Below are 56,030 nucleotides of genomic sequence, written 5' to 3' on the forward strand. Positions count from 1 at the left end.
GTTCACGATACTCAGCGTATCAGGTACGCTGGGTATCGGTAACCGCACGTGACCCGAGGAGATATCCATGTCCATTGACGGACAGTCCACCGCTGGACCCGAAGAAGCACGCAGCCTGGCTGCGAAGACCACTGACCTCCGCAGGGCAGTGATCGTCGGAGGAAACCGGATCCCGTTTGCCCGCGCCGGCAGCGCCTACGCAAAGTCCTCCAACCTGGACATGCTGACCGCGGCACTGGACGGGCTCATCGCCAGGTTCGGACTGCAGGACGAGCGCATCGGGGAAGTGGCTGCCGGTGCGGTCCTCAAGCACTCCAGGGACTTCAATCTCACCCGTGAAGCCGTGCTGGGCTCCGCGCTCTCCGCCGAGACCCCGGCCTACGACCTGCAGCAGGCCTGTGCCACCGGCCTGGAGACCGTGGTGGGCCTGGCGAACAAGATCAAGCTGGGACAGATCGACTCAGCAGTGGCCGGCGGCGTGGATTCCGCTTCGGATGCTCCCGTGGTGGTCAGCGAGGGCCTTCGCGAAGTGATCCTGGACCTCAGCCGGGCAAAGACGCTGCCGCAGCGGCTGCAGATCCTCGGCCGGCTGCGGCCCAAGGACTTGGCCCCGTTGGCTCCCGGGACGGCCGAGCCCCGAACCGGCCTGTCCATGGGGGAGCACCAGGCCCTCACCACGGCACAGTGGAAGATTTCGCGCGAGGCCCAGGACGAGCTGGCCTACAACAGCCACCGGAACCTCGCGGCCGCCTACGAGGCCGGGTTCTTCGATGACCTCATCACGCCGTACCGGGGCCTGGCGCGCGACGGCAACCTCCGCGCCGATACGTCGCTCGAAAAGCTCGCTACCCTCAAGCCGGTCTTCGGCAAGAACCTCGGTGCCGACGCCACCATGACGGCCGGCAACTCCACGCCGCTGACGGACGGGGCCTCAACGGTCCTGCTGGCTTCCGAGTCCTGGGCGGACGCCCATGACCTGCCCAAGCTCGCGGCCGTGGTGGACGCCGAGGCCGCCGCCGTCGACTTTGTCCACGGCAAGGACGGCCTGCTGATGGCTCCCGTGTTCGCCGTGCCCAGGCTGCTGGCCCGGCAAGGCCTCACGCTTGCGGACATCGACTTCTTCGAAATCCACGAAGCCTTTGCCGCCACGGTCCTCAGCACTCTGGCTGCCTGGGAGGACGAAGAGTTCGGCCGGACACGGCTCGGCCTGGAGGGCGCCTTTGGCAGCGTTGACCGTTCGCGCCTGAACGTTAACGGCTCGTCCCTGGCCGCCGGCCACCCATTCGCCGCCACCGGCGGCCGGATCGTGGCGTCCCTGGCCAAGCAGCTCCACGCCAAAGGCAGGACGGACGGACGGCCCTCACGGGGCCTGGTCTCGGTCTGCGCCGCCGGCGGCCAGGGCGTCGTCGCCATTCTCGAATCGCTGTAGGGGACACAGATGACAGACAAGTACGCACAACTGGTACACCACGGCGTTGGCCGGAACGTGGCCAAAAAGCTCGGACTGCCCCAGCCCGCGGTTCTCCGCAGATACCAGCTCGGGCAGCCCTTGATCACCGGCCCCGTCCTGGTGCAGGGAAACACCGCCGAAGCCGACAACCTGGCTGCCGAACTACTCTCCTGGGACCTCGATGTCCGGCGGCACGCGGTACCCCGCGAGAAACTTGGTGCCATCATCCTGGCGCTGGACGAAGTAGCCGGCCCTGGGGATCTCGAAAAGCCCATCCTCACGGCAGCGGCCTCGCTGAGGGACCTCGCCCCCGGCGGTCGGGTGGTCACGGTGTCCCGGCCGGCGTCAGAGGCAGATTCCCCGTCCGCTGCGGCTGCCCGCCAGGGGATCGACGGGTTCCTGCGCTCGCTGGCCAAGGAACTGCGCGGCGGCGCCACTGGCAACGGCATAGTTCTCCGGGAAGGCGTCCCGGCAACAAGCGCAAGTTCCCTGGCCGCCCTCCGGTTCTTCCTCTCGGGCCGTTCCGCCTTCGTGGACGGGCAATTCATCACCGTGTCCAGCACCTCCGGCGAGCCCGCCCGCGACGTTGACCAGCCGCTCGCAGGCAAGATTGCCGTTGTGACCGGAGCTGCCCGCGGCATAGGCGCAGCCATTGCCCGCACCCTGCACCGTGACGGCGCCACGCTCATCCTTGTCGACGTTCCGGCCGCCGGTGACCAGCTGGCAGCCGTGGCGAACGAGGTCCGGGGGACAGCCCTGCAGCTGGACATCAGCAGGGACGACGCCGGGCAGCGGATCATCGGGCACGCGGCACAACGCCACGGCCGTCTGGACATCATGGTCCACAATGCAGGCATCACCCGGGATAAGCTCCTCGCCAACATGGACCACTCGAAGTGGAGCTCGGTGATCAGCATCAACATCACCGCGCAGCTCCGGATCAACGAAGCGCTGCTTGCGTCTGAACACTTCCGGGAATCCCCGCGTATTGTGTCTGTTGCTTCCACCAGCGGCATCGCCGGCAACAGGGGGCAGACCAACTACGCGGCGTCCAAGGCAGGGGTAATGGGAATGGTCAGGGCCAGCGCTCCGCTCCTGGCAGCGCACGGGGGCAGCATCAACGCGGTGGCCCCGGGCTTCATCGAAACCGAGATGACGGCACGGATCCCCCTCGCCGTCAGGGAGATCGGGCGGCGGCTGAATTCGCTGCAGCAGGGCGGCACGCCAACGGATGTTGCAGAAACCATCGCGTTCCTGGCAAGCGACGCCGCCGCGGGTATCAACGGGGAGGTCCTGCGGGTATGCGGGCAGAACATGGTGGGGGCATGACCTCCGCCCAGCCGGTCATTCTGGGGGAGATGCCGTCGCTGTCCAAACTGTACGTCAACGCCGCAGCGCAGGCCGCACGCCGCCGGCTCTTGGGCGCCCACGAGGGCACTGCACTGCCGGCTGAAAGCCATGAAGTGCGGGGCGTCGCCGTCGACGTTGCCACCCTCACCGCGTACCAGCACCTGATCGGCGAAACAGCCAGCGACGTGCTGCCGGCCGGGTTCATCCACGCCCTCGCTTTTCCCCTGGCCATGAGTGTGATGAACAGGGACGATTTTCCCTTGCCGTTGCTCGGTATGATCCACCTTCGCAACAGCGTGGAGCAGCGGATTCCCGTGTTCTTCACCGACGCACTGGACATCACCGCCAGGGTGGAGAACCTGCGTGGGCACCGGTCGGGCACACAGGTGGACGTTATTGCCGAGGTCCGCCGGGCTGGAACAGCCGAGGTCTGCTGGCTGGGAATCTCCACGTACCTTGCCAAGGGAGTCTTCCTCCCGGGCATCGACAAACCGTCCCCGGCTCCCGACCGGGCGGAATTCAAGGCACCTGATCCCACGGCCCTCTGGCACCTCGGTGTTGATACCGGCCGTGCCTACGCGGCAGTCTCCGGCGACTTCAATCCGATTCACTTGAGCGTTCTCTCCGCCAAGGCATTGGGGATGCGCCGGTCCATAGCGCACGGCATGTACCTTGCCTCCAGGGCGCTCGCCGATGTAGGCCCGTCCCGTGGTGATTCCTTCGCCTGGGGCGTGGACTTCGACGCCCCGGTGTTTCTTCCCTGCCGGGTTGCCTTGGAGATCACAACAGTAGATAGCCCTGCCGGAGCGTGGGACAGGTCCGACTTCGTGGCGTGGAATCCCCGCTCAGGGAGGCGCCATTTCCACGGTTCAGTGAGCGCCCTCTAAGAAGCTGACCGGACAGCCCGCAGGATCCGGTGGAGGCTCAGGAGGACCGATTCGGACGCCGGAACCATGCCCTGGTCCGGCTGCCTCCCGGCGGTGGCTGCGAGGCAGGCTTCCACCGCCGACCTGGCCGCCCTGAGCTTCTCCTCCTGTGTGGCCGGGTCATCCTCGCTGAACGAGCGCAGAAGATCACCCGCTGACTTCAGGGCGTCAGCCAGCGGGGCGTTGTCCTGCAGCGGCACCCCGTACGGCACGTCACTCTCGTAAATGACATCCGACAGCACGTCCGTAATGTCCTGGATGTGGAAGGTCACCCGCTCCAGTTCGCGCAGGTTGCGGTAGTCGAGGTCAACATCGCGGGGGTGGAGTTTGCGCCGCGGGTTTGCCCTGCGGCTGGCGTCCGCTTCCTTGACGAGATGCCGGACTGAGCGGGCAGCGGCCGAGAGTTCGTCCGAACGGCGGGACCAGTCCTCGTGCTTGGGCGGCCACTCTTCCAGAAGTGCCTTGCCCATGTCAGTGAGCTGTTTCCCGAGGGCGATGCGCAAATCGTCCAGGCTGGCTGCCGCGGCATTGAAGTGCAGCGGTGGGAAAATCAGGAAATTGACGCCGATTCCCACAGCGACGCCGGCACCCATCTGGACGAGGTATCCGAAGGAAAAATCGTCCGGATTACTGCCGCCGATCAGCAGGACCAACAGCGCCGCCGTCGGGATCCAGTCACTGCCCTTGCCAATTCCGGGAAGGCCCCCCAGCAGCACGCCGATCCCCATGATCAGGGCCACGGCAACGGGCGACGGGTCGGTGACATTAACAAGCACGAACGCCAGTCCAATGCCCATGGCAAGGCCGGCAAGGGCCTGCAGTCCTTGTTGTATGGATCCGGCAACATTGTGGTACATAGCCACCAGCGCGCCCAGCGGTGCGTAGTAGGGATACTGGGCAGCCACTCCCGGCATCAGCGGAGCGATGAGGAACGCCACTCCGGCAGCAACGGCCGCTTTTGCCGCCAGCTGGAGCCGTTGTGTTGCAAAGGCCGCAGACAGCCCCGATACCGCCTGTTTGAGGAAAATGGTCCCCTTGGCCCAGCGGGCATCCGGGCGTACTTTCGGCTTGGTCATCCGTACAACGTTACGGGCGATTCACGGTTGCGGACAAAGCTGCTGGTCAAGCGTCCGCGCCGGCACGGGAGCAGGACGGTTCAGGACAGGTCCGCCGCCGATCGGCGTACTTCAGCTGCCAGTCGGTGTGCACGGCCCGGTGTCCGGCCGTCCTCCTGCCGCTGCGGGATGTAGCCGAAACCCAGCCCATAGACCGGGTCCGCAAACCCGAGGGCGGCGTTGGCGCCCTCATGCCCAAACGCTCGGTGGCTGCCGAAGTTACGCGACGGGTGCGGTTTCATGAAGACAACGGCGAACGCGTTGTCCAGGCCGGAGGAGCGGTCAAGGCCCCACACTTGTTCCCGGGACATGAGGTCAACGGTGGCAGCGTTGAGGAACGGTGTCCCTCCGTTGGTGCCCGTGGTGGCCGCGGCGTAGAGGCGGGCCAGGCCTTCAGCGGTTCCCACCCCTCCGGCGGCCGACATTCCTGCGGCCCGAACGGAGCGGATGTTGGGGAGTTCCATGATGGTGCTTACGGGGGCGTTGCTGTTCAGGCCTTCAAGGCTGAGTGGATCCACCCAGGGTTGCTCCGGGCCGGCCGAATAGAGGACGTTCCGGTAGCGGGATTCCTGTTCCTCCGGCAGTCCGAGGAAAAAGTCGACGCTGAACGGACCCCGGATCCGCCGCCCATACACCTCCTGCAGCGTTTCTCCGGCCGTGCGGCGGCACAGTTCCTCCATAATGATCCCGATGGTGAGCGCGTGGTAGCCGAACTGCCTGCCGGGCTCCCAGGCCGGGGCCTCTGCGGCGAGCCGGGCAGCGGCGGCCGGGGTGGTGAACTCTTCCAGGGGGAAGCCGCCTTCAACGCCCATGAGCCCGGCCTGGTGGGACAAGGCCTGCCGGACCAGGAGCCGGTCTTTTCCATGCACCCCAAACTCCGGCCAGTAGTGTGCCACGGTCTGGTCCAGGTTCAGCAGTCCGTCCTGCACCAGCAGTCCGATCACCATGGCGGCCACGCCCTTGGAACAGGAATACGCCCCTGTCACGGAGTCCGGAGCCATGTCCGGCCCGCCGGACAGCCCCACCACCTGGACGCCGTCCTTATACGCGGCCAGTTGCGCGCTGTACTGCGGGTCATCGCGAAGGAATGAGTCGAACAGTTCCAGGACGCCGCCGTATCCGGGCGCCACAAAGCCGTGTGATGTCTGCATGGCGCAATTCTAACCGGAAAGCGCTTACCGCCCGATGCCGTCTATTGTTCCGGAGAAGCCCCATGGCCGGGCGCCACTTCCTCGCCCTCTTTGACAGGTCCGGGCGGGGTGCCGTCTCCAAAGGGACGGCCGCCAAGTGCTTCCCGGCCGTGGGCTTCCAGCCAGCCGCCCAGGTCCGGTCCCGCAGGAACGATGCCGGTGGGGTTGATGTCCTCATGGACGATGTAATAGTGCTGCTTGATCTGCACGAAGTCGATGGTGTCCCCAAAGCCGGGGGTCTGGAAGAGGTCCCGGGCGTAGCCCCAGAGGGCGGGCATTTCGTTGAGTTTCTGGCGGTTGCACTTGAAGTGGCCGTGGTAAACGGCGTCGAAGCGGGCCAGCGTGGTGAACAGCCGGACGTCCGCTTCGGTGATGGTGTCGCCCACCAGGTAGCGCTGCCCCGAGAGCCGGTCTTCCAGCCAGTCAAGCGCGGACCACAGCCGGGCGTAGGCGGCGTCGTAGGCTTCCTGGGACCCTGCAAAGCCGCAGCGGTATACCCCGTTGTTGACCTCGGTGAACACGCGCTTGTTGACCTGGTCGATCTCCTCCCGCAGAGTCTCCGGGTACAGGTCCGGCGCCCCCGGGCGGTGGAACTCCGTCCACTCGGTGGCGAAGTCCAGGGTGATCTGCGGGAAATTGTTGGTCACCACGGCGCCGCTGGATACGTCCACGATTGCCGGGACGGTGATGCCCCGCGGGTAGCCAGGGAAACGCCTGAAGTAGGCATCCTGGAGTTTTCCGATACCCAGGACCGGGTCCACGCCTCCCGGATCGAGGTCAAAGGTCCACGATCGCGCATCGTGGGTGGGGCCGGGCTGTCCCAGGGAAATAGCGTCCTCCAGGCCGAGCAGGCGCCGGACGATGACAGTCCTGTTGGCCCAGGGGCAGGCGCGTGCTGCGATCAGCCGGTAGCGGCCCGCCTCCACGGGCCAGCCGGGCTCGCCATTGCTGCCCGGGGAACCATCCTTGGTGATGCGGTCCTCGATGTAATTGGTATCACGGTTGAATTCCGCTCCACCGGTGACATAGGCGCCGCGGGTACTGTGCTCTGCGCCGCCCGCCTCGGTGGGCGGCTGGGTGGTGGTGTCCGTTTCCTGGCTCATGGGACCAGCCTATGCTCCCGCGTAAAGGACTGTGGAGATGGGCTGCCAGGCCCAGAGCCAGGAGCCCGCCACCAGCGCTGCGAAAAGGACGATCCAGACTGCTGAGGGAACCGACGTGGCGCGCCACAGCAGGTAGGCGTCAGAACTGGCCAGCCGCTCCCGCCGACGCAGGTGAAGGTGCGCCAGCTTGACCAGGTCGCGCACGGCGGCCACCAGCAGTGCCACACCCAGGATGACGGCCACATGCCCTACGAATGACGTCGGAACCAAAAGGATGAGAAGCACTGTCACTGCGATCGCGGTGACAGTAATGAGGATGCCGGCAAAATTCCGCAGGAACAGCAGCGAGGCGGCCAGGGCCAGGCCACCGGCCATGATGGCGGCCGGGCCCCAGCCATTGAACCCGCACCAGACAAACGCGGCACCTACGATCGCCGGGACCGGGAACCCCCAAAAGCACGACCACGCACTGGCGAGCCTGCTGCGGCTGAACGTAGTGGTGGTTCCGGAGTGGTCGAGGCGGAGCCGGATGCCCGAGAGCCGCTGGCCGCTGAGCAGTGCTGCCACCGCGTGCCCCATTTCGTGCGTTGCCGTGGCCAGCAGGCCGAAATACCTCCACGAACGCCCCGGAACTGACAGGGCTGCAGCTACCACCAGTGCCAGCACCAGCTCGGTAAGAGTCACCCTCGGGGAGTCCGCGCGGCTGAACGCGTCCAGCAGCCTGGTCCAGAGGTCGCCGGTTATGTTCATCGAGGCCAGGTGCCGGCCGGGTCATCGTGTGCCATACGCGCCACAGTACCGGGGCCTCCTGGGTGCCGCCTTAAAACCGAAAGGCACGCCAACATCAGGGCGTGCCTTAGGATCGGTGGGGCCACGGATGTTCCCGAAGCCCCACGTCGACTGAGTTAACTAGCCTTCGCACTCGGTGCAGTAGCTGTGGCCATCCTTCTGGCGAGCAATCTGGGACCGGTGACGGACCAGGAAGCAGGAGTAGCAGGTGAATTCATCTTCAGCCTGCGGGATGACCTGTACCACGAGCTCTTCGGCCACGAACTCGCCTCCGGGCACGCCTGCGCCGTCGAGCCCGTCAGCCTCATCCAGCTCAAGCACAACGCTGCGTGCATCGGGAGCATTTGCTGACTGGAGCTGCTCGAGTGAGTTGTCCTGCGATTCCTTGACGTCGGAGCGCAGTTCATCGTAATCGGTTGCCACTTTAGGTGCTTCTCTTTTCTTTGGTTCGCCTGTCGCGTATGAAACGTACAGCATCACGAGGCTATTCCCCAATAGCCAGAGTATGTTGACCGTCTGCTGGGTAAGGGTTGAACGGACGCAGTCCGCGGTTAATCACCGCAGCACGGGTGCAGGCCAGCGGAGGACGCAACGGACGGAGGCGTTCCGCACACTATGAGTAAGGGGTAAACATGGAGCAGCTCACCGCAGAGTTCGGTGGTTCCCGGCGGACAGGTACCGGCGTTGGCCCTGTCCTGGAAAAATTCCAGGACGTGACGAGGATCGCTGTACTGCGTGGCGGAGGCCTGGGCGATCTCGTCTTTGCCCTCCCTGCCATATCCGCCCTCAAAGCGGCCTATCCCGACGCCTCAATCACCTTGCTGGGTACTCCCGTGCACCAGGCACTGCTTGCCGCCACCATAAGTCCCGTAGACGAGGTGTGCATCCTTCCGGTTGCTGAAGGCGTCCGTCCGGGGCAGGAGAACGCGGACGAGCTGGAGGCGTTTTTTGACGACATGCGGGGACAGGGGTTCGACCTGGCCATACAGCTCCACGGCGGAGGGCGCTACTCAAACCCGTTCCTCCTTCGCCTCGGCGCCCGGCACACGGTGGGCACACGGACAGCGGACGCCGCCAGCCTGGAGCGTACCGTTCCCTACCTCTGTTACCAGCACGAGCCGCTAAGGGCACTGGAAGTGGCCGGCCTGGCCGGCGCCTACCCCGTCGACCTGGAGGCCCGCCTGGCACCCGCGCCGGGACTGGCCCGCCCCGCCGTCGTAATGGACGACGGCGGCCCGGTGCCTTTGGTGGTGGTGCATCCGGGCGCTACGGATCCCCGCCGCCGCTGGCCGGTTGTGCGGTTTGCTGAACTTGCGGCGGCGTGCGCCGCGGACGGGCTCCGGGTTGTTGTCGTCGGGGACGGGAGTGAACAGGGACTGGCCGCAGAGATCGCGGAACAGGCAGCCTCCGCCCACGTCCGTTCCCTGGCGGGGGACCTGGATATGGGCGGGCTTGTGGCGCTCCTAGCCAGCGCGGCTGTAGTTGTTGGCAACGACAGCGGCCCCCGGCACCTCGCCCAGGCACTGGGAGTCCCCACTGTGGGAATTTTCTGGGCGGGCAACGTCATCAACGCCGCGGCGCTGGGCAGGAGCCTGCACCGCATTCACGCATCCTGGGTCACCGCCTGCCCTACCTGCGGGATAGACGTCACCCAGGTTGGCTGGACGGCGCCGCGGTGCCCGCACAACGATTCACTGGTGGCCGATGTTGCAGTGCGGGATGTCTACGAGGACGTGCGGAGCCTGGCCGCCACCGAGCTGCCGGCAGGGGACGCATGAGCGGCGGGGAACTCCTCGCCCACGCCGCGCCGGGGAAACAGGGCGACGGAAGACCGGAACTCCTGGTGCTTCGGGCACTGAAGCTGGGGGACCTGCTGGTGGCCGTGCCTGCCCTCAAGGCCCTTCGCCGCGCCTACCCTGGGCACCGGCTGCGGTATGCGGCGCAGGGATGGCTGTCAGAGGCATTGGGACTGGTGGGCGGCTACGAGCTACTGCCCACCCATGGCCTGGACGAGCCGTTGGCCGTGGAACCCGGCGTGGTGGATGTTGCAGTGAACCTGCACGGCAGTGGTCCCGAGAGCCAGGGACGGATTGAGGCATTGCAGGCGCGGCGAACTATCGGGCACCGGAGCGAACACCGGGACGGGCCGCCGTGGCGTGCCAGGCTGCATGAAAGGGAACGCTGGGCCGCGCTCCTGGAGTGGCACGGCATCGAAGCTGATCCGCTGGACATCCAGCTGAACGCGCCCCAGCAGTCCAGCCCCGTTCCTGCAGCCACCGTTCTGCATGTCGGGGCGGCCTATGGCAGCCGCCTCTGGCCTGCTGAGCGGTTCGCCGCCGTTGCCTCAGCACTCGCCGTGGCGGGGCACAATGTCGTCTTTACGGGCGGCAGCCAGGAAAGGGACCGTGCAGCTGAGGTATGCCGGCAGTCCGGGCTGTCCCAGGACGCGGTGCTGGCCGGAAGGCTGGGACTGGGGGAGTTCGCTGCCACCATCGCAGCGGCCCGGCTGGTGATCTCCGCGGATACCGGGGCCGCGCACCTGGCCTCCGCGTACGGGACGCCTTCGGTGGTGCTGTTTGGGCCTGCTCCGCCCGAAATCTGGGGCCCGCCCCCGGGGCCGCATATAGTCCTGACCCGGGCCGAGCTGCGGCGGGGTGACACGTTTGCCCACCAGCCGGACCCTGCCCTGCTGGCAGTCACCGTGCAGGATGTCCTGGCCGCAGTGGGGGTACTGGGCGTGCTGTAGAGCTCCCCGGACCCGGCGAAACCGATCTGGGACTCGTCTCTCTTTGTACGCCTGCACGGCCTAAAATATTGGTTATGGGCACTGAGCTGGAAATCGCCGTGGTGTTGTCCACGGCGTTCCTTTGGGTCACGGGCACATTCGCAATCCTGTCCGCGATTGACCGCCCGGAGAGGAAAGCCCGCCGCCGGGCGCGCAGGGCCAGCCGGGCCGGTGAGCGCCGCGTCCTGTACAGGCCGGCGGTCAAGGGTTCGCGGCTCGCAGAAGGCACCAGGTCCCCACGGAGACTTCATCCGCATTGACACAGCCAAACGGTGCCGGGGCCCGCGGGCTCCGGCAGGTCCGTCACTGGGAGTGTTTCAGGGGCCTCGGCAACCCACTTAGCCCTGTTACCAAATCGTTGACAAAAGCCGCGCTGCCTTGGGTGCGCCTGGTCCGTCTCCTGCAGGGGCACGGCACAAGCCGTGCAGACGGCCGGTAGCCACCATGGAACCGGGCACCGCACGGCAGTCGCTGTGGACCTGGCCTTCGCGGACCACCTGTAGGCCGCGCCCGTGCCCATTGTCCTCCCAGTCCACACCGGTAGGATCGCTTCAAGCTACAAACCCAATACACATCCCGGGGGTTGGTTCATTCATGTTTCGTAGCACGCGATCTGTGAGGCAGCTGCTGGTCGCCGGAATGGCAACCCTGAGCTTGGTAGTCCTTGCCGCCTGCGGATCCCCCGAGGAAAAGTCCGTACACTTCACCGCCGCCGGAGACATCGGCCTGGGCGAGGGTGCCCTGGCGGTGCTGGACACGGTGGCCGAACTGAAGCCGGACTTCAACATCGCGCTGGGTGATTTCCCCTACGAGCCCGGTGCCGACCAGGAATTCTGCGACATGGTTACCGGGAAGCTGGGAGCGGACTTCCCTTACCAGTTGCTTCCTGGAAACCATGAGAGTGACGGCTCTGACGGCGACATCAAGAAGTTGGCGGCATGCCTGCCTAACAGGCTTCCCGGCCTGCAAGGCGACTACGCGGAACAGTGGTTCGTAGACGTTCCGCAGGAAGAACCCCTGGCGCGGATCATCGTGGTTTCACCTGGCATCGAATTTCCGGCTGGCAAGCTCGACTACTCAAAGGGCAGCGATCGGTGGAACTGGACGGAAAAGGCAATCGACGGAGCGCGGGCGGAGAACATCCCCTGGACAGTAGTGGCCATGCATACTCCCTGCTTCACGATGGGACGGTATGCCTGCGCAGCGGGGGAGTCACTCACCAACATGCTGATCAGCAAGAAGGTGGACCTGGTTCTCAACGGCCATGAGCACCTGTACCAGCGGACACACCAACTCGGCTTCAGTGACAGGTGTGAGTACATGACGGTCAAAACCGTTGAGAAGAGATGCGTGGTGGACACCGGAGACTCCATGACCCAAGGCAGGGGAACAGTCTTCATCACCGTGGGCATTGGCGGGCGGACACCCCGCGAAATCAATCGCGACGACCCCGAGTCGCACTACTTCGCATCCTGGTCAGCCGGTAACCACAATTCGACCCTCGGGACACTGGATGTGACCGCAACCAACAGCCGCATGGACGTGAAACTTGTCCCGGCGGACGGCTACACCTTCTCTGATTCCTTCAGCATCCGGAAGTAACCACGGACGCAGGGTTCGCCACAAAGAGCAAAGCCGGGAACTAAGTCCGGGCGGTGAGTGGAGCCGGCGACGGCTGGGGGGCGAGCACACGTGGTCTCAGGCGTGCGCTCTCGTCGCCGGCTCCGTGAACCACATTATGATCCGCGTGCCGCGGGCACACGAGTAGTTGGTACCTGCTTTGGGAGGAGCCCGTACGCGGCTTTCATGTGCCAGCCGCCGGCGCAGTGGGCAGGGACACAAAAAAGCCCCGGAAAATCAGTGATTTTCCGGGGCTTCCCTTTGTGCGCGGAGGGGGACTTGAACCCCCACCCCCTTTCGAGGACTAGCACCTCAAGCTAGCGCGTCTGCCATTCCGCCACCCGCGCAGGTGGTATTTCGGAAACCGTTTCCGCCTTTCAGCGTTTCGCGTTTCTCCGAAGCAGCGAGAAAAACTCTAACACGACTTTTCCTGAAACATCGAATCGGGCCAAGTGGGTAGGCTGAGGGCAGTGCATCAGCGCTGCACCAGCCAGTCATTTCCCAGTGAGGAGCCCTCCATGCCTGACGTCCTGCCCGAGGATGAAGTTGTCCGGATCTGCCAGGAACTCATCCGGATAGACACCTCCAACTTCGGTGATGGGTCGGGCCCGGGTGAGCGTGCCGCGGCAGAGTATGCCGCCGGGCTTATTGAGGAAGTCGGCATGGAGGCCGAAATCTTTGAGTCTGCTCCGGGGCGGGCAAACGTGGTCACCCGCATGGCCGGGGAGGACCCGTCCGCCAGCGCCCTGGTGGTGCACGGCCACCTGGACGTGGTGCCGGCGCTTCGGGACCAGTGGTCTGTGGACCCGTTCGGCGCGGAACTGAAGGACGGGCTGATCTGGGGACGCGGCGCCGTCGACATGAAAGACATGGACGCCATGATCCTTGCCGTGCTGCGGGGATTCGCCCGGACAGGCAGGAAGCCCAAGCGGGACATCATCTTCGCCTTCTTCGCGGACGAGGAGGCGGGCGGCGCCTACGGTGCCCGCTACGCCGTGGACAAGCGCCCGGAGCTGTTCGAGGGCGCCACCGAGGCGATCTCCGAGGTGGGCGGATTCTCTGCCACTATCGGCGGCCAGCGGACGTACCTGCTCCAGACAGCGGAGAAGGGCATCTCGTGGCTGCGGCTTGTTGCCCACGGCAGGGCGGGACACGGCTCGCAGATCAGCACGGATAACGCCGTGACGCGGCTGGCCGGTGCCGTGACGCGCATCGGCGAGTACAAGTGGCCCATTGAGCTGACCCCCACCACCCGCCAGTTCCTGGACGGCGTGACGGAACTCACGGGCGTGGAGTTCGATGCAGACAACCCGGACATTCTGCTCAGCCAGCTGGGGACCGTAGCCCGGTTCGTGGGGGCAACACTCCAGAACACCACCAACCCCACGCTGCTCAAGGGCGGCTATAAGCACAACGTCATCCCGGAGTCCGCGGAGGCGCTGATCGACTGCCGCACCCTGCCCGGCCAGCAGGAGCACGTCCTGGAAATCGTCCGCGACCTGGCCGGCACGGGCGTCGACGTCAGCTACGTCCACCAGGACGTCTCCCTGGAGGTGCCCTTCGCAGGCAACCTGGTGGATTCCATGATCGACGCCCTGCACTCCGAGGACCCCGGCGCCAAGGTCCTGCCGTACACCCTCTCCGGCGGAACCGACAACAAATCGCTGAGCAGGCTCGGTATCACCGGCTACGGCTTTGCGCCCCTGATGCTGCCGGATGAGCTGGACTTTACCGGTATGTTCCACGGCGTCGATGAGCGGGTTCCCGCGGATTCCCTGAAGTTCGGTGCACGTGTCCTCAACACCCTCCTCACCAACTACTGAGCGGGCCGCCATGACCCCCGAGGAAGTCCTGCCCGACGCCCTCCTGGAGCGGATCCGCGGCCGTGCCGCCGGTTACGACCGGGAGAACGCGTTTTTCCATGAGGACCTTGCGGAGCTTGCAGAGGCCGGTTACCTGAAGATGTTCGTGCCAACGGACGACGGCGGCCTGGGCTTTGGCCTCGAAGCGGCGGCCCAGTGCCAGCGCAGGCTGGCAACGGCTGCGCCAGCCACGGCACTGGCCGTCAACATGCACCTGGTGTGGACCGGCGTCGCACGTGTCCTCAAAGCCCGCGGTGACAGCTCCCTCGACTTCGTCCTCAAGGAAGCGGCGGAGGGCGAGATCTTCGCGTTCGGCAACTCCGAGGCCGGCAACGATTCGGTCCTGTTCGATTCGCGGACCACAGCCACGCAATTTCCCGGCGGCGGATACTCCTTCACAGGGACCAAAATCTTCACCAGCCTCTCGCCGGCGTGGACCCGGCTGGGAATTTTCGGCAAGGACCCGGACGCCCGGGATGGGGAAGGCGAGCTGGTCCACGGCTTCATCACGCGGGAAACGCCCGGATACCGCATCGTGGACGACTGGGACACCCTGGGCATGCGGGCGAGCCAGTCCAACACCACCATCCTGGATAGGGCCACTGTTCCGCCGGAGCGGATCTTCCGCAGGATCCCCGTCGGTTCCAGCAGGGACCCGCTGATCTTCGCTATCTTCGCCTGTTTCGAGACGCTGCTCGCAGCCGTCTACACGGGTCTGGGGGAGCGCGCCCTCGCCGCGGGCGTGGAGACCGTGAAGCGGCGCACGTCATTCAAGAACAACGGACGCAGCTACGCGCAGGATCCGGACATCCGCTGGAAGGTTGCAGAGGCGGCCATGGCCATGGACAGCCTGTATCCGCAGTTGGCCTCTGTGGCCGCTGACGTGGACGGCCTGGTGGACCACGGACCGCAGTGGTTCCCAAAGCTGGTGGGGCTGAAGGTGAACGCCACGGAGACTGCGCGGCGTGTTGTGGACCTGGCCATCCGCGTCAGCGGGGGATCGAGCTATTTCCGCGGCTCAGAACTGGAGCGTCTCTACCGGGATGTACTGGCAGGCATGTTCCATCCGTCCGATGACGAGTCCGCCCACAACACCGTTGCCAACGCCTGGCTGGGACCGCTGGAAGGCTAGACCGTCCGCTGGACCTGCAGCACCCGCCGGCGCAGCCAAAAGCGGCGGCCCCCGCCCACGTAGAGCTTGCTGCGCTCCAGCTCCCACTTGCCGTACTCGGAATGTTCCACCAGGCGGCGCCGTGCCTCATGCAGTGAATCATCAGGACTGACCGTCAGTACGAGGTACTCGTACTGCCTCAAATAGTCCCGTTCCCGCTGGACCGAGCTGGTGAGAAATTGTTCCTTCATTGCTCTCCATTTTCGTCCTTTTCCGGCTAACGTGAAGTCATGAGCATCGATCCGCGTGTCGCGCTTCAGTCCTTGACCACCGCTATGGAAGAACACCTTATAGCAGCATCCAACCGCCGCGGAGATGGTGACCCCTCCGTGGAGGCGGCGTTCTTTGCGGTCGCAGACGCCTTCGAAGTTTATGAAGATGCGCTCTATGAGGCCTACAACGAGGTAACGCCGCTCCAGGTCTTTGATGACGAGGACGACGAGGACGAGGAAAGCGACGTGGATGACGACGAGGACCTGGAGATCGTCCAGGAATAAGTCCGCGGATTTACAGCGGCGCTGAAACATCCTCAAGGGCCCGGGCAATTTCGGGTGGCAAGGGTGTGAGCTGCGCGTCCAACAGCTCTTTCAGCTGCGCGGGCGTGCGGGGACCCACAATGGCGGTGGCCACGCCGTGCTGGGACAGGAGCCAGCTGAGGGAGACGTCCTGCGGAGTCCGCCCCAGGCCCTTGGCCGCCATGCATACGGCCTCCACGGTTCGGGACGGCTTCTCCTCCAAGTAGGGCTCCACGTACCCGGCTTCGGCCGCTGATGCGGCCCGCGATCCGGAGGGGATGCTGCCGCGGTACTTGCCGGTCAGCACACCGCGGCCCAGCGGCGCCCAGGCCATAAGGCCCAGGCCTGCGTCTTCCGCCGCGGGGATGAGTTCAGCTTCGGGCCGGCGCTGCAGGAACGAGTACTCGGACTGGACCGCCACCAGTGGGAACCCGGCAACCGCAGCCGCCTTGGCCGTCTGCCACCCGTTGAAGTTGGAAACGCCCGCATACCGTGCCCTGCCGGTACGGACCGCGAATTCCAACGCGGACAGGGTTTCGTCCAGCGGAACGTTGGCGTCCCAGGCCTGGGCAAACCAGATATCCACGTAGTCGGTGCCCAACCGGGCCAAACTCGCGTCAAGTCCGGTGAGCATGGCATTCCGCGAGGTGTCCACGCCGCGCCGGCCATCCGGCGTCGTCATCCCCGCTTTGGTGGAGATGGAAATCTCCGTCCGCGCCACGACGTCGCCCAGCAGTGAGCCGATCATTGCCTCCGACCTGCCGCCGGCGTAGGACGCGGCAGTATCAACGTGCCGGCCGCCCGCGTTAAGGAAGGTGCGCAGGAGTTCCGAGGCGTCCTGTTCGTCGGTTTCGCCGGCCCAGCCCATGGTGCCGAGGGAAAGGGCGGACACACGCAATCCACTGTTGCCGACGTAACGCTGCTGCATAGCAGCAAGCTTACGGGCAGAACCGGCACTGCCTATGACGTAGGGTCTTAGCGTGAACTGGTTTGAGGCGGCCCTGCTGGGCCTAGTGCAGGGACTGACCGAATTTCTACCGATTTCATCAAGTGCGCATCTTCGGATTGTGGGGCAATTCCTGCCCAATGCGGCTGACCCGGGGGCAGCGTTCACAGCCATCACCCAGTTGGGCACCGAGACCGCGGTCCTGGTCTATTTCTGGCGGGACATTGTCCGGATCGTCAAGGGTTGGACGGGTTCGCTTACCGGGAAGGTATCGCGGCAGGACCCGGACGCCCGGATGGGCTGGCTGGTCATCCTGGGCAGCCTGCCGATCATCGTTCTTGGCCTTCTGTTCCAGGACCAGATCGAGTCCGTGCTCCGCAGCATGTGGATCGTTGCCACCATGTTGATCGTCTTCGGGCTTTTCCTTGCCGTTGCGGACGCTATCGGCAGGCAGGAACGGGACCTCAGCAGGCTGACCTACAAGCACGGCATCCTCTATGGCTTCGCACAGGCCCTGGCCCTGATTCCCGGCGTTTCCAGGTCCGGAGGCACCATCACGGCCGGCCTCCTGATGGGTTACACCCGCGAGGCCGCCGCCCGCTATTCCTTTCTTCTTGCCATCCCTGCGGTGTTCGGCAGCGGGTTCTACCAGCTCTACAAGACGGTCACCAATGAGGGCATCGCCGGCCCGTACGGACTGCCGGAAACCGCCCTGGCCACGATGATCGCCTTCGTTGTGGGATACGTCATCATTGGCTGGTTCCTGAAGTTCGTGTCCACCCGCAGCTACAGGTTGTTCGTCTGGTACCGGATCTTCCTTGGACTCGCCCTGTACCTCCTGCTCGGTTTCAATGTCATCAGCGCCTAGCACTAGGCTTGGTGTGTGAAATCCTGGATATCCCGCCCCGTTCCTGACGTGCCCGGAAGCATGCCCGCCATCCGGCTGTTCGACACAGCGGTGCGCCACGAGGTGGTACTGGAGAACGAGAGCCGGCCGTCCATGTATGTCTGCGGCATCACGCCTTACGACGCCACCCACATGGGGCACGCATCCAGTTACGTTGCTTTTGACCTCCTGAACCGCGCCTGGCGGGACTCCGGCCGGGACGTTGCGTATGTGCAGAACGTCACGGATGTCGACGATCCGCTCCTGGAACGTGCCGAGGCGACGGGGGTTGACTGGCGGGACCTTGCTGCCGGCCAGATCGAGCTCTTCCAAACGGACATGGAAGCACTCAATGTCCTGCCGCCGGACCACTATGTGGGCGCCGTGGAATCCATTGGGCTGATCGTCCCGGAAGTGGAACGGCTTGTGAGCCTGGGGCTGGCCTACACAGTGCAGGGCAGCAATGGCGAGCCTGACGGGGACGTCTATTACGACGTCGAGGCGGCGGGCAAGCAATCCGTCGCACCTGATGCGTGGACGCTGGGATGCATCTCCGGGCTGGCAGAGAGCGAGATGCTCGAGCTCTTCGCGGAACGCGGCGGCGATCCCGGACGGGCCGGCAAGCGGCAGGCATTGGACCCGCTGCTGTGGCGCGTGGCCCGTGAAGGCGAACCGAGCTGGCCCGGCGGCAGCCTGGGAGCAGGGAGGCCCGGCTGGCATATTGAATGCACAGTCATCGCGCAGAAGTACCTGCCTTCACCCTTCACCGTCCAGGGCGGCGGTTCGGACCTCATCTTCCCGCACCACGAGATGGGCGCCGGGCATGCCTACTCGCTTGCGGGTGTTCCGTTGGCCAAGCACTACGCCCACGCCGGCATGGTGGGCCTCGATGGCGAGAAGATGAGCAAGTCAAAGGGAAACCTGGTGCTCGTGTCGAAACTCCGGGCGGCGGGGGAGGACCCCGCGGCGATCCGCCTTGGCATCCTGGCCCACCACTACCGCTCCGACTGGGCCTGGACCATCGAAGGGTTCGAGGAGGCTAAGGCCACACTTGCAGCGTGGCGCCGGGCCCTGGGCCATGCCCCCAAAGACTCTGCCGCCCCCCTGGTGGCCGAGATGCGCGCAGCGCTTGCCGCCGACCTCAACGCTCCTAACGCCATTGCGGCGGTTTCCCGCTGGGCGGAGCTGGCAAACGCCGACGGCGGACCTGCAAGCCCTGCCGACCAGGCCCTGGTCAAGGATGCGGTGGACGCCTTGCTGGGCGTGGTACTCTAAACCGCCGTCCAGAGTATGAGGCAGCGCCCGGTTTGCAGGGCGCTGCCGGTCACGGCCGGTCCTGGCCCCGACGCTTGAGGTAACGCTCGAATTCGCGGGCAATCGATTCGCCAGTGGCTTCCGGGAGATCGGCCGTGTCCTTTGCTTCCTCGAGCTGCCGGACGTAGGCCGCAATTTCGGGATCCTCAGTGGCCAGTTCGTCCACGCCCCGCTCCCACGCGTCCGCTTCCTCAGCCAGCTCGTGCGTGTCCAGGGGAACCTGGAGCAGTTCCTCAATCCGGTGCAGGAGTGCCAGCTGGGCTTTCGGCGACGGCGCCTGGGCAACATAGTGCGGGACGGCTGCCCACAGCGAAACCGTGGGGATACCTGCCAGCAGTGCCACCTCCGACAGCACGCCGACGATGCCTACCGGGCCTTCATACTGCGAGGCTTCCAGGTTCATCCGTTCGCGCAGCGGGGCGTCGTCCGACGAGGTGCTGACCGGAATCGGCCTGCTGTGCGGAACATCCGCCAACAGGGCCCCGACCAGGACAACATAGTCAACGTTCAGCGCCTCGGCATGGACCAGGAGTTCCGCGGTGTAGGCGCGCCATTTATAGGACGGCTCCGTGCCTTGGACAAAGATGACGTCCACGTTGGAGTCCGGAGCGCTTGCTTTATAGATCCGTGTGGAAGGCCATTTGATCTTGCGTTCGCCGGCTGCGTTCCGGCGCACGGTGGGCCGCGTGAACTGGAAGTCGTAATACTCGTCGGCGTCGATGGAGGCCACTTTCTTGCCGCCCCACAATTTGTTCAGGTAGCGCAGGGAGTCGCTGGCCGCTTCCCCGGCGTCATTCCAGCCTTCAAAGGCGGCAAGCATCACTGTCACGCGCTGTCCGTCAGCTACCGGCTGCAGGAACCGCTCCTGTTCGGGCCCGGCACCCGGTTCTGTGGTGTCTCCCTCGAAGCTATTCATTTCTTCACCCTACGTCCAAGGACCGCGGCTTTGCATTGAATGAAGCGCCGAAACATCATGCATAAGCAGCGGCGTCGGTGCCGGAGGGCGCGATATTCGCCGAGGGCGTAGCCATCAGCCGGCGCCCAGGCAGTCCCCGTAGACTGAGGGCATGCGATTGCCAGCCGACAGTTCCCCGCTCAAAGCCGTCCTGTGGGACATGGACGGGACAATCGTTGATACGGAGCCCTACTGGATCGCCGCCGAACACGCGCTGGTGGAAGCCCACGGCGGGACCTGGTCCCATGACCAGGCCATGCAGCTGGTGGGGCAGTCGCTGACTTTTTCCGCCGGGCTCCTCCAGGATGCCGGCGTGGAGCTGGAAGTCCGGGACATCATCGATACCCTCACCGGCTCGGTGGTCAGCAGCGTCCAGCGCCAGGTGCCGTGGCGGCCGGGTGCACGCGAACTCCTTGAGGAACTCCACCTCGCCGGTGTCCGGTGCGCACTGGTCACCATGTCCGAGGGCCCGCTGGCCAGGCAGGTGGTGGCCAGCCTTCCACGGCAGTACTTCGAGGTCCTGGTCACAGGGGACACCGTAGCCCAGGGCAAACCACACCCCGAGGCGTACCTGACCGCCGTCGAATGGCTGCAGGACGCAGACCCGGACCTGGGCCTGCACCACTGCGTCGCTTTGGAGGACTCGGTGCCCGGTGTCTCCGCGGCCGTGGCATCCGGCGTGGCAACCGTGGCAATTCCCCATATTGTTCCGCTGCCCGAGGATGAGCGCTACACCCTATGGGATTCCCTGGCAGGCCGCACCGTGACCGACCTCGAATCGCTCCTCCTCGGCGGCCCGGGGCTTCGCGGGTCCGCTGTACCGGCCAGGCCGCTTGGGGACCGCCGGTGACCGAGACCACTGTCCCGGCCAGGCGCGAAGGCATTCCGCTGGGCCGGATTGCCGGCGTCCCCGTGGTGCTGGCCTATTCCTGGTTCATCATTGCCGCCTTCACGGTCATCGTGTACGGACCCGTCCTGGCCCGGCAGAACCCGGCCCTCGGCATCAGTGCCTACATCGTGGCGTTCGCCTACGCCGTCCTGCTCCTCGTCTCGGTCCTGGTCCACGAACTCGCGCACGCCCTGACGGCAAAAATCTACGGCTGGCCCACGCAGAAGATCGTGCTCAACCTGTGGGGCGGGCACACCCAGTTTGAGAGCTTCACCGCGTCGCCGGGACGGTCCGTCCTCGTGGCCCTCGCCGGGCCGGCTGCGAACTTCATCCTGGCCGGAGGAGCCTGGCTGCTGCTCAGCACGGCAAGCATGGGCAGCGTTGCCGAGATCCTCACCAACATCTTTATGTGGGCGAACTTCCTGATTGCCGTCTTCAACGTGCTCCCGGGCCTTCCGCTGGACGGCGGACGGCTGGTGGAATCTGCAGTGTGGAAGGCCACGGGCAGCCAGGCCAAGGGCACGGTGGCGGCCGGGTGGGGAGGGCGCATCATCGTCGTCGCCATCGGTTACTGGTTCGTTGCCAGGCCGCTCCTTGCCGGGGATGCCCCTGATTTCAGCCTGCTGATGATCACCGTGCTGGTAGGTGGTTTCCTCTGGATGGGAGCCTCAGCATCCATTCAGCAGGGAACCCTCCGGGGTCGGCTACACCTGGTCAGCGCGGCAGGGCTTTCGACCCCCGCCGCCGGCCTGCCTTCAACGGCCACAGTGGAGGATGCCCTCCAGTACGGTGGCGGGGGAGCCACGACGCTGGTGGTCTGCGGACCGGGCGGCCGGCCGGAGGCAGTTGTGGATTCGGCCGCATTGTCCTCGGTTCCTGTCCACGCCGCGGCGTCGACCCCCATCACCGCCGTCTCCTATGCCCTGGCTCCCGGCGCATACGTCCCCGAATGGTCAAAAGGGCAGGAGCTGCTCCAGTTCCTGTCCCAGCTGGAAGGACGGCACTACGCCGTCGTAGACCATAACGGCAAGGTGACCGGGCTGCTTTCCCAGGACGCTGTCCTGGCCGCCATCACCGGAAAGCCGCGTCGGCCCGATACGCGCCGGCAGGACCAAAACCGGTAGAGTTACCTGCCGGCCGGTGCATTGCCGCCGCGCACGCCGGAATGTTTCCACACCACATGCAGGCGCCACAGTTTTACAGGAGCGAGGAAAGTCATGAGCAGCGAAACCGCCGTCAACGAAGCCACAGGAGCAGCGGTCCCGGCCGGGGCTGCAACCGGCGGCTCGCAGCCGGTGGGCGCCGCCCGACGCCGGGGTCCCTTCCGCGAAGGCGAGCGTGTCCAACTGACGGACGAACGCGGCCGCATGAACACCATCACCCTCGAAAGCGGCGGGGCATTCCACACCCACCGCGGCTTCCTTAACCACGACGACATCATCGGCAAGGTGGACGGCTCGGTCGTCGTGAACAACGTGGGGCAGCAGTACCAGACCCTGCGCCCCCTGCTGTCCGATTTTGTGCTTTCCATGCCGCGCGGCGCCGCCGTCGTCTACCCCAAGGATGCCGGGCAGATCGTTACCATGGCGGACATCTTCCCCGGCGCCCGTGTTGTGGAAGCTGGTGTTGGCTCCGGGGCCCTTTCTATCTCGCTGCTCCGGGCCGTTGGGGACAACGGCTACCTGCACTCCTTCGAACGGCGTGAAGAGTTCGCTGACATCGCCCGCGGCAACGTCGAGACGATATTCGGCGGCCCGCACCCCGCCTGGCACGTATCGCTGGGCGACTTCCAGGAAGAGGTTGTCCGGAGCGAGGCGCCAGGTTCCGTGGACCGCGTGGTGCTGGACATGCTGGCGCCCTGGGAATGCCTGGATGCCGTGGCCACGGTGCTCGCCCCGGGCGGCGTCTGGATCAATTACGTTGCCACCGTCACCCAGCTTTCACGCACTGCCGAAGCCATCCGGGCGGACGGCCGTTTCAAGGAGCCCGACGCCTGGGAGTCAATGGTGCGCGGCTGGCACCTCGAGGGGCTCGCCGTCAGGCCGGACCACAGGATGGTGGCCCACACCGGCTTCCTGCTGGTCACGCGGCGGCTGGCCGACGGCGTCACCGGCATCTCCGTCAAGCGGCGCCCCTCCAAGACCGACTTCAACGAAGAGGACGTCAACGCGTGGACGCCCGGTGCCGTGGGGGAGCGGCAGGTCTCCGACAAGAAGCTCCGGCGCGCAGCCCGGGACGCCATCGCCGGCACCAACGTCAAGGACGATCCCGAGGTCACGAACTAGTCCACATTTCGGGAGTCTCCATCCCTACCTGCCGTCTTGGGGCTAATGTCTTAATAGAAGCGCAGGAAGGGGCTGATACATCATGGAGACACCAAACCAGGACTCCGGACGTACACCGGCAGAGCAGTCTGCCGCCAACGACCTCTCGGTTGCAGACCGCCAGGTCAACATCCTCCGGGACAAGCTCAGGCACATAGACCGCCAGCTGGCTGCGGCAACGCAGAACAACACCAAGCTGGTCAGCATGCTTGAAACCGCGAAGGCTGAAATCCTCCGGCTGAAGAACGCCCTGGACCAGGAAGGGCAACCGCCCTACAGCTTCGGAACCATACTCCAGCTGAATCCAAAGCGGCAGCCGTCACCTGGCAGCAGCGGGCAGGCGGCCACCGAGGAATCGGTGGATATCTTCAATGCCGGCCGGAAGATGCGCGTTGGGATCAGCCCCCTGGTGAACATGAACCAGCTGGCCGTGGGCCAGGAGGTCCTCCTGAACGAGGCGCTCCTCGTCGTCGCCGGGCTTGGCTATGAGCGCGCGGGAGAACTGGCCACGCTCAAGGAGATGCTGGGAGCGGACCGTGCCCTCGTGGTGGGGCGCGCCGATGAAGAACGGGTCGTCCGGCTTTCCGGTGCGCTCCTGGCCGAAAAGCTCCGGGTGGGTGATGCCCTTTCCATTGACTCAAGGACCGGATACGCCCTCGAAAAAGTGCCGCGCTCAGAGGTGGAGAACCTGGTCCTGGAGGAAGTCCCGGACATCACGTATGAAGACATTGGCGGCCTGGGGCCCCAGATCGAGCAGATCCGCGACGCCGTCGAACTGCCCTTCCTCCACCCCGACCTGTACCGCGAGCACGGCCTCAAGGCGCCCAAGGGCATCCTGCTCTACGGCCCTCCCGGTTGCGGCAAGACGCTTATCGCCAAGGCCGTCGCCAACTCACTGGCTGCCCGGGCCGCGGAGCGTTCGGGCAAGGTGGACCTCAAGAGCTACTTCCTGAATATCAAGGGTCCGGAACTCCTCGACAAGTACGTCGGTGAAACCGAGCGGCACATCCGGTTGATCTTTTCCAGGGCACGCGAAAAGGCTTCGGACGGCAGCCCCGTTGTGGTGTTTTTCGACGAGATGGATTCCCTCTTCCGCACCCGCGGCACCGGAATCTCGTCAGACGTCGAAACGACCATCGTGCCACAGCTGCTCAGTGAGATCGACGGTGTGGAGCGGCTGGACAACGTGATCGTCATCGGCGCGTCAAACCGTGAGGACATGATCGATCCGGCCATCCTCCGGCCGGGCAGGCTGGACGTCAAGGTCAAGATTCACCGTCCCGACGCAGAGGCCGCCGCCGATATCTTCAACAAGTACATCACCCCCGACCTGCCGTTCCACGAATCGGACCTGGCAGAGCATGACGGCGATGTGCAGGCCACGGTGGACGCCATGGTCCAGCGGACGGTGGAAGCCATGTACTCCACCGACAAGTCCAACGAGTTCCTGGAGGTCACCTACGCCAACGGGGACACCGAGATGCTCTATTTCAAGGACTTCAACTCCGGCGCAGTAGTCCAGAACGTGGTGGACCGGGCCAAGAAGTACGCCATCAAGGATCTCCTGACCACCCACCAGAAGGGACTGCGGATCGAGCACCTGCTGCGCGCCGTCGTGGACGAGTTCCGCGAGCACGAAGACATGCCCAACACCACCAACCCTGACGACTGGGCACGGATCTCCGGCAAGAAGGGCGAACGGATCACGTACATCCGCACCATTGTCCAGGGCAAGGCGGGCCAGGAACCGGGCAAATCCATCGAGACCATGCCGACAACAGGCCAGTATCTATGACCGCTGCACCGGAGCCCGCCGCCGGGGGAACCTTACCGGCCGGCGGGGCCATGCGGGTCATGGGCGCGGAAACCGAATATGGCATCCACGCCCCGTCCGCCCCCTCTGCCAATGCCACCATGATGAGCGCCCGGGTGGTCCAGGCCTATGCGCAGGTTACCCGCCAGCGCGCCGCCGGCGGCGCGGAGACCCGCTGGGACTACACGGACGAGGAGCCGCTGCACGACGCCCGCGGCTGGACGGTGGACCGCAGCTCCGCCCACCCAAGCCAGCTGACGGACCAGCCGCCGGTACTGGATGCGGAAGCGGTGGCCTTGGCCTACGGCCGCGAGGAACTTGAGCTGGACGGCCAGGACGAGTCCGGGTCACTCCTGATGAACATGGTCCTGGGCAACGGTGCACGGCTGTATGTGGACCACGCGCATCCCGAGTACTCCAGCCCGGAGGTGACCAACCCCCGGGATGCCGTGAAATGGGACGCGGCCGGTGACCTTGTGGCACTGGCCGCCGTCCGCCGCCTGGCGGCAGATCCGGACCTTCCGCCGGTCAACCTCTACAAGAACAATACGGACAACAAATCCGTATCCTACGGCTCCCATGAGAACTACCTCATGCCGCGCTCCGTGCCCTTCGGCGATATTGTGCGCGGGCTGACGCCTTTCTTCGTCAGCCGGCAAATCATGTGCGGGTCGGGCCGGGTGGGCATCGGCCAGGACAGCTCAACGCCGGGATACCAGATCAGCCAGCGTGCGGATTTCTTCGAGGCCGAAGTCGGACTGGAAACCACCATCCGCCGGCCCATCATCAACACCCGGGATGAGCCGCATGCCACCGCGGACAAGTACCGGCGCCTCCACGTCATCATCGGGGACGCCAACCTGAGCCAGGTCTCCAACTACCTGAAGTTCGGAACCACGGCGATGGTGCTCAGCCTCATCGAGGCAGGCCTGGCACCGAAGGTCGAAGTCTTCGAGCCGGTCGCTGCCCTCCAGGCGGTAAGCCATGACACCACGCTTACCGCCAGGCTGCGGCTGCTCGACGGCAGGCGGGTCACCGCCCTTGACCTCCAATGGATGTACCACGAAGCCGCTGCCAAGCTGGCCCAGGATACCGGCGTTGGAGACAAGGTGGACGGCGACGGGCACACGCACGATGTCCTGGAACGCTGGGCCACCGTCCTGACCCAACTCGACAACGACCGGGCCGCTGCCGCTTCCTCGGTGGAATGGCTGGCCAAGCTGTCCCTCCTCGACGGATACCGTGAACGTGACGGGCTGGAATGGAACGATGCCCGGCTGGGGCTCGTCGACCTCCAATGGGCAGACATCAGGCCCGAAAAAGGACTCTATTACCGGTTCCTTGCCAGGAACCGGATGCAGCGAATCCTTGAGGACGCGGCCATCGCGGCAGCAGTTTCCGAACCGCCGGCGGACACCCGGGCATTCTTCCGAGGCAGGTGCATCAGCAGCTTCGGCAAGGATGTGGTGGGCGCCAGCTGGGACTCCGTCATCTTCGACGTTCCAGGTTACGGGCGGCTCCAGCGCGTACCCACCAGGGAGCCCCTCCGGGGAACCAAAGCCCTGACCGGAGCGTTATTCGAAAGCTACCGGGAGGCGGGACCGTTCCTGGCAGAGCTTTTGGGACATAACGCTCCGCCTGCGGCATAAACCGCCACCGGAAGCCCACACCGTGGCAGGATGGGCATATCGGAGGATCGGCCGGATCCGATGACGGATATAAGGAGGGGTAACAATGGCAGGCCAGGAGCAGCAGCAGCCTCAATCGCGCGACAGCCAGGTCGAAGAGGACATTCCCGAGGCACCGCCCGCGCCGCCGGAGGCACAGGCATCAGCATCGACTGAAGGCGTCGACGACCTCCTCGACGAGATCGACGGCGTCCTCGAATCCAATGCTGAAGAGTTCGTCCGGGCGTTCGTCCAAAAGGGCGGTCAGTAACCCGGATTCGGAGGCTGGCGGAAGCCGCGGAAGGCCCGAATCTGTACCGACGTTGAAGGACCACGTTCAAGGAGTGCATGAGTGCAGGAATCAACCGCCAACCAGGTAGCCGCCAACGCCACCTCGTCATTTACCGAACACCTGCAACGGGACCGGCCGGAGCTTCTTCCGTATAACCGGTCCCTCCAGGCAGGCGTGCCGGCGGCTGCCCCCTTGCAGGTTCCGCATGCCACCACCATCGTTGCCTTGAGTTACGACGGCGGTGTGCTGATGGCGGGGGACAGGCGCGCCACCATGGGCAACGTCATAGCCAGCAGGCACATCGAAAAAGTCTTCCCCGCCGACCACTACTCCGTCCTGGGGATCGCCGGGACAGCGGGAATCGCCATCGACCTGACCAGGTTGTTCCAGGTGGAGCTTGAGCACTACGAGAAAATCGAGGGCACCCTCCTCAGCCTTGAAGGCAAGGCCAACAGGCTGGGCGCCATGATCCGGGGCAACCTTCCCCTTGCGATGCAGGGACTCGCTGTCGTGCCCCTCTTCGCCGGGTTCGACACCAGCGCCGGTGTTGGCAGGCTCTTCTCCTATGACGTCACCGGCGGCCGGTACGAGGAACGTGAACACCACACGGTGGGATCCGGTTCGGTTTTTGCCCGCGGTGCCCTGAAGAAGCTCTGGCGGCCCAACCTCACGGCCGCCGAAGCCGTCGCCGTCGCGGTTGAATCCCTCTACGACGCGGCCGACGACGACTCCGCCACCGGCGGTCCAGACACGGTGCGGCAGCTGTGGCCTGTCATCTACACCGTCGACAGTTCGGGCGCCCGGAGGGTGCCTGAGAGCGAACTGGCTGCAGCCTCGCGGAACGTGATCGAGGCGCGGACCATCGCCGGACGGGAGGCCTGAGATGACACAACAGTTCTATGTTTCACCCGAACAGCTGATGAAGGACCGCGCGGATTTTGCCCGCAAAGGCATTGCCCGCGGCAGGTCCGTCGTGGTCATCAGCTGCGAGGACGGAATCGCCCTCGTCGCCGAGAACCCTTCACCGTCCCTGCATAAGATCGGCGAGATCTACGACAAAATCGCCTTCGCCGCCGTCGGAAAATACAACGAGTTCGAAAGCCTCCGCCAGGCCGGCGTCCGCTACGCCGATGTGCGCGGGTACTCCTACGACCGGGAGGACGTCACCGCCAGGGGACTGGCAAGCGTCTACGCGCAGAGCCTTGGAGCGGTGTTCACCGCGGAACAAAAGCCCTTCGAGGTGGAGCTGGCGGTAGCCGAGGTCGGCGCCACCCAGGCAGAAGACCACCTCTACCGGCTGACCTTTGACGGCTCCATCGCGGACGAACACTCCTTTGTTGTGATGGGCGGCCAGGCGGACAAGGTCTCCTCCGTCATTGGTCAGGGCTGGCGCAGCTCACTGAACTTCGCAGACGCAGTGCGCCTTGCCATCACCGGCCTGGTTCCCCCGGGAGAAGCGGAAGAACAGGCAAAATCACTTCCGGCAGGCGCGCTGGAAGTGGCAGTTCTGGACCGGCAATCAGAAACCACGCGCGGGTCCAGGCGCGCCTTCCGCCGGCTCAACGACGCGGACATCACTGCACTGCTGGTCTAGGAGGACTGGACGCATGGACAAGAGGATCTTCGGCATCGAAACCGAATTCGGGATCTCATACTCGAGCCCGGACTCCAGGCCCCTCGCCCCCGAGGAAGTGGCCCGCTACCTCTTCCGCAAGGTGGTCAGCTGGGGGCGTTCATCCAACGTGTTCCTGACCAACGGCTCCAGGCTCTACCTTGATGTGGGATCCCACCCGGAATACGCCACCGCCGAATGCGACGACCTGGCGCAGCTCATCGCCCACGACAGGGCGGGCGAGCTGATCCTGGACGACCTCGTGGACGAGGCGCAGGCCCGGCTCGCAGCCGAAGGCTTCAACGGAACGGTGTACCTCTTCAAAAACAACACCGACTCCGCCGGAAACTCCTACGGCAGCCACGAGAACTACCTCATTCCGCGGCGCGGCGAGTTCTCCCGGCTCGCCGAGATCCTGATCCCGTTCCTGGTTACCCGCCAGCTGATCGCCGGCGCCGGAAAGATCCTGAAGACACCCCACGGCGCAACATACGCGTTCTCCCAGCGGGCCGACCACATCTGGGAGGGCGTTTCCTCCGCCACCACCAGGTCGCGTCCCATCATCAACACACGCGACGAGCCGCATGCTGACGCAGAGTTCTACCGCCGCCTCCACGTCATTGTGGGGGACTCGAACATGTCCGAAGCCACGGCCCTGATGAAGATCGGCACAGTGGACCTCGTCCTGCGCATGATCGAGGCAGGAGTGATCATGCGCGACATGAGGATGGAAAACCCCATCCGCAGCATCCGCGAGATCTCCCATGACCTCAGCGGCCGTGCATTGGTCCGCCTTGCCAACGGACGCCAGCTCACCGCACTCGAAATCCAGCAGGAATACCTGAGCAAGGTCACGGCCTTCGTGAAGGAGCACGGCCCGCACAACCCGCACGTGCCGCTCATCCTCGACCTTTGGGAGCGGACACTCAAGGCCATCGAAAGCGGTGACTTCCGCGGGATCGACACCGAAATCGACTGGGCCATCAAGAAGAAGCTCATGGACAAGTACCGTGAACGGCACGGCCTGGGGCTGGACGCACCCCGGATAGCCCAGCTGGACCTCACCTACCATGACATCTCCCGCAGCCGCGGCCTCTACTACCTGCTGCAGTCACGCGGTGCGGTGCGCCGGATCGTGGACGATACAGTCATCAAGGACGCTGTGGACGTCCCCCCGCAGACCACGCGGGCCAAGCTCCGCGGAGACTTTGTTCGCCGCGCACAGGAACTGGGACGGGACTACACCGTGGACTGGGTCCACCTGAAGCTGAACGACCGGGCACACCAGACAATTTTGTGCAAGGACCCCTTCCGCAGCGTCGATGAGCGCGTGGATGCCCTCCTTGACTCTATGGGCTGACACCCAGCTTCAGGGGCTATTCTGGATAGGGCCCTTTAGAGGGACCCCGCGATGCCGGCCGTTGCCATGCGGAACATCGCATCCACCCTGCCCCGACGAAAGTTTTTCTACGTGCGCCGACTACTAGCAATTCTTCTTCCCGGTCTGCTGCTGCTGACCGCCTGCGGCGGTTCAACCGCAGAGCCGGAACCCACCAGCGTATCCGCCGGCGAGACTGCCAAGTTCGACTCCCTCAAACTGACCGACAACGGGGACAAGAAAGCCCCCGGAGTGGAATTCACCAAGCCATTGGAAGTGGCAGAACCCACCATCAAGGTCATCACCGAGGGCAGCGGCGAGCCCGTGAAGGCAAACCAGGTCGCCAACATCTCCATTCTGGCCCTCAACGGCACTGACGGCAGTACCCTTGAGGACACCTTTCCCGGCGAGCCCGAACCCCTCGAGCTCAACGACGAACTGAAGACCAGCAGCGAGGTCATCTACAACGCGTTCGTTGGCGCCAAGGTGGGCTCCAGCCTGGCCCTCGCTGTCCCCGGACAGCAGAGTGCCCCGAGCCCCTCGGACGGAGCCAGCCCCAGCCCCTCCGCCGCCGCCCAGCCCACGCAGTTGCTGATCATCAAGGTCCTGTCCGCCGAGGACGTGGCGCCCGTACTGGAAAAGCCTGAGGGCGAGACCGTGACCCCGCCGGCGGGACTGCCCACCGTGTCCGAGAAGGACGGCGTCCCCGAGATCAACGTTGAGGGTGTGGCTGCCCCGACGGCCCTGGTTTCCCAGGACCTCATCAAGGGCAACGGCGCCACCGTGAAGGAATCCGACACCCTCACCGTGAACTACGTGGGCGTCACCCTTGAGGGCGGCACCAAATTCGACTCGAGCTTTGACCGCGGCGAACCCGCAAGCTTCCCGCTCACCGGTGTCATCAAGGGCTGGACCCAGGGCCTTGCCGGCAAGACAGTAGGCTCCCGCGTCCTCCTGGTCATCCCCAAGGTTCTTGCCTACGGCGACGCCGGACAGGGCGAGGCCAAGGGAGATCTGGTGTTCGTAGTGGACATCCTCGGGGCTAAGTAGCAACACTTACAGGCGAAGCACCACCGGTTACCGCCCTGCCGCGGCCGGTCCGCGGCTGCATCAACCAGCCGCACAGATAAAAGCAGCACAGACATTAAAGGAGCAACCATGTCATTTGGACAGCGTGAATTCGACCGCCAGAAGCCCGAGATCGACTTCCCGGAAGGTGATGTCCCCACGGAACTGGTCATCACCGACCTCATTGAGGGCGACGGACGCGAAGCCAAGGCCGGCGACACCGTTTCCACCCACTACGTTGGCGTGGCCTGGTCCACCGGCGAAGAGTTCGACGCCTCCTGGGGCCGGGGCGCCCCGCTGGACTTCCGCGTTGGCGTCGGCCAGGTCATCCAGGGCTGGGACCAGGGCCTGCTGGGCATGAAGGTGGGCGGCCGCCGCCGCCTGGAGATCCCCTCGGAGCTGGCCTACGGCTCCCGCGGCGCCGGCGGAGCCATCGCTCCGAACGAAGCCCTGATCTTCGTGGTGGACCTGGTCGGAGTCCGCTAAGAAGGATGACCGGCTAGCTGAACAGCCAAAGCGCGGCAGCACCAGGACGCAAAATCCTGGTGCTGCCGCGCTTTCTGCGTTCCGCCGCGGACTTTAGTAACGTAGCCAGAGTGCCCGTATCCCGAACTGAACGCCTCCTCAACCTGCTGATCGCACTCCTGAACACCCGGTATGGGCTGCGCCGCAGTGAGCTGCGCGAAAAGGTCTACCACGATTCTTCCGGCAATGACGTGGCTTTCGGCCGGATGTTCGAGCGGGACAAAAACGACCTGCGCCAGTTCGGGTTCGAGGTGGAAACCCTGACGGACATGGGGTGGAGCGAGGATGATCCTGCCACCACCCGTTACCGCATCGGCACGGAATCCAACCGCCTTCCGGATGTCCAGCTGGGGCCGGACGAATGGACTGTCCTCCTCCTGGCCTCACAGCTGTGGGAGCGCGCCGCCCTTGGTACTGCGGCGCAGAGCGCCCTCCGGAAACTCCAGGCGTCAGGGCGCCTTGCCGACGTCGCCCTTCCCGCCGGCGTCCAGCCCCGCATCAAGCCGGCAGGACAGGCCTTCGACGACCTGGTCTCTGCTCTGCACTCCCGGCACCCGGTCACCTTCACCTACCTTGCAGGCAGCACAGGCAACGAGGAGCTGCGGACAGTGGAGCCGTGGGGCTTGGGCAGCCGGTTTGGCCAGTGGTACCTGGTAGGCCACGACCGTGCCCGGGAAGCACCGCGCCACTTCCGTCTTTCCCGCATCACCAGTGCTGTCACAACCCTGGACAAGGAGCTGTACACGCCACCGGCGCACTTCAACATCCGGCGGGAGCTGGACCGCCTCCCTGAACTGCCGCTGCGCACCGCCGTCGTCGACGTCCGCGAAGGAAAGCTGCTGGCCCTGCGGCGGCGCAGTTCCGCGGAGGGTGGCACGGCCGGCAGGCGTGAGGCCGGCTACGAGCGGCTGTCCGTGCAGTACCGCGACCCCGAGGCACTGGCTGAGGAACTGGCCTCCTACGGACCGGACGCGCACGCCATAGCTCCGCCTGAGCTTGTGGCTGCCGTCCTCCGCAGGCTGCGCGCGGCTGCGGAGTTCAGCGCCCAGCCCGAGCCTCCGTACAGCTTCGGCACAGCCCGGGCCGCTGCTGTCCGCAAACGCACGTCCGAGGACCAGCTCAAGCGGATGCTGCAGCTGGTGCCCTTCCTGGTGCACAACCAGGGCCTGCACATCCAGGACGTGGCAGACCGGTTCGGCATTACCAGGAAGGAGCTGGAGGATGATCTGCAGATCCTGATCTGCTCCGGCCTGCCGGAGGGATACCCTGACGATCTCCTGGACATCCACTGGGACGACGACCACGTCTACATCACCCAGGACCTGGACCTGACAAAACCGGTCCGCTTCACCGTGGAGGAAGCCTGCGCCCTCCTGGCCGGGCTGGAGATCCTGAACGGGCTGCCGGAAGTGGCCGAGGGCGGCGCGCTGGAATCGGTGACCCTGAAGCTGCTGGCGGCCGCTGGTGAAGAAGGACTCCGGGCGGCATCCCTTGCCGGTCCGGAAGTGGCACCCGCCGACGCTGCCACCCACGCCACGGTCAGGCAGGCCATCGAATCCCGCTCCCAGCTCCGCCTCCGCTACCTTTCGCCCCAGCGGGACACCATCACCGAGCGGGACGTGGACCCCTTCCGCCTGTATTCGCTGGACAACACCTGGTACTTCGAGGCCTACTGCCACCTGGTGCGCGGCCTCCGGAACTTCCGCCTGGACCGTGTCCAGGACGTCCACCCGAATGGTGCTTCCATCTCTGCCGGCATCACGCCCGCCGAAGGAGTCCCTGCCAGGCTCTTCACCGCCAGCGACGACGACACCACCGTCACCGTCCAGCTCACCCGGCAGGGGAGGGGGCTTGCAGACGACTACTACGCGGAACGCACTGCAGAGCTGCCCGACGGCGGGCTGGTGGCCGAGATCCGGTTCGGCACGACGGACTGGCTGCCGATGTTCGTGGCCCAGCATGGCGGTTCTGCCAGGATCCTGGCGCCAGGTGAACTGGCGGAGGCGTCCCGCAGGTGGTTAACGGCATCCTTGGCCGGGTACGGCGGCTAGACTTCTCAGCATGCCTTGGTGGTCCTGGATCCTGATATGGGTGGCGCTTGTTGCGCTCTCACTGCTCTTCTATGTCCTGTTGGGCATTCGCCTGTTCCGCCAGTTCATGGCGACCGTCAAGGATTTGGGGGCAGCCGGCGAGAAGCTGGGGCACCTGGGCCCCATGGCTATGCCGGACGCTGCAGATCCGGCAACGCCCCCGCCGGGTGCGGCGGTTTTTGCCTCGCCCACGCTCATGCGACATGATTACGAGGCATCCAAGTCGTCCCGACGGGAAATGCGCCGCCAGCGACGAGTGCAGCGCAAGAAAGACCGGGGCCAGCCGCAGGCGCTCGGCGATCTCGACTTTACTTAGAAGTAAAATGAACTTAGACGAAAGGATTTCCCGTGGGAAGACTCTTTGATGGCCCCTGGCCCATCGTAATTATCATTGTTGTTGCTTTGCTTCTCTTTGCCGCCCCGAAACTTCCGGCCATGGCGCGCAGCCTTGGACAGTCCATGCGGATCATCAAATCCGAGGTCAAGGAAATGAAGAACGACGGCAAGCCCGAGTCCACCGACCCTTCAGGCCCGGTGGAAGGAACCATCGTCAACCACCCCAAGGCGCAGCCCGGCGAGCCGACCGACGGCACTGACGTTCCGCCGTCGAACCGCGCCTGACCCCCAGTGGCACTGTCGCGGGCCCGTAAAGCCAACCCCGAGGGGCGGATGGCTCTTTGGGACCACCTCAAGGAGCTGAAGAACCGGCTGATCAAGTCGGCAATCGGCGTCGTCATTGGCGGCATCGGAGGATGGATACTTTACGATCCGCTGCTGAAAGCCCTGGCCGATCCGGTCAACCGCATCTCCCAGCAGACGGGCGGGCTTTCGGCAATCAACTTTGGGACCATCGCGTCCCCCTTCGACTTCAAACTCCAGATGTCGCTGCTGATTGGCGTGGTGATCTCCAGCCCGATCTGGATTTACCAGTTGTGGGCCTTCATCACGCCGGGCCTCACTTCCAAGGAGCGCCGGTACACGCTGGGGTACATGGCGGCTGCGGTCCCGCTGTTCCTGGCCGGCATCTGGGCAGGCTGGCTTGTGGTCCCGCAGGTGGTCAGGGCACTCACCCAGTTCACTCCGGACGGTTCGTCCAGCGTCATCGATGCGCGTACCTACATCGAGTTCGTCACCCGGATGGTCCTGGTGCTGGGCATCGCCTTCCTGGTGCCGGTGGTCCTGGTGGGCATCAACATGGCCGGTGTCATCTCGGGGCAGACCATCCTCAAGGCCTGGCGCATCACCGTGTTCCTGGTGTTCGTCCTTGCCGCGATTGCGGCCCCCGGCGCCGACGCCATTTCGATGTTCATGCTGGCAGGGCCGCTCCTGGTGCTGTTCTTTGCAGCAATCGGCATTTGCCTGATGAACGACAAGCGCCGGGCACGCCGGGAGGCGAAGCGGGCGGCTGAAACAGACGCAACAGCAGACATCGCCACCCCGGGCAGTGAGCTGAAGAACCTCTAGGCGCCCGTTAGGCTTGGGGTATGTCCTCCAACACCGGGCCTTCTTCCTCTGGACCGTTCACTCCCGGGCCCACTGACTTCGAAGAGCTTTCCCCCGCAGAGCGGTACCAGGCCAGCGCCGAACGCAGGGCCGAAGCAGCGACGTACCTTGGAGCGTTCGTCCGCACTCTCGACTTCGAGCTGGACGATTTCCAGCGGCAGTCCTGTCACTCCCTGCAGGAGGGCAGGGGGGTGCTGGTGGCGGCCCCCACTGGAGCCGGGAAAACGATCGTCGGGGAATTCGCCATCTACCTCGCCCTGGAGCGCGGCCTCAAGGCGTTCTACACCACCCCGATTAAGGCCCTCAGCAACCAGAAATTCACCGAGCTGGCCGAGAAGTACGGCGCCGGGAACGTAGGCCTGCTCACCGGCGACACAAGCATCAACGGCGACGCGCCCGTCGTCGTGATGACCACGGAAGTCCTCCGGAACATGCTGTACGCGGACTCGGCAACCCTTGACGACCTCGGCTATGTGGTGATGGATGAGGTCCATTACCTCGCCGATCGCTTCCGCGGCGCCGTCTGGGAGGAAGTCATCATCCACCTTCCCAGCGAGGTGCAGGTTGTCTCACTCAGCGCTACCGTCTCCAACGCCGAGGAGTTCGGCGCCTGGCTGGACACCGTGCGCGGCGACACCGACATCATCGTCTCCGAGCACCGGCCGGTACCCCTGTGGCAGCACGTTATGGTGGGCCGCCAGGTCATGGATCTTTTTGCCGGGGAAACCACCTTCGATGAAATCGCCCCGCCTGTGGACGGCGACGGGACGCAGCCGGTCCCGTCTGCTGACGGCACCAAGGGGCGCGGCTTCGACGTCAATCCCGACCTCCTGAAGGTGGCGCGCAGCGAAATCCAGCAGAATTTCCGCAGCCGCCAGGGAGGACCGGGCGGACGCGGCCAGCGCGGACGGCGCGGCAATGACCGGCCCGGCCGGGGCGGAGACGAGCGGGGTGTGCGCCCGGCCAGCCGGCCGCAGGTCATCGCAAGCCTTGACCGCATGGACCTGCTGCCCGCTATCACCTTCATCTTTTCCAGGGCGGGCTGTGACGCTGCGGTGGCGCAGTGCGTGGGGTCCGGGCTGTGGCTCACCACGGAGAGGGAACAGAGCATCATTGCCCAGCGCGTTGATGAGGCCGGGCAGGACATTCCGCCGGATGACCTGGACGTCCTGGGCTTCTGGACTTGGCGTGACGGCCTGATCCGCGGCTTCGCAGCACACCACGCCGGCATGCTTCCCACGTTCAAGGAAGTGGTGGAGAAGCTATTCGCTGACGGTTTGGTCAAGGCGGTGTTCGCCACGGAGACGCTGGCCCTGGGCGTCAACATGCCTGCCCGTTCCGTGGTGCTCGAGAAGCTGGACAAGTTCAACGGCGAAGCCCACGTGGATATCACGGCAGGGGAGTACACCCAGCTGACCGGCCGTGCCGGCCGCCGCGGCATCGACGTGGAGGGCCACGCCGTGGTGCTGTGGCAGCCTGGAACGGATCCGACGGCGGTCGCCGGCCTTGCGTCGCGTCGCACCTACCCGTTGAACTCGAGTTTCCGGCCCACCTACAACATGAGCATCAACCTCCTGGCACAGTTTGGCCGGGCAAGGGCCCGCGAGATCCTTGAGTCCTCGTTTGCCCAGTTCCAGGCTGACCGTTCCGTTGTGGGATTGGCGAGGCAGGTGCGCAGCCGGGAGGAATCGCTGGCCGGGTACGCAAAGTCCATGACCTGCCATCTGGGTGACTTCACCGAGTACGCACGGCTGCGCAGGGAACTGTCCGACGCCGAAAACGCAGGCTCCCGCACCAAGTCCCGCGTCCGGAAGTCGCTCAGTGACGATTCGCTGGCCCGGTTGCTGCCGGGTGACGTGGTGGACGTTCCCGGCGGGAGGGCGCCTGGTCCGGCTATTGTGCTCAGTTCGGACCACACCAGCCGGGAGCCACGGCCGGCCGTCCTGACGCTGGACAACCAGCTGCGCAGGATTGGGACCGACGACCTGGAGGGACCCATCGCTCCGGTGACGCGCATCCGCATTCCCAAGTCCTTCAACGCCAAAGTGCCCAAGTCCCGCCGGGACCTGGCGTCTTCGGCCCGGAATGCACTGCGCGAAAACCGGCCGCCCACACCGGGCAATAACCGCAACAACGACTTTGGCCTCGCCACTGCCCTGCCCGACCAGGAAAAGCGCATTGCGGACCTCCGCCGCGCGCTCCGCGCCCACCCGTGCCATGGCTGCAGCGAGCGCGAAGACCATGCCCGCTGGTCCGAGCGCTGGTGGAAGCTCCGCCGCGAAACCGACGGGCTGGTCCGGCAGATCCAGGGCAGGACCAACACAATTGCCAAGACCTTTGACCGCGTCTGTGATGTCCTTTCCACCTACGGGTACCTTGAACAGGCAGCGGACGGGCGGCTCTCCATCAGCCCTGACGGCCAGCGTCTCCGGCGGATCTACGGTGAAAAGGACCTGCTGATTTCCCAGTCGCTGCGGCTTGGCGCGTTCGATGACCTGGACGCAGTGGAGGTTGCGGCCCTCGCCAGCGTGCTGGTGTACCAGGCGAAACGCGAAGACCGGGGGCTGAGGCCACGGATGCCCAGCATTTCGCTGGAGACATCGGTGGATATCGTCGTCCGTGAATGGTCCGCGCTTGAGGATGTGGAAGAGGACAAGAAGCTTCCGCTGACCGGCGAGCCTGAACTGGGGCTTGTCTGGCCTGTCTATAAGTGGGCCAAGGGCCGGCATTTGCAGGACGTCCTCAGCGGCACAGACCTGGCCGCGGGTGACTTTGTCCGCTGGGTCAAGCAGGTTGTGGACCTGCTGGACCAGCTCGCCAAGATCCCCGGGCTGGAGCCCCGCCTGGCCAGGCTCTGTGCCGAGGCCATTTCCCTGATCCGCCGCGGTGTCGTGGCTTATTCCTCCGTCCTCTGACCAACAACGCCGGCTGCCCGCCGGCGCGCCCCAACGCCAGGAGCACTGCCCCGTATGTCCCAACCTGAACCGCTGCCCGTCCCGCGCGCAAAAACAGTCCTTTACCGGAACGGCTCCGTCTACACCGCCGCCGACCCCTTTGCCACGGCAATGGTGGTGGACGGCGGCACGGTGGCCTGGGTGGGATCCGAACAGGCGGCCACCTCCATCGCGGACAGCTCCATGGAAATCATCGATCTCCGCGGAGCCCTCGTGGCGCCAGGGTTCGTGGACTCCCACATCCACCTGACCGAGACGGGCATCGCGCTGGACTCCCTCCGGCTGGGCGGAATACGGTCAGCCAGGGAGTTGCTCAATGCCGTGGCTGCTGTCCCCGGTGACGGGCCTGTCCTGGGCCACGGCTGGGACGAGACCGCCTGGCCGGACAGCAGCCTCCCCACCGCCGCGGAACTGGAGCGGGCATCAGCGGGACGGCCGGTGTACCTGTCCCGGGTGGACGTGCACTCGGCGCTGATTTCCGGGTCACTCGCCGCTGCGGCCGGAGTCAGTCAGTTGGACGGGTTCGACGGCGGCGCCAGGGTCCGCCGGGCCGCGCACACGGCCGCCCGGCAGGCAACCCGGCGCCAGCCCGAAGAAGCGTTGAAACGCCACCAGGCGCGGGCATTGTCCGAAGCTGCAACCAACGGTTACGTGGCAGTAGCGGAAATGGGGGCACCGCATATCGGCGGTGCGGAGGACCTCCGGCTCGCAGGGGCCTGGAACAGCGGCGCGCCCGGAACCGCAGGGGTCCCCGAGGTCCTGCCCTATTGGGGGGAACTGGCGTCCTCGGAAGAGGATGTCCGCAACCTCCTGGACCAGTTTGGCTTCGCGGTGCGGGGGCTCGCCGGCGACCTGAACATCGATGGCTCCGTGGGCTCCCGGACGGCTGCCCTGCGGTCCGGCTACAGCGATGCTCCTGAGGAGCAGGGCAACCTTTATCTCAGCGTGGAAGAGGCCGCGGCGCATCTGGCGGCGTGCTCGCTTGCCGGAGTCCAGGGTGGTTTCCACGTCATTGGCGACGCCGGGCTGGACGCCGCGCTGGACGCGCTGGAACTGGCAGCCAAGGAAGTGGGTGAGCAGCGGCTGCGCGCTGCCGGGCACCGCTTTGAACACGTGGAGATGGTTGATTCGGCCGCTGTCGAGGTGTTGTCCCGGTATGCCGTGACGGTCAGTGCCCAGCCGTCGTTTGACGCTGCCTGGGGAGTCCCGGGAGGTCTCTATGAGCAGAGGCTGGGGGAGCGGAGCCGGTCCATGAACCCGTTCGCCACCCTCTACGCAGCCGGGGTGCCCGTCTGCTTCGGCAGTGACAGCCCCGTGACGCCGCTGCGCCCCTGGTCCAGCGTGAGGGCGTGCCTGGAGCACCACAACGAGGATGAGCGGATCTCCGCCCGTGCCGCCTTCCTGGGCCACACGCGTGCGGGCTGGCGGGCAGCGAAGTACGCCGACCCGATGGCCGGCCAACTGGTACCGGGGGCCCCCGCGAGTTTCGCTGTGTGGGAGGTTGAGGAACTGATGGTCCAGGTCGCCGACGGGCGGGTCCAGTCCTGGAGCACCGACCCGCGGGCGCGAACGCCGCTGCTGCCTGCCCTGGATACCGGCAGTGATCCGGTGTGCCTGCAGACTGTCCGCAACGGCGTCGAACTTTACGCAAGCCCGGCGCTGCGGTCCTGACCGGAGCGCTGCCGTCCTATAATTGATAGTTGCGCCCTCCGCCGATCTGTTCGCAGCCGGGCGCACTGACCATTTCCCCCAGGAAAGGCCCCCTGTGCGAGTCCTCACCATCATTCCCACCTACAACGAACTGGAATCGCTGCCCAAGACCCTGCAGCGGCTTCGCGCGGCAGTTCCTGCGTCGGATGTCCTGGTGGTGGATGACAACAGCCCTGACGGTACCGGCCAGCTCGCGGACCGTTTCGCCGCTGAGGATTCCCAGGTTCATGTCCTGCACCGGAAGGGCAAGGAAGGGCTCGGAGCCGCGTACATTGCCGGCTTCAGGTGGGGCCTGGACGCCGGATATGACGTGCTGGTGGAGATGGACGCGGACGGTTCCCACCAGCCGGAGCAGCTTCCCCAGCTCCTGGAAGCTGTGGAGCAGGGCGCTGACCTTGCCATGGGCTCCCGCTGGGTTCCCGGCGGGAAGGTCGTGAACTGGCCGCTGTACCGCCAGGCCATTTCCCGGGTGGGAAGCACCTACGCCCGCCTCATGCTGGGGCTGAACATCAAGGATGTCACCGGCGGGTACCGCGCGTTCCGCAGAACAACGCTGGAGAAGCTCAACCTGGACCAGGTGGATTCCGTCGGCTACGGCTTCCAGGTGGACCTCGCCTTCCGTGTGGCCCGGATGGGACTTCGCATCGAGGAACGGCCCATCACTTTTGTTGAGCGGGAACTTGGAGCCTCCAAGATGAGCGGCAACATCGTGGTGGAAGCCATGATCAACGTCACCAAGTGGGGCCTGCAGGCACGCTGGAACACGCTGACCCGCAAGAAAGCAGCCGGCCGCCCCTAAGGCTGCAGCACCGCCGCTACGGCGGACAGCCGAACCAACAGAAAAGGGATCCGCCCCGCACGAAAGTGCAGGGCGGCTCCCTTTTCTGTCAGAGCAACAGGCCATAGCCTTTAGGCGGAGCGGCGCTCTCCGCGGCGTTCGCGCAGGATGGTCAGCCGGTCTTCGAGGATCTGCTCAAGCTCGGGCAGCGAGCGGCGTTCCAGGAGCATGTCCCAGTGGGTACGGACAGCTTTGTCGTTGCTGGTGTCGGGCCGTTCGCCATCAACCAGGAGCGCTTCCTTGCCGGTCTTGGAAACCCAGACAGGAGGAATTTCCGCCTCTGAGGAGAAGGTGACGAAGACCTGCTCGCCGTCCTCGCACCGGTACTCAACACGCTGGCGCGGAGCCGGCTCTACTCCGGACTCGGTCTCCATGCTCTGTGCACCAAGGCGCATGCCCCGCAGGCTGCGATCGCTCATGATTTCTCCCTCTGGTCGGTTCGCGGTGTACAACACCGCGCTAGCCGGTGGCGGCGAAGCGCCGCCGGACTACTGTGTGCTCTGTGCTGCATCTCTAGATTCAACGCATCGCGAAGCTTTGTTGTTCCAGCGGATCTGCTCCGGCCGGACAAATACACAATTATACCGGCATCCCGGTGGAACAGCCAAAAGGAGGGACCCGCCCTGAAGCGGATCCCTCCCTCACGGCCGGCCAGGATGCTGAATCCGGGCGCCGGGTTCTAGGGTTCGGACGGCTTGGCCCCTACTTCGTCGAACAGGCCGCCTGCGGATTCAGGGGTAGTCCCGCCCAGGGCGTTGCCGATTCCCTTGAGTGCCTCGCCGACCTCACTGGGAATGATCCACAGCTTGTTCGAGGAGCCCTCAGCCAGCTTGGGCAGTGTCTGCAGGTACTGGTAGGCCAGAAGCTTCTGATCAGGATTGCCCTTGTGGATGGCGTCGAAGACCTTCTGGATGGCCTGCGCTTCGCCGTCAGCACGGAGGATTGCCGCTTTGGCGTCACCTTCAGCTGCAAGGATCGAGGCCTGCCGCTGGCCCTCAGCGGTCAGGATGGCTGACTGCTTGGTTCCCTCGGCAGTCAGGATGGCCGCGCGCCGGTCGCGCTCGGCACGCATCTGCTTCTCCATCGAGTCCTGGATGGAGTGGGGCGGATCGATGGCCTTCAGCTCCACACGGGAAACCCGGATGCCCCACCGGCCGGTGGCTTCGTCCAGGACGCCGCGGAGCTGGCCGTTGATCTGGTCGCGGGAGGTGAGTGCCTCCTCCAGGTTCAGCCCGCCCACGACGTTACGCAAAGTGGTAGTGGTCAGTTGCTCAACGGCCTGGATGTAATTGGCAATCTCGTACGTTGCCGCGCGCGGATCAGTTACCTGGAAATAGACCACGGTGTCGATGGAGACCACCAGGTTGTCCTCTGTGATGACGGGCTGCGGCGGGAACGAAACCACCTGCTCACGAAGATCCAGCAGGGGCAGGAGCCGGTCAACGAAAGGTATCAGGATGGTCAGTCCCGGATTGAGGGTCCTTTGGTATTTGCCCAGCCGCTCAACTACTCCCGCGCGTGCCTGCGGAACGATCCGGACCGCACGGACCAGAACGATAATCACAAACACGATCAGGACCACCAGCACTATGGCGAGTGCGGCTCCTCCTGCGTTATCCATACATCTCCTTTTTCCCCAATTGTTCAGGCTGTATCAGGACGTGCTGTCGGTTCCGATGCCGCCGAGACGACGGCAGTGGCGCCGTCTATCGCGGCTACGACTACTTTTTGTCCGGCGGGAAGGACTCCCGCCGCAGAGCGTGCACTCCAGATGTCCCCGCCGATTTTCACCAGGCCGCTGTCGGACGAGACGGGTTCCATTACTACTGCCTGTTCGCCGATCAGGCGGTCCACGTTGGTCCGCTGCTCGGACGGCCCCTTCTTCAGGTGGGACAGGGCCACGGGCCGGACAAACGCAATCATGAGCAGGGAGACGACGCAGAAAACCACGATCTGGAGCCAGGGGTCCGCGCCGGCGAAATCCGCCACCATGGCGGCGAGGGTACCTCCGCCGAGCATGATGAAAAAAAGGTCAAGGGTGATCATCTCGATCACTGCAAAAGCGAGGAAAGCCGAGAGCCACAGTGCCCACCAGTTTTCGCCCAACCATTCGAACATCATGCTCCCCCTTCGCTACGGGAAGCCCCGTTTAGGGCCCGCCAGTAACTGTCCTTCCATCGTAGTGCTGGCGCCCGCCTTATGGGGGGCACTGCACTTTTGTGGGGGGATAGTGGCCAAGTCGTTACGCTGGCGAGGGTTCCGCGGGCCGGAAAACAGTGAGGCGGAACCTTGCCTCGGACTGGATTGTCTCGGGCTGGCTTTCAAGCCGGCCGGCGACGGCACTGATGTCAAGGTGGTGCCCTGCGGGTCCCATGAAGGCAAGGTCGGCTGCTTCCTTGCGGGTCAGCGATAAAGGAATATCGATGTCGAGGGTCTCCGCGACCGTGAAATGGGGGGCCATCGCCCCGGCCAGCCGGCTCTCCTTGTCTTCTTCGATTCCGAGCATGCCCGTGATGCCGGCGATGGAGCCAAGGTGCCCGGAACGTGGCGTGACCATCACCAGCCGGCCCGTTGGCCGCAGCACACGGGCGAACTCCGGGGCATTGCGCGGCGCGAAAATGACCGTGATGGCGTCCACCGAATTGTCGGCCACCGGCAGCGGCTGCCACACGTCCCAGACCAGGTTCAGTGCCTCGCCGTTGAGCCGGGCAGCACGCCGCAGGGCGAACTTGGAAATGTCCATGCCCACGGCGGCTACGCTCCGGCCTCCTGCGGCCGCGTGGTCCAGCAGGACCCGCAGGTAATGTCCGGTTCCGGTTCCCGAGTCCAGGACGACGGCGGGTTCCCTGGCCAGGCAGGGAACGACGGCGGCCGCTACGGCATCTGCGAGGGGCCGGTAGTGCCCGCCCGCCAGGAAGTTGAACCGGGCCTCCACCATCCCGGCAGTATCAGCCTCGAAAGCAGTGCCTTTGCCCACGAGCAGGTTGTAATAGCCCTGGCGGGCAGCGTCGAAGCTGTGCCCGGAGCCGCAGGCAAGGCGGGTCTGCCCCGAGGCATCCGGCCCCACCCGCTCCAACGGCTGAGAACACACTGGACACAGCAGCGGGAGGTCCGCGGGGGAAGGCATAGGCTCTATCTTAGGGCTGTCTACGGGCTGCCCGGCGGGCGGAGTCAAGGGTGCTGCGCCTGGCTGCCTTCGCCGTACCTGTGTCAGCCGTACCTTCATCAGGGGAGGGCGACGGGGCCGTCACCGAACCCAAGCCCCTCACGCGCTTTGCCGATTCCGGGCTCCGCCCAGCGGGCGGCGTACTCGGCGTTGCTGCTGAGCGAACGCAACTGGGCACGGTCAACGTAGAGAACGCCGTTCAGATGGTCTGTCTCGTGCTGCACGATCCGGGCCTGCCAGCCCGAGAACTCCCTCTGTACCCGTGAGCCATCCGGCGCATGGAATTCCAGCAGGACTTTTTCGGGCCGGGCAACAACTGCCTGCAGTCCGTTCAGGGAGAGGCACCCCTCGTAAAAGGAGGCCTGTTCCGTGCCCAACGGGGTGTACCGGGGGTTCAGGAGCGCCATGAAATCCAGGGGACTCCGCTTCCGCAGCGCTGCCGCCTCGGGGTCGACGTCGTAGTGGTCCTCAATGACGGCGATCTGGAGCGGTATGCCGAGCTGCGGCGCTGCCAGCCCCACGCCCGGAGCTTCATGCATCACCTGCCGCATGAGTTCGATGAGCCGGTCCAGCTGATCTGGCGACAGCTGTCCGTCACAAGCGGTGGCCCGCTGGCGCAGGGCGGGGTGGCCGGCCTGGACGATGGGCGGCAGCGTGCCCGCTGAGAGGAGCCGCTCCACAGCTTCCCTGATCTGTTCGTCGCTGAGGGTGGTTTCCGGCGGATTGTGGCTCATGCTGAAAAGCCTACTGGCGGTGTGGGATCCTGCCGGCCGGCCTGGGCTAGTGTCTTTCCATGGCTGAACACCACTCCGTGAGTACCCCTGCCCTGGACTGCGTCCTGGAATTCATCCGTGTCCTGGAAGCAGGCGGAGGATCCGCTGAGATCCGGCCTTTCCTGGCGGAGTCCTTCGTGCTGGTCGAAGCGCCGCACCTCCTGGCACCGGAGGGTTCCACCCGGACGCTGGCCTCTGTCCTTGCCGGTGCTGACCAGAGCTCGGAGGTGGTGTCGGACCAGGTGTTCAGCATCAGGCGCACCACCTGCGAAGGCGGGAGGGTGGCGGTGGAGGCGGACTGGTCGGCAACAGTCCTGCTGGACCTGCCGTACTGGGACAGGGGAGAGACCATCCGCGCCAGGACGTCGTCGGTCTTCGAGGTCAGGGACGGCAGGATTGTGAGCCAGGACAGCTACGACTGCTACTTTCGGGATGGTTCCTAACCGGCCTGCCCTTCCGGCGTTCGTGGCGGCTGCATGGTGAAGCGCCTGGCCGTCCACCGGTTAATGGCTGGAACCGAAGCGGCGGTGCCAATGGCCAGGTTTCGCAGCTGCAGGAAAGGTGACCGCAGGGGACGGCCCAGCATCATGTTGATTTCGGACTGGCGCCTGGCAACAACGGCGGCACGCAGCTGCTGGACCTCGAACTCTTTCAGTGCCCCTTCCACGGGCTCTCCCGCCACGCCCCGGCGGATCAGGGGCGACAGGGCCCGGGCAGCCATCCAGCCAAGGTTCATGCCCTGGCCGCCGATTGGGCTGATTTCGTGCGCAGCGTCCCCGATCAGCAGCGCCCGTCCCGCCACGGTGCTACGGGCCAGCGTGGACCGTACGCTGAATGCGCTCAGCATGGTGTTGGTCTGCACGTCCGGCATGATTCCCGTCCGCTGCAGCACCAGGCCGGCCAATCGATGGGCGTCTGCTGCCTCCGCCGGCTTGCCGAGCCGTACCACCCACCGCCGCAGACCGCCCGGCAGCGGGAATGACTCGACGATTCCCTCGGATTCAAGGAACAGGACTGCCATCTGCCCGTGGTGTCCGGAGTCCGCAAAGTCGCCCATCAGGTAATGGTCCGGATAGGCCTTGGTACAGACGGGCACGCCAAGCACCTTGCGCAGGTGCGACCTCGCGCCGTCGGCGGCGACCACAAAGGACGCCGTGACATCTCGCTGACCCTCCCCTCCAGCAGAAGGTTCGACGACGACGGCGGCCCGTGCGCCGTCGTCGTGCACTCCTGTGACCCTGACGCCCGTGACGATGGCCTCGCTGTCGAGGGCACGGACGCGATCCTCCAGGAGCTGTTCCGTCCGGTTCTGGGGGAGGGCCAGCACGAACGGGAAGGCCTCCGAAACGCCGTCGAAAGACATGGTCCCCACCGTTTTTCCGCCGCTGACCGCAAGGCCTGTACGGATCGGCACCCCCTCCTGCACCATGGCGGCGGCCAGTCGTACCTGGTCCAGCGCGTCGAGGGCAGGCGGGTGGATTCCGATGGCGCGGGTATGGATGTTCCGTTCAGTCCTCTGTTCGAGGATCCGGACCGAGACCCCCTCCTGGAGAAGTGCAGCGGCCAGGTACAGGCCCACCGGTCCGCCGCCAACGATCACCACATCTGTGGCCATGTCAGTTCCCCTGGAATTCGAGGACCTGGTGGAACGCGCTGCCGGCCCGGACGGTCCAACCCGGGGGAGCGAGGGCCTGGAGTTCCCCGCGCGAATAGCTCCGGCGGATGGAGGTCAGCCCGTCCGCGCGGATGAAGGAGTGGCGGAAAGGAAGTGCTGCAGCGCTGAACAGGGCATAGGCGGCCGGACTGCGGCGGAGGTCGTTGTGGAGCGCTGCTTTCCGGGCAAGCGTTTCTGAGTGTGCCAGCAGCTCCTGCAGCTGGCCGGCATCAAGGTGGTGGAGGACATGGTTCGAGATCACGAAGTCGTACTGCCTGCCCTCCTGTACAAGGTCGGTGCTGTGGGCCTGCCGGAAACTGACACTGGGAACGGCAGGCCTGCGGAGGGCGAAGGCGGCGGCGCGGGAATCCGGATCAATGCCCGTGATGTGGAGTGTGAGCCGGTCGCGTGCGGCCCAGCGCGCCAGCATGGTGGCGAGATCGCCGCCGCCCGAACCGATGTCCAGGAGCGTCGCCGGGCGGGAGGTGGCTGCAAGGAAGGGGCGCAGTTCCCGAATATACAGCCGCCGCCATCCGGACAGCACGCGGTTAACCACGGCAAACTGCCTGTACGTATTGTCCAGGGCCTCAGGGTCGCAGTCGGGCAGGTCCATGATCTCCGTGGCCCCGGCGTCGCGCTGCCGCAGCAGGAAGTCCACTGGGTTCAGGCCACCGGAACTTCCACCGCCAGCCGCTCCTGCCCGTTGTGCTCTTCCGGTACAGGGAGCGGGGCCTGCCGTAGTTTGGTGAACAGCGCGGTTTCCACCGTGAGCCCCGGGCCGAACGCCATGGAGCAGATCCGTTCGTCTCCCGGCTCGGGGGCCTGTTCCAGGACGCTTTTGATGACAAACAGGACTGTGGCGCTGCTCATGTTCCCGTAGTTCCTCAGGATTTCGCGGGCCGGGACCAGTTGTTCTTCCGTCAGGCCGAGCCGGGATTCGACCTTGTCCAGGATGCTCCGGCCACCCGGGTGGATGGCCCAATGGCGGATGGAGGAGTAGGGGAGTGCCGCGAGTTCCGGCTCCCGGGCCAGGAGCGGCTGGAGCGCACCAACGATGTGGTCATCAATGATGTGCGGAACGTAATTGCCCAGGACCATTTCGAATCCGTTGTCGCCGATGTTCCACGCCATGGAGTCTTCACCGACGGGAGTAAGGACGGTTTCGAAGTGATCCAGTTGCAGCAGGGCATTTTCCTCCGTGCCCGGCCTGGCTGTCACGACGGCGGCCGCGGCGCCGTCGGCGAACAGCGCCGATCCCATGATGGTGTCCGGATCGTTGGAGGTGCGCACGTGCAGCGAGCACAGTTCCGCGCAGACAACCAGGACTACCGCGGTGGGGTCGGCCTCGCAAAACAACTTGGCGGCCCGGAGGGCTGGAAAGGCCGCATAACAGCCCATGAAGCCGAGGTGGTAACGCTGGACGGCAGGATCCAGGCCGAGTTCCCGCACGATTTTGTAGTCAGGCCCGGGGTTGAAGAATCCGGTGCAGGAGACGGTTACCAGATGAGTTATGTCAAGTAAATCGAGTTCCGGGCAGGCCTCGACGGCGCCGCGGGCGGCGGCGACGAACAGTTTGGTTGCCTCGCGGCCGAAGATCTCGTTGCGCACTTTGGTGCTGGGATTCAGCAGCAGGCCCGTGGCGGCATCGTAAAACTGCGGGTCCTCAGCCTGGAAATCGTTGGTCATTTCCTCAACGGCAGTAAACCGGGTGTCGATGGCCGCCGCGTCGAAGCATGTGCCCACCAGGCGCGAACCGAGCCGGGTCAGTCCGGGCTGCGCCGCAAAAACGTCCCGGGCCTCGGACTGGATCAGCATTGTTTTCGGAACTGCAGTTTCAAGTGAACGCACGTAGACCGTCATTGGTTCATTCTTAGCGAGCGGCGGGATAAAGGCAACGGTGGACGGGGCGCTGACCTGCGGACTTGTTCGAGTGTTTCTTTGAGGCGTCCCGGTGGCGGATCCGGCCGCTTCCGGACTGACTGATGTAACGCCGATAATCTACATTATGTAAAGTAAAGCTTGGAAGCGGGCTGGGATGGACCGCCCCCGGCCAGTTGGCCTCCCCTGTTCCGGTGCCTTACGGCCATCGAGGGAACTCGCTCACACGACGTGACGTGGCCGAACGCAGCCCAAAGGCGACCGCGCCGTCGTAATGTCTCCGGGCCAATGAATGCCAACTGATCTTGCCACAGCAATGTTTTCGCCCGGGCGCCCTTTCCGGACACAGCGGGAACACCCAGGGGCGGCGCGCCTTCGAAAGTTCTGCGGGGGCCCGCCGCTCCCCCGCAGCCGTGTCTGCCGCGGGCTGGGGTGGCCTGCGCTTCGCGTTCGGTTTGCGTTCTGTTACGGGCCGGTCTAGAGGACCAGGGTCCGCGGAGTCACGGTCAGGTTGATTCCAGCATTGGCGCCCAGAAGGTCCTTCGCAAAATCCGGAACACCGATGTGCCCGCGCCAACGGCCGGGAGTATCGTCCATGTCCCGCAACTGGTCTTTGTCCTCGGGATTCCAGTCGCGGACAGCTGTGGGAATAGTGCTGTTCCAGGCCGCCCATGCTCTGGGCAGCGGCTTGTTTTTGCCCGGAGGTTCGATGTCGACAACCAGGGTGTCCTGCCAGTCCTCTGTTTGCTCCAAATGGTCATCAAAGAAGAAGTGTCCCTCCTTTTCCCTGATGGACATCAACCGCAGCATGAGCGCGTGACGGAGCCGGGGCACTTCCCTGCCGCCGACCCGTGGCCGCGGTGCTTTCGAGGAAAGGAAAGTAGTCAGCAGCGGCAACGGCGAGTCGATCGGGTCCCCTTCCTTCCAATGTTCGATCTGGACTGGACAGAAGTGGGCAGCACTCTGTTCGTGGACCATAACGGGCAGCCCCCGAATGGCCAGGCCCACGTCAAGCTGGAACTCGACCTCAGGCGGGGCCGCTTTCCCAACAGTAAAACCTGCCAGCTCAACTTCGATCTTGAGGTCGCCGAAGAGGAAGCGCTGAAGGTTCTGGTATCCCTCTTCCGAATTGACGATGCCGTAACGGCCGCTGTGGCTTCGGTGCACCACGGCCAGCGGCGCACCCTGGACAGCCGCGTTGTCTATCTGGACCAGGCCGTCGCTCCGGGCTCCTACCGCTTTGGACGACAGGCCCAAAGCGACGTCATAGTCGCCGGGATTGGAGCCTACAAGGCAGAACAGTTCATCCAGCGGAAAACCGTCGTCCGGCATCTGCGTTCCTACGAATGCCTTGCGCGTCAGTCTTCGCCTGAGCGCGGGCGGGGTGAGGTACTCATACATCCTGTCCGGTCCAAAAATGTCTGCCCCTTGAACACCAAGGACGTCACGGATTTTCTCAAGCAGGCCAAAGCCGACGGCGAAGCGGATTCCGCCATGCGGTGTGGCATAGGTGAACACCCGTGCCACGTACCTTGCCCCGGCGGCGGGGTCGATCTTGCCCTCTTCGGCGGCAAGGGTTTCCGGTATAACGCGCTGCAACAGCGAGCGGCAGATCAGCCCTCCCATCGAATGGGCCACCAGGAAAACCTTGGGGGCGCCGGTCTTCTCAAGCACGAGTTTGATCAGCTCAAACAGATCCCGGGCGGCGTCTTCGAAGGAGAAGCTCTCCCCTTCCTCTCCGAAGGTGTCCGCGGAGTCATCGTAAAACCGGTGGATCCAAACGGATGCCGGGTTCACGGAGCCGGAATCCACGCCGTTCAGGAAGGCCCACTGGTCGCCATGGACGGGCACCTCATACTTGTGGTCGGTGACAAGCCGCAGCATCGGGGACTCGAACTGGTGAAACTTTGCGCGCCCGTTGCCATCGGCACGGACATGGACGGAGCCCTGGCTGAACCCGTAAAACGGGTCATCCACTGCATTGTTGATGGCAGAGCCTGTCCCGGCAAAACCGCGGACGTAAATCACCGGCAGCCTGCCATCATCGCCGGGGAATCCCATGCCTCGTCCCTCCTGCACCAAAGAACCCGAATCATTTTTCACTAAGAGGTGCTGGCTCCTGTTCTGGGCAAGTGGACCACTTGAGCCGTTACCGGGACGTTACGGCGCTGCCCTTTTCCTTGCACCAGGGGCCTGCAGTCCGTGATAACGCGGCCGTAACGGCACCGCAGTGTACTGGTCTGAGGTGACCAGCTTTCGAGGAGCCAGCCATGGATGACCAAGTAGTCGTGAATGACCAGCCAGTTGGGCCCCACTGTGACGTAAAGCCCCAAACCCGTCCGGTTCTCCGTCCGGATCTGTCGACCCGCAGAGAGCGCCTCATCCGCCTGTTGAGGCTCAAATGGGTCAACGGCACTGTGCTGCACTACTGGTTCCTGGCCGCGCCAGCGCCACAAAAGGAAGCAGTCCGCAAAGCCTTCAAGGAATGGAAGGACCTGGGCATCGGCCTGGAATTCTCAGAAGTGGCAGACCGCAGCGAGGCGGAAGTACGGATCGCCTTTGACCAGGGCGACGGCTCATGGTCCTACGTCGGGCGGGACGTCCTGGGCATTAGCGCGAATGAGCCCACCATGAATTTCGGCTGGGATCTCACCGACGATTACGGCCGCACCACGGCCCTGCACGAGATCGGCCACACCCTGGGCCTGCCGCACGAACACCAGAACCCCTTCTCCGGTATCGTCTGGGACGAAGCGAAGGTGTACGAATATTTCGGCGGCGCGCCCAACCACTGGCCGCCGGAGCAGACACTGCACAATGTCCTCCGGAAAATCGATACCAGTGAGGTCGACGGGTCCTCCTGGGATCCTGAGTCGGTCATGGAGTACTGGTTCCCCGCCGGACTGATCAAGGAACCTGCCCGTTTCCAGTCGGGGCTTAATCCGCCGGGAGGCCTGTCCACCGCAGACAAGGAGTGGGTGCGGAAATTCTTTCCCGCCCTGCACCCCACGCTGCCCGTTCTCCAGCCCTTTCAATCGGTGCCGCTCTCACTGGTCCCCGGCGGCCAGGCTGACTTTGCGCTGGAGCCCCAGGCCTCGCGCAAATACGAGATAAGCACCTTTGGCGCAGCCGATACCGTGCTGGTCCTGTTCGAGGAAGTGCAGGGCGAGTTGCGCTTCGTCGGCGGGGACGATGACAGCGGAGAAGACCGGAACTCACGGGTCTCCGCAAAGCTGTTCCAGGGCAGGCGGTACGTCGTGCGTGTCCGCCTGTACTGGGCCGGCGAGTCCGGCCAGTCTGCTGTCATGCACTGGTGACCGCGCCGGCCATTCTTGCGCAAAAATTTCGGAAACGCGAGCCAACTCCTGATTTTCCTCCAGCAAGATCAGAACACCTGAATACGCATCCCGCCAGGGAGAACCAGCTTCAGGCGGTAATGGATGGGCCCGGGCCATGCCCCGGCCCTCCCAGGCATTGAACTCAACCCGGGGAGGCGTGACCGCGACGATGCAAGAGCACAGCTGGTCCGAGCCCGCTGGTGAGTCCGGTGCAGATCCGGAAGTCCCCTCGACAGGCTTGTTGATCATCCGCACCTGGCACGAACCGGGCCATCCCCAGGGTTTCAGGGCAAGAATTACCTACGGACAGACAGCCGGAGGTCACCAGGACACTGTTTCCACTGCAGACCCGGCAGAAGTACTAAAAGTTGTTAAGCGCTGGCTGGCCGCCCAGCCAAGAGTCACCGGCCGGAACTAGGCGCTCCTTCACCGCGCGCTGCTGCCGTTCAAGGATGGTGGCAAGGAGCTCCCTGACTGGCTCCGCGGGCAGGAGCCCCATGTCTTCCTGCAGTTGCTGCCGGTACCGCTCATAGGCCCGCAACGCGGCCGCGGGATTACCTCGCTGCAGTTCGGCCCGAATCAGCAGCCTGACGGCATTCTCATAGAGCGGTTCGATGCCCACAGCCTCCTCAGCTGCTGCCCCAGCTGTCCCGCAATCGCCCAGCGAGAGCGACCTCGCGGCGATATCCGTGAAGATGCGCAGCCTGTCCTGCTGCAGCCGGCTCTGTTCAAAAACCACCCAGTCCTCATACCAGCCGGGAAGCAGTTGTGCGTCTTTAAGCTCGCCCAGCAGGGAGGCGGCGCCCGCCCCGATGCCGGCGTGGCCCAACACCCGCGCGTGTTCCCGGATCCGGTCCAGATCGACTTCAACCTGGTCGCTCAGGGACAGCAGCCTGCCTTCGTTGACGATCAGGCCCGGCACCTGCCGGGACGTCAGGTGTACGCTGACCCGCAGGCTTTCCAAGGCCTTGGAATCGGGATACTCGGGCCACAGCAGCCCTACGAGGTAGCTGCGGAGACGTGGGCCCTTGATGGCCAGGGCTGCGATGAGCCGCTGCTGCCGTGTTGCGACGTGGACGACAACGCCGTCCCGGCGTAGTCGCCAGGACCCGAGCAGGTCCAGTTTCAATTCTCCATAGCCGTCGTCGTCCATGGGAACCTGATTTCGGTTCAACTAAATGTGGTGGATCAGTAGAACTGAGGATCCACATTTCGATTGCCCTTGTCAATGTGTTCTGTCCTCTTTCCCCAAGGGGAGAGTGGGCTATCGGTATGGCTTCCCGGCCAGGGAGGGCCATACGCCGCACCTTGGGACTTTCGGCTCTGCCTGCTGCAGCAGCAACGCTTCATGCTGAAAGTCCGTGCAACGGCATGGGATGTCCCTGAAGCATCGTGGCCAGGATGCTGTAAACGGTGCCCAGTAACGGTTCGCCGCCGAAGAGCCCAACCTCCGGGGAGCAGTTCAGGCGTGCCTCTGGGGCCCCGGCAACATCATCATGTCCGGCAGGTATACCGGGCTGGCCACGCTGTGGCCTTGGCTGGAGGATGGGGGCTCCTCTCCGGGTGGTTGATGCAGGACGCGGTTTCCACGCCCTTCTCGGTCTCAGGCCCATGATTCTCGGCGCGGCCCTTGGACCTGGGCTTACGCGGTCCGGCCAACACTTCCCCGGCCGCCACGCAGCACTTTGGCGCGGCATTCGGAGAACCGTTGCCATCGCCGTCGGCCTGGCGCTTGTTGCATTGGCTGCAGTGATTGCCCGGCCAGCATCGACCGCCCCCGCAGCAGGCCCTGACGGTCTGACTCGGCGCCATGCGCAACCATCTCCCTGCCCTCGAAGAAATACTTGTTGTGGCCACGCTTGACCAGCACAGGCACGTCCTACCCGGACCTTGACCCAACCTCCACCCTTAGCGTGGAGGGATACGTCGAGGACACTCTTGCGGTGACGAATCACCTCCGGGAGCGGGTTTGGCCAGGACCGCATATGTCTCATGGGCCAGTCCGGCGGAACCATTCACGGCGTCATTGCCGTACAGCGGGCCCTGGAACTGTACCGCGCGTCCATGGACACCTTCGCGGTCCTGTACCCGCAACTTCAGGACACCGACTTCCGGACAACAGCTGTCTCGCTGGATGTACCTGTCTTTTTCGTCCAGGGCGCGCATGAGGCGCGCGGCCGGGTTGAACCCTTCCGCGAATGCGTATGGTTCTGGCTGTGCCCGGCGTAGAGGTGGTGGAATTTGAGAACTCGGGGCACCGTGCTTGCCGGCGCACCATGACCACCTCCTGCCCGGGCGGCGGAAGGCAGCTGAACGGGGTCAGCCCTTGGATCCGATCCCGGCCCCTACCAGGGCTCCGACGCCAAGACCCAGCGCAAAACCAAGGAACGGGCTGTCGAAGACAGCCAATCCAAGGGTGATGCCCACCGCGGCGCCAAGCAGGGAGCAGATCCATAGCGGCTTGTTCACAGGGATCCTTTTGTTATTGCCGGACCGGCGGCGTCAGCCGTCATAAGCCCTTTGGAGTTCCGCGATGTCCAGCCTCCGCATACCCAGCATGGCCTGCATCGCCCGCTGAGAGCCGTGGGGGTCGGGGCCGGCGATCAGTGAGGGCAGGATCGCCGGGACAATCTGCCAGGACACTCCAAAGCGGTCCTTCAACCAGCCGCACTGGCTTTCCGAGCCGCCATCGGTGAGTGCTTCCCAGTACCGGTCCACTGAGGACTGGTCCTCGCAGTCCACCACGAACGAGACGGCTTCCGTGAAGCTCGAGCCCCGCGCACCGTTCAGCGCAGTGAATCCGCGTCCTTCGAGTTCAAAGTCGACGGCGATTGCCTCACCAGCCACACCCGGCCCGCCCTCCCCGAAGCGCGACACGTTGAGGATCTTCGAATCGTCAAAAACTGAAGTGTAGAACTGTGCCGCTTCTTCCGCCTGGTTCTCGAACCAGAGGCAGGTACCGATTTTCCGTGGCATACATGGCTCCCTTCCGGCTCGAGCCTAATGCCGCATTCCACACCGCACAACGGCTGGCATTAGGCTCGAATCCATGAGTTCCCGCGCTGCGAAATCCATAAAGATGCCCTCCCTGCCCCTGCTGCTGGGAGCCGCAGCAGCCGATGCCGTCCTGATCCTGGTGTTCGCCGCGGTGGGACGGGATGCACATCAGCGCGGCGATATTCTGACCGGCGTCCTGCTGACGGCCTGGCCGTTCCTCGCGGGCGCAGCCCTGGGGTGGCTGGTTGCCAGGGCATGGCGCAACCCGTTGTCGGTGCGCCGGGCCGGGCTTGCCGTGTGGCTCGGCAGCGTCGCGGGCGGGATGGCACTGAGGGCCGTGACGGGGCAAACCGTAGTGCTCCCGTTCGTCATCGTTGCATTGCTCAGCCTTGGAGTCTTGCTGGTTGGCTACCGCCTGCTGCTTGCGGGCGCGAGGCGCCGCCGCCGCGCGTGAGCATCCGGACGCGGTGTGCTCCATCAGCACCCCGGTGCTGATGTAATAGGCTGGCAGCAGAAGCCGGCCGGGCACTGCCACGGCGCAACAGATCCGAAAGGGTTCAACGTGATCACCGCATTCGTCCTGATCAAGACCGACGCTGCCCGCATCCCCGAGACGGCCGAGGAGATCTCCGCGATTGAGGGCATCAGCGAGGTATATTCCGTCACCGGCGAGTGGGACCTCATTGCCGTCGCCCGCGTGCACCGGCACGAGGACCTGGCCGATGTCATCGCAGACCGGCTCTCGAAAGTGCAGGCAGTCGTCCACACCACGACGCATATTGCTTTTCGCGCCTACTCCCAGCATGACCTGGACGCGGCGTTTTCCCTGGGCTTCGAGCAGTAGGCAAGCCGCACTCAGCGGGCGGTTAGGGAAACCCACTTCTCCAGGACAGCTGCGGCGGCGCCGGAATCAATCGATTCGGCTGCGCGGGCAAAGGCCGTCTTCATCCGGTCCAGGAAGGGCCCGTCGGCGTTTTCGTCGAAGGCCACCAGTCCAGCAGCAGCGTTAAGTAAAACGGCATCCCGGGCGGGGCCTTCCTTGCCCGCAAGGACGTCCCGGACAACCGCCGCATTCACTTCCGCGTTGCCGCCGCGAAGCTGATCCACCGTTGCCAGGCTGATGCCAAGGTCCTGCGGCGAAAATGTCATTTCGCTCACGGCCCCGCCCCGGATTTCCCAGACGGTAGACGGCCCGGTGGTGGTGAGCTCATCGAGGCCGTCATTGCCACGGAAGACCAGTCCCCTGCTCCCCCGCTGGGCCAGGACGCCCGCCACCAGCGGCGCCATCCTTGCGTTTGCAACGCCGACAGCCGAGGCCTGTACTTTGGCCGGGTTGGTGAGGGGACCGAGGAAGTTGAACGCCGTGGGAACAGCAAGTTCCCGCCTGGGGACAGCGGTGTGACGGAACGAGGGATGGAACACCTGCGCAAAGCAAAAGGTAATCCCCGCCTCCTCAGCGTTGCGGGCAACCTCCTCGATGGTCAGGTCCAGCCGGACACCCAGGGCTTCCAGGACATCGGCAGAACCGGATGACGACGACGCCGCCCGGTTGCCGTGCTTGACCACCTTGGCGCCGGCTCCGGC

Annotated in this window: 57 protein-coding genes and 1 tRNA gene (2 of these 58 only partly in view); 35 read left to right on the forward strand and 23 right to left on the reverse strand. The window is 64.9% G+C overall.

Annotation, left to right across the window (positions count from 1 at the left end; all coding sequences use genetic code 11):
• Positions 1–69, reverse strand: partial view of a TetR/AcrR family transcriptional regulator gene (locus tag AC6CHP_RS05500; RefSeq protein ID WP_498228831.1) — the 5' portion only. The gene continues 681 nt to the left of window position 1, outside the view; the window shows 69 of its 750 coding nt (coding positions 1–69); it begins with the start codon at positions 67–69; its stop codon lies beyond the left edge, outside the window.
• On the opposite strand from AC6CHP_RS05500, the gene AC6CHP_RS05505 reads away from it, so the two are divergent.
• The 3 genes from AC6CHP_RS05505 to AC6CHP_RS05515 are packed head-to-tail and all read left to right on the forward strand — an operon-like array spanning position 68 to position 3,687.
• Positions 68–1,429, forward strand: coding sequence for an acetyl-CoA C-acetyltransferase (locus AC6CHP_RS05505; protein ID WP_188729729.1), 1,362 nt, complete (start codon positions 68–70; stop codon positions 1,427–1,429). The genes AC6CHP_RS05500 and AC6CHP_RS05505 overlap by 2 nt on opposite strands.
• Before the next feature lie 9 nt (positions 1,430–1,438).
• Positions 1,439–2,779 (forward strand): 3-oxoacyl-ACP reductase, encoded by a 1,341-nt coding sequence (locus AC6CHP_RS05510; protein ID WP_498228474.1) that lies wholly within the window; start codon positions 1,439–1,441, stop codon positions 2,777–2,779.
• Positions 2,776–3,687, forward strand: a complete 912-nt coding sequence (locus AC6CHP_RS05515) for a MaoC family dehydratase (RefSeq protein WP_498228476.1) — start codon at positions 2,776–2,778, stop codon at positions 3,685–3,687. The genes AC6CHP_RS05510 and AC6CHP_RS05515 overlap by 4 nt, the downstream gene beginning before the upstream one ends.
• Here AC6CHP_RS05515 and AC6CHP_RS05520 read toward each other — a convergent pair.
• The 5 genes from AC6CHP_RS05520 to AC6CHP_RS05540 all read right to left on the reverse strand — a co-directional run bounded on the left by AC6CHP_RS05520 (position 3,684) and on the right by AC6CHP_RS05540 (position 8,346).
• Entirely contained in the window at positions 3,684–4,802 is a 1,119-nt protein-coding gene (locus tag AC6CHP_RS05520) for an FUSC family protein (RefSeq protein WP_188729722.1), read from the reverse strand. The two genes, AC6CHP_RS05515 and AC6CHP_RS05520, sit on opposite strands and share 4 nt — an antisense overlap.
• 80 nt (positions 4,803–4,882) lie before the next feature.
• Positions 4,883–5,992, reverse strand: a complete 1,110-nt coding sequence (locus AC6CHP_RS05525) for a serine hydrolase domain-containing protein (protein ID WP_498228477.1) — start codon at positions 5,990–5,992, stop codon at positions 4,883–4,885.
• Between the two features lie 41 nt (positions 5,993–6,033).
• A complete protein-coding gene (locus AC6CHP_RS05530) occupies positions 6,034–7,134 on the reverse strand; it encodes a glutathione S-transferase family protein (protein WP_498228479.1) in 1,101 nt (366 codons plus the stop codon).
• A gap of 9 nt (positions 7,135–7,143) precedes the next feature.
• Positions 7,144–7,884 (reverse strand): M50 family metallopeptidase, encoded by a 741-nt coding sequence (locus AC6CHP_RS05535; protein ID WP_498228481.1) that lies wholly within the window; start codon positions 7,882–7,884, stop codon positions 7,144–7,146.
• Between the two features lie 159 nt (positions 7,885–8,043).
• Positions 8,044–8,346, reverse strand: coding sequence for a DUF4193 domain-containing protein (locus AC6CHP_RS05540; RefSeq protein ID WP_066275770.1), 303 nt, complete (start codon positions 8,344–8,346; stop codon positions 8,044–8,046).
• Between the two features lie 209 nt (positions 8,347–8,555).
• Here AC6CHP_RS05540 and AC6CHP_RS05545 point away from each other — a divergent pair, with 209 nt between their 5' ends.
• From AC6CHP_RS05545 to AC6CHP_RS05560, 4 genes are all read left to right on the forward strand, one after another.
• On the forward strand, positions 8,556–9,701 hold the full coding sequence (locus tag AC6CHP_RS05545; RefSeq protein ID WP_498228483.1) for a glycosyltransferase family 9 protein: 1,146 nt from the start codon (positions 8,556–8,558) through the stop codon (positions 9,699–9,701).
• On the forward strand, positions 9,698–10,669 hold the full coding sequence (locus AC6CHP_RS05550) for a glycosyltransferase family 9 protein (protein ID WP_498228485.1): 972 nt from the start codon (positions 9,698–9,700) through the stop codon (positions 10,667–10,669). The genes AC6CHP_RS05545 and AC6CHP_RS05550 overlap by 4 nt, the downstream gene beginning before the upstream one ends.
• Positions 10,670–10,743: 74 nt before the next feature.
• The gene (locus AC6CHP_RS05555; RefSeq protein ID WP_498228487.1) at positions 10,744–10,968 is read left to right on the forward strand and encodes a hypothetical protein; all 225 of its coding nucleotides are present in this window, start codon (positions 10,744–10,746) and stop codon (positions 10,966–10,968) included.
• A gap of 379 nt (positions 10,969–11,347) precedes the next feature.
• On the forward strand, positions 11,348–12,310 hold the full coding sequence (locus AC6CHP_RS05560; protein ID WP_498228488.1) for a metallophosphoesterase: 963 nt from the start codon (positions 11,348–11,350) through the stop codon (positions 12,308–12,310).
• A 282-nt stretch (positions 12,311–12,592) separates the two neighbouring features.
• Here the strand turns inward: AC6CHP_RS05560 and AC6CHP_RS05565 are convergent.
• A tRNA-Leu gene (locus tag AC6CHP_RS05565) sits at positions 12,593–12,675 on the reverse strand.
• 171 nt (positions 12,676–12,846) lie between these two features.
• Between AC6CHP_RS05565 and AC6CHP_RS05570 the strand changes: the two genes are divergently transcribed.
• Positions 12,847–14,151: a M20/M25/M40 family metallo-hydrolase gene (locus AC6CHP_RS05570; protein WP_188729708.1), complete on the forward strand. Its 1,305-nt coding sequence runs from the start codon at positions 12,847–12,849 to the stop codon at positions 14,149–14,151.
• Between the two features lie 10 nt (positions 14,152–14,161).
• Positions 14,162–15,322, forward strand: coding sequence for an acyl-CoA dehydrogenase family protein (locus AC6CHP_RS05575; protein ID WP_498228490.1), 1,161 nt, complete (start codon positions 14,162–14,164; stop codon positions 15,320–15,322).
• Here AC6CHP_RS05575 and AC6CHP_RS05580 read toward each other — a convergent pair.
• Positions 15,319–15,552: a DUF5703 family protein gene (locus AC6CHP_RS05580; RefSeq protein WP_009358575.1), complete on the reverse strand. Its 234-nt coding sequence runs from the start codon at positions 15,550–15,552 to the stop codon at positions 15,319–15,321. The genes AC6CHP_RS05575 and AC6CHP_RS05580 overlap by 4 nt on opposite strands.
• Before the next feature lie 39 nt (positions 15,553–15,591).
• Between AC6CHP_RS05580 and AC6CHP_RS05585 the strand changes: the two genes are divergently transcribed.
• A complete protein-coding gene (locus AC6CHP_RS05585) occupies positions 15,592–15,858 on the forward strand; it encodes a hypothetical protein (RefSeq protein WP_104187157.1) in 267 nt (88 codons plus the stop codon).
• Positions 15,859–15,868: 10 nt separating this feature from the next.
• Here the strand turns inward: AC6CHP_RS05585 and AC6CHP_RS05590 are convergent, their stop codons facing one another.
• Entirely contained in the window at positions 15,869–16,804 is a 936-nt protein-coding gene (locus tag AC6CHP_RS05590; protein WP_190611666.1) for an aldo/keto reductase, read from the reverse strand.
• 52 nt (positions 16,805–16,856) lie between these two features.
• On the opposite strand from AC6CHP_RS05590, the gene AC6CHP_RS05595 reads away from it, so the two are divergent.
• Together AC6CHP_RS05595 and mshC are read left to right on the forward strand one after the other, a co-directional pair.
• Entirely contained in the window at positions 16,857–17,690 is an 834-nt protein-coding gene (locus AC6CHP_RS05595; protein ID WP_174174468.1) for an undecaprenyl-diphosphate phosphatase, read from the forward strand.
• A gap of 15 nt (positions 17,691–17,705) precedes the next feature.
• Positions 17,706–18,983, forward strand: coding sequence for a cysteine--1-D-myo-inosityl 2-amino-2-deoxy-alpha-D-glucopyranoside ligase (mshC, locus tag AC6CHP_RS05600; RefSeq protein ID WP_498228493.1), 1,278 nt, complete (start codon positions 17,706–17,708; stop codon positions 18,981–18,983).
• A gap of 49 nt (positions 18,984–19,032) precedes the next feature.
• Here the strand turns inward: mshC and AC6CHP_RS05605 are convergent, their stop codons facing one another.
• Entirely contained in the window at positions 19,033–19,938 is a 906-nt protein-coding gene (locus AC6CHP_RS05605; protein WP_104187148.1) for a PAC2 family protein, read from the reverse strand.
• A 151-nt stretch (positions 19,939–20,089) separates the two neighbouring features.
• Between AC6CHP_RS05605 and AC6CHP_RS05610 the strand changes: the two genes are divergently transcribed.
• The 18 genes from AC6CHP_RS05610 (at position 20,090) to AC6CHP_RS05695 (ending at position 40,601) form a co-directional block, all read left to right on the forward strand.
• Complete coding sequence (locus tag AC6CHP_RS05610) at positions 20,090–20,827, forward strand: HAD family hydrolase (protein WP_498228495.1); 738 nt, start codon at positions 20,090–20,092, stop codon at positions 20,825–20,827.
• The gene (locus AC6CHP_RS05615) at positions 20,824–21,990 is read left to right on the forward strand and encodes a site-2 protease family protein (protein ID WP_188729698.1); all 1,167 of its coding nucleotides are present in this window, start codon (positions 20,824–20,826) and stop codon (positions 21,988–21,990) included. Before AC6CHP_RS05610 ends, AC6CHP_RS05615 begins: the two co-directional genes overlap by 4 nt.
• 93 nt (positions 21,991–22,083) lie before the next feature.
• A complete protein-coding gene (locus AC6CHP_RS05620) occupies positions 22,084–23,151 on the forward strand; it encodes a tRNA (adenine-N1)-methyltransferase (protein WP_498228498.1) in 1,068 nt (355 codons plus the stop codon).
• An 82-nt stretch (positions 23,152–23,233) separates the two neighbouring features.
• Complete coding sequence (gene arc, locus AC6CHP_RS05625; protein WP_104187141.1) at positions 23,234–24,985, forward strand: proteasome ATPase; 1,752 nt, start codon at positions 23,234–23,236, stop codon at positions 24,983–24,985.
• A complete protein-coding gene (dop, locus tag AC6CHP_RS05630) occupies positions 24,982–26,652 on the forward strand; it encodes a depupylase/deamidase Dop (RefSeq protein WP_498228500.1) in 1,671 nt (556 codons plus the stop codon). The genes arc and dop overlap by 4 nt, the downstream gene beginning before the upstream one ends.
• Before the next feature lie 85 nt (positions 26,653–26,737).
• Positions 26,738–26,941 (forward strand): ubiquitin-like protein Pup, encoded by a 204-nt coding sequence (locus AC6CHP_RS05635; protein WP_104187137.1) that lies wholly within the window; start codon positions 26,738–26,740, stop codon positions 26,939–26,941.
• Positions 26,942–27,022: 81 nt separating this feature from the next.
• Positions 27,023–27,844, forward strand: a complete 822-nt coding sequence (gene prcB, locus AC6CHP_RS05640) for a proteasome subunit beta (protein ID WP_498228502.1) — start codon at positions 27,023–27,025, stop codon at positions 27,842–27,844.
• A gap of 1 nt (position 27,845) precedes the next feature.
• Positions 27,846–28,556: a proteasome subunit alpha gene (prcA, locus tag AC6CHP_RS05645; RefSeq protein ID WP_498228504.1), complete on the forward strand. Its 711-nt coding sequence runs from the start codon at positions 27,846–27,848 to the stop codon at positions 28,554–28,556.
• 13 nt (positions 28,557–28,569) lie between these two features.
• Positions 28,570–29,934 (forward strand): Pup--protein ligase, encoded by a 1,365-nt coding sequence (gene pafA, locus AC6CHP_RS05650; protein ID WP_498228506.1) that lies wholly within the window; start codon positions 28,570–28,572, stop codon positions 29,932–29,934.
• Positions 29,935–30,045: 111 nt separating this feature from the next.
• A complete protein-coding gene (locus AC6CHP_RS05655) occupies positions 30,046–31,002 on the forward strand; it encodes an FKBP-type peptidyl-prolyl cis-trans isomerase (RefSeq protein WP_498228833.1) in 957 nt (318 codons plus the stop codon).
• Positions 31,003–31,110: 108 nt separating this feature from the next.
• Positions 31,111–31,506, forward strand: a complete 396-nt coding sequence (locus AC6CHP_RS05660) for an FKBP-type peptidyl-prolyl cis-trans isomerase (protein WP_066275847.1) — start codon at positions 31,111–31,113, stop codon at positions 31,504–31,506.
• Positions 31,507–31,616: 110 nt separating this feature from the next.
• A complete protein-coding gene (locus AC6CHP_RS05665; RefSeq protein ID WP_498228508.1) occupies positions 31,617–33,596 on the forward strand; it encodes a helix-turn-helix transcriptional regulator in 1,980 nt (659 codons plus the stop codon).
• A gap of 10 nt (positions 33,597–33,606) precedes the next feature.
• On the forward strand, positions 33,607–33,951 hold the full coding sequence (locus AC6CHP_RS05670; RefSeq protein WP_188729686.1) for a hypothetical protein: 345 nt from the start codon (positions 33,607–33,609) through the stop codon (positions 33,949–33,951).
• A gap of 32 nt (positions 33,952–33,983) precedes the next feature.
• Positions 33,984–34,256 carry a Sec-independent protein translocase subunit TatA gene (gene tatA, locus AC6CHP_RS05675; protein ID WP_104187125.1) on the forward strand — a complete coding sequence of 91 codons (273 nt, stop codon included), beginning with the start codon at positions 33,984–33,986 and terminating at the stop codon, positions 34,254–34,256.
• A 48-nt stretch (positions 34,257–34,304) separates the two neighbouring features.
• Positions 34,305–35,099, forward strand: a complete 795-nt coding sequence (gene tatC / locus AC6CHP_RS05680) for a twin-arginine translocase subunit TatC (RefSeq protein WP_104187123.1) — start codon at positions 34,305–34,307, stop codon at positions 35,097–35,099.
• Positions 35,100–35,119: 20 nt separating this feature from the next.
• Positions 35,120–38,053 carry a DEAD/DEAH box helicase gene (locus tag AC6CHP_RS05685; protein WP_498228512.1) on the forward strand — a complete coding sequence of 978 codons (2,934 nt, stop codon included), beginning with the start codon at positions 35,120–35,122 and terminating at the stop codon, positions 38,051–38,053.
• A gap of 54 nt (positions 38,054–38,107) precedes the next feature.
• Positions 38,108–39,763 (forward strand): amidohydrolase, encoded by a 1,656-nt coding sequence (locus AC6CHP_RS05690; protein ID WP_498228514.1) that lies wholly within the window; start codon positions 38,108–38,110, stop codon positions 39,761–39,763.
• 94 nt (positions 39,764–39,857) lie between these two features.
• Entirely contained in the window at positions 39,858–40,601 is a 744-nt protein-coding gene (locus AC6CHP_RS05695; RefSeq protein ID WP_188729679.1) for a polyprenol monophosphomannose synthase, read from the forward strand.
• Positions 40,602–40,711: 110 nt separating this feature from the next.
• Here the strand turns inward: AC6CHP_RS05695 and AC6CHP_RS05700 are convergent, their stop codons facing one another.
• The 5 genes from AC6CHP_RS05700 to AC6CHP_RS05720 form a co-directional block, all read right to left on the reverse strand.
• Positions 40,712–41,059 carry an RNA polymerase-binding protein RbpA gene (locus AC6CHP_RS05700; protein WP_013600997.1) on the reverse strand — a complete coding sequence of 116 codons (348 nt, stop codon included), beginning with the start codon at positions 41,057–41,059 and terminating at the stop codon, positions 40,712–40,714.
• 260 nt (positions 41,060–41,319) lie between these two features.
• Complete coding sequence (locus AC6CHP_RS05705; protein WP_188729678.1) at positions 41,320–42,261, reverse strand: SPFH domain-containing protein; 942 nt, start codon at positions 42,259–42,261, stop codon at positions 41,320–41,322.
• A 23-nt stretch (positions 42,262–42,284) separates the two neighbouring features.
• Positions 42,285–42,758: an NfeD family protein gene (locus AC6CHP_RS05710; protein WP_498228835.1), complete on the reverse strand. Its 474-nt coding sequence runs from the start codon at positions 42,756–42,758 to the stop codon at positions 42,285–42,287.
• A gap of 124 nt (positions 42,759–42,882) precedes the next feature.
• On the reverse strand, positions 42,883–43,767 hold the full coding sequence (locus tag AC6CHP_RS05715) for a putative RNA methyltransferase (RefSeq protein ID WP_498228517.1): 885 nt from the start codon (positions 43,765–43,767) through the stop codon (positions 42,883–42,885).
• Positions 43,768–43,865: 98 nt separating this feature from the next.
• On the reverse strand, positions 43,866–44,540 hold the full coding sequence (locus tag AC6CHP_RS05720) for a peptide deformylase (RefSeq protein WP_498228519.1): 675 nt from the start codon (positions 44,538–44,540) through the stop codon (positions 43,866–43,868).
• 59 nt (positions 44,541–44,599) lie between these two features.
• Here AC6CHP_RS05720 and AC6CHP_RS05725 point away from each other — a divergent pair, with 59 nt between their 5' ends.
• Positions 44,600–45,022: a nuclear transport factor 2 family protein gene (locus AC6CHP_RS05725; protein ID WP_498228521.1), complete on the forward strand. Its 423-nt coding sequence runs from the start codon at positions 44,600–44,602 to the stop codon at positions 45,020–45,022.
• On the opposite strand, the gene AC6CHP_RS05730 is transcribed toward AC6CHP_RS05725, so the two are convergent.
• From AC6CHP_RS05730 to AC6CHP_RS05745, 4 genes are all read right to left on the reverse strand, one after another.
• Complete coding sequence (locus AC6CHP_RS05730) at positions 45,019–46,194, reverse strand: FAD-dependent oxidoreductase (RefSeq protein WP_498228523.1); 1,176 nt, start codon at positions 46,192–46,194, stop codon at positions 45,019–45,021. The two genes, AC6CHP_RS05725 and AC6CHP_RS05730, sit on opposite strands and share 4 nt — an antisense overlap.
• 1 nt (position 46,195) lies before the next feature.
• Positions 46,196–46,891: a class I SAM-dependent methyltransferase gene (locus AC6CHP_RS05735; RefSeq protein ID WP_498228524.1), complete on the reverse strand. Its 696-nt coding sequence runs from the start codon at positions 46,889–46,891 to the stop codon at positions 46,196–46,198.
• 5 nt (positions 46,892–46,896) lie between these two features.
• A complete protein-coding gene (locus AC6CHP_RS05740) occupies positions 46,897–48,093 on the reverse strand; it encodes a type III polyketide synthase (RefSeq protein ID WP_498228525.1) in 1,197 nt (398 codons plus the stop codon).
• Between the two features lie 495 nt (positions 48,094–48,588).
• Complete coding sequence (locus AC6CHP_RS05745) at positions 48,589–50,172, reverse strand: alpha/beta hydrolase (protein WP_498228526.1); 1,584 nt, start codon at positions 50,170–50,172, stop codon at positions 48,589–48,591.
• 329 nt (positions 50,173–50,501) lie between these two features.
• Between AC6CHP_RS05745 and AC6CHP_RS05750 the strand changes: the two genes are divergently transcribed.
• Entirely contained in the window at positions 50,502–51,428 is a 927-nt protein-coding gene (locus AC6CHP_RS05750; RefSeq protein ID WP_229675312.1) for a M12 family metallopeptidase, read from the forward strand.
• A 382-nt stretch (positions 51,429–51,810) separates the two neighbouring features.
• Here the strand turns inward: AC6CHP_RS05750 and AC6CHP_RS05755 are convergent, their stop codons facing one another.
• Complete coding sequence (locus AC6CHP_RS05755) at positions 51,811–52,623, reverse strand: AfsR/SARP family transcriptional regulator (RefSeq protein ID WP_229675311.1); 813 nt, start codon at positions 52,621–52,623, stop codon at positions 51,811–51,813.
• Between the two features lie 818 nt (positions 52,624–53,441).
• Here AC6CHP_RS05755 and AC6CHP_RS05760 point away from each other — a divergent pair.
• Positions 53,442–53,678 carry a hypothetical protein gene (locus tag AC6CHP_RS05760; protein WP_188729662.1) on the forward strand — a complete coding sequence of 79 codons (237 nt, stop codon included), beginning with the start codon at positions 53,442–53,444 and terminating at the stop codon, positions 53,676–53,678.
• Positions 53,679–53,768: 90 nt separating this feature from the next.
• On the opposite strand, the gene AC6CHP_RS05765 is transcribed toward AC6CHP_RS05760, so the two are convergent.
• Positions 53,769–53,918 (reverse strand): hypothetical protein, encoded by a 150-nt coding sequence (locus AC6CHP_RS05765; protein ID WP_181038246.1) that lies wholly within the window; start codon positions 53,916–53,918, stop codon positions 53,769–53,771.
• Positions 53,919–53,951: 33 nt separating this feature from the next.
• The gene (locus tag AC6CHP_RS05770; RefSeq protein WP_427117067.1) at positions 53,952–54,425 is read right to left on the reverse strand and encodes a VOC family protein; all 474 of its coding nucleotides are present in this window, start codon (positions 54,423–54,425) and stop codon (positions 53,952–53,954) included.
• A gap of 73 nt (positions 54,426–54,498) precedes the next feature.
• Between AC6CHP_RS05770 and AC6CHP_RS05775 the strand changes: the two genes are divergently transcribed.
• Together AC6CHP_RS05775 and AC6CHP_RS05780 are read left to right on the forward strand one after the other, a co-directional pair.
• The gene (locus AC6CHP_RS05775) at positions 54,499–54,900 is read left to right on the forward strand and encodes a DUF3054 domain-containing protein (RefSeq protein WP_498228528.1); all 402 of its coding nucleotides are present in this window, start codon (positions 54,499–54,501) and stop codon (positions 54,898–54,900) included.
• A 108-nt stretch (positions 54,901–55,008) separates the two neighbouring features.
• Entirely contained in the window at positions 55,009–55,290 is a 282-nt protein-coding gene (locus AC6CHP_RS05780; RefSeq protein ID WP_104190065.1) for an Lrp/AsnC family transcriptional regulator, read from the forward strand.
• A gap of 11 nt (positions 55,291–55,301) precedes the next feature.
• On the opposite strand, the gene trpD is transcribed toward AC6CHP_RS05780, so the two are convergent.
• Positions 55,302–56,030, reverse strand: partial view of an anthranilate phosphoribosyltransferase gene (trpD, locus tag AC6CHP_RS05785; RefSeq protein WP_377192124.1) — the 3' portion only. Its footprint extends 327 nt past the window's final position; the window shows 729 of its 1,056 coding nt (coding positions 328–1,056); its start codon lies beyond the right edge, outside the window; it ends in the stop codon at positions 55,302–55,304.

This window comes from Pseudarthrobacter sp. GQ63, from assembly GCF_059758765.1.

Bases quoted from the DNA above. Each gene is read 5' to 3' on its own strand.
- AC6CHP_RS05505 (WP_188729729.1), top strand. From the start codon at position 68: ATGTCCATTGACGGACAGTCCACCGCTGGACCCGAAGAAGCACGCAGC.
- AC6CHP_RS05510 (WP_498228474.1), top strand. From the start codon at position 1,439: ATGACAGACAAGTACGCACAACTGGTACACCACGGCGTTGGCCGGAAC.
- AC6CHP_RS05515 (WP_498228476.1), top strand. From the start codon at position 2,776: ATGACCTCCGCCCAGCCGGTCATTCTGGGGGAGATGCCGTCGCTGTCC.
- AC6CHP_RS05520 (WP_188729722.1), bottom strand. From the start codon at position 4,802: ATGACCAAGCCGAAAGTACGCCCGGATGCCCGCTGGGCCAAGGGGACC.
- AC6CHP_RS05525 (WP_498228477.1), bottom strand. From the start codon at position 5,992: ATGCAGACATCACACGGCTTTGTGGCGCCCGGATACGGCGGCGTCCTG.
- AC6CHP_RS05530 (WP_498228479.1), bottom strand. From the start codon at position 7,134: ATGAGCCAGGAAACGGACACCACCACCCAGCCGCCCACCGAGGCGGGC.
- AC6CHP_RS05535 (WP_498228481.1), bottom strand. From the start codon at position 7,884: ATGAACATAACCGGCGACCTCTGGACCAGGCTGCTGGACGCGTTCAGC.
- AC6CHP_RS05545 (WP_498228483.1), top strand. From the start codon at position 8,556: ATGGAGCAGCTCACCGCAGAGTTCGGTGGTTCCCGGCGGACAGGTACC.
- AC6CHP_RS05550 (WP_498228485.1), top strand. From the start codon at position 9,698: ATGAGCGGCGGGGAACTCCTCGCCCACGCCGCGCCGGGGAAACAGGGC.
- AC6CHP_RS05555 (WP_498228487.1), top strand. From the start codon at position 10,744: ATGGGCACTGAGCTGGAAATCGCCGTGGTGTTGTCCACGGCGTTCCTT.
- AC6CHP_RS05560 (WP_498228488.1), top strand. From the start codon at position 11,348: ATGGCAACCCTGAGCTTGGTAGTCCTTGCCGCCTGCGGATCCCCCGAG.
- AC6CHP_RS05570 (WP_188729708.1), top strand. From the start codon at position 12,847: ATGCCTGACGTCCTGCCCGAGGATGAAGTTGTCCGGATCTGCCAGGAA.
- AC6CHP_RS05575 (WP_498228490.1), top strand. From the start codon at position 14,162: ATGACCCCCGAGGAAGTCCTGCCCGACGCCCTCCTGGAGCGGATCCGC.
- AC6CHP_RS05580 (WP_009358575.1), bottom strand. From the start codon at position 15,552: ATGAAGGAACAATTTCTCACCAGCTCGGTCCAGCGGGAACGGGACTAT.
- AC6CHP_RS05585 (WP_104187157.1), top strand. From the start codon at position 15,592: ATGAGCATCGATCCGCGTGTCGCGCTTCAGTCCTTGACCACCGCTATG.
- AC6CHP_RS05590 (WP_190611666.1), bottom strand. From the start codon at position 16,804: ATGCAGCAGCGTTACGTCGGCAACAGTGGATTGCGTGTGTCCGCCCTT.
- AC6CHP_RS05605 (WP_104187148.1), bottom strand. From the start codon at position 19,938: ATGAATAGCTTCGAGGGAGACACCACAGAACCGGGTGCCGGGCCCGAA.
- AC6CHP_RS05610 (WP_498228495.1), top strand. From the start codon at position 20,090: ATGCGATTGCCAGCCGACAGTTCCCCGCTCAAAGCCGTCCTGTGGGAC.
- AC6CHP_RS05620 (WP_498228498.1), top strand. From the start codon at position 22,084: ATGAGCAGCGAAACCGCCGTCAACGAAGCCACAGGAGCAGCGGTCCCG.
- arc (WP_104187141.1), top strand. From the start codon at position 23,234: ATGGAGACACCAAACCAGGACTCCGGACGTACACCGGCAGAGCAGTCT.
- dop (WP_498228500.1), top strand. From the start codon at position 24,982: ATGACCGCTGCACCGGAGCCCGCCGCCGGGGGAACCTTACCGGCCGGC.
- AC6CHP_RS05635 (WP_104187137.1), top strand. From the start codon at position 26,738: ATGGCAGGCCAGGAGCAGCAGCAGCCTCAATCGCGCGACAGCCAGGTC.
- prcA (WP_498228504.1), top strand. From the start codon at position 27,846: ATGACACAACAGTTCTATGTTTCACCCGAACAGCTGATGAAGGACCGC.
- pafA (WP_498228506.1), top strand. From the start codon at position 28,570: ATGGACAAGAGGATCTTCGGCATCGAAACCGAATTCGGGATCTCATAC.
- AC6CHP_RS05660 (WP_066275847.1), top strand. From the start codon at position 31,111: ATGTCATTTGGACAGCGTGAATTCGACCGCCAGAAGCCCGAGATCGAC.
- AC6CHP_RS05670 (WP_188729686.1), top strand. From the start codon at position 33,607: ATGCCTTGGTGGTCCTGGATCCTGATATGGGTGGCGCTTGTTGCGCTC.
- tatC (WP_104187123.1), top strand. From the start codon at position 34,305: ATGGCTCTTTGGGACCACCTCAAGGAGCTGAAGAACCGGCTGATCAAG.
- AC6CHP_RS05685 (WP_498228512.1), top strand. From the start codon at position 35,120: ATGTCCTCCAACACCGGGCCTTCTTCCTCTGGACCGTTCACTCCCGGG.
- AC6CHP_RS05690 (WP_498228514.1), top strand. From the start codon at position 38,108: ATGTCCCAACCTGAACCGCTGCCCGTCCCGCGCGCAAAAACAGTCCTT.
- AC6CHP_RS05700 (WP_013600997.1), bottom strand. From the start codon at position 41,059: ATGAGCGATCGCAGCCTGCGGGGCATGCGCCTTGGTGCACAGAGCATG.
- AC6CHP_RS05705 (WP_188729678.1), bottom strand. From the start codon at position 42,261: ATGGATAACGCAGGAGGAGCCGCACTCGCCATAGTGCTGGTGGTCCTG.
- AC6CHP_RS05710 (WP_498228835.1), bottom strand. From the start codon at position 42,758: ATGTTCGAATGGTTGGGCGAAAACTGGTGGGCACTGTGGCTCTCGGCT.
- AC6CHP_RS05715 (WP_498228517.1), bottom strand. From the start codon at position 43,767: ATGCCTTCCCCCGCGGACCTCCCGCTGCTGTGTCCAGTGTGTTCTCAG.
- AC6CHP_RS05720 (WP_498228519.1), bottom strand. From the start codon at position 44,540: ATGAGCCACAATCCGCCGGAAACCACCCTCAGCGACGAACAGATCAGG.
- AC6CHP_RS05725 (WP_498228521.1), top strand. From the start codon at position 44,600: ATGGCTGAACACCACTCCGTGAGTACCCCTGCCCTGGACTGCGTCCTG.
- AC6CHP_RS05730 (WP_498228523.1), bottom strand. From the start codon at position 46,194: ATGGCCACAGATGTGGTGATCGTTGGCGGCGGACCGGTGGGCCTGTAC.
- AC6CHP_RS05740 (WP_498228525.1), bottom strand. From the start codon at position 48,093: ATGACGGTCTACGTGCGTTCACTTGAAACTGCAGTTCCGAAAACAATG.
- AC6CHP_RS05745 (WP_498228526.1), bottom strand. From the start codon at position 50,172: ATGGGATTCCCCGGCGATGATGGCAGGCTGCCGGTGATTTACGTCCGC.
- AC6CHP_RS05760 (WP_188729662.1), top strand. From the start codon at position 53,442: ATGGGCCAGTCCGGCGGAACCATTCACGGCGTCATTGCCGTACAGCGG.
- AC6CHP_RS05770 (WP_427117067.1), bottom strand. From the start codon at position 54,425: ATGCCACGGAAAATCGGTACCTGCCTCTGGTTCGAGAACCAGGCGGAA.
- AC6CHP_RS05775 (WP_498228528.1), top strand. From the start codon at position 54,499: ATGAGTTCCCGCGCTGCGAAATCCATAAAGATGCCCTCCCTGCCCCTG.